This is a genomic window from Pirellulales bacterium (assembly GCA_035533075.1).
Taxonomy (GTDB): domain Bacteria; phylum Planctomycetota; class Planctomycetia; order Pirellulales; family JAICIG01; genus DASSFG01.
Map to the genome: position 1 here is coordinate 1 of DATLUO010000171.1, position 41,601 is coordinate 41,601.

Here is a 41,601-nt window from a genome sequence, read left to right on the forward strand (position 1 = left end):
GGCGCTACCGATTGCCGACCGAGGCCGAGTGGGAGTACGCCTGCCGGGCCGGCAAGAGCGAGGCGTATCGCTGGAGCGCGCGGCGCACGCCCGACGACAAGTCGGGCGAAGCGGCGGGCATCGAGCCGGCGCTCGCCGTGAGCAAGGTCGGGAGCTATCCGGCCAATGCGTTTGGGCTCCACGACATGCGGGGCAACGTCTGGGAGTGGTGTGGCGACTGGTTCGATCGCACCTATTACGGCCGTTCGCCGGTGGACGACCCCCAGGGACCCGCCGAGGGCTACCTCAAGGTCGTCCGCGGCGGCGACTGGATTTTTGTGGGCGAGCCATGTCGCATCAACTACCCCATCATGTCTCCCTGGCGAAAAAGCCCGTTCGTGGGCTTCCGCGTCGTGTGCGAGGTGGGAGAATAGACTTCACGCCATGGGTGGTAAAGCTTCGCCGAACCCGGTACGCAGGCGCCGGACACCAACCCGAAGCGCCAGCGAGGAACGTGAAAAGGCGGCAAAACCTCGCTTGCGCTTCGGGTTAGTGTGAAAATGGGAACGGGTTCGGCGAAGCTTTACCATGACTGAAGAGAGGCCCGAGCAAGAACATGAACTGACGCCGCGGGAAGTCCGGCAGTGGGCCGAATTTTGCTGCTGGACCACGCTGGCGCTGGCCCCGTTTCTCTACTGGGTCAACGGTCCCGCCGTTTCCACGGACCAGTTCGTCGTCAGAACGGCGCTTGTCGCGCTGGCGGCCGCGGGCGCCGGCACGCTTCGGCTCTTCGCCTGGCGCAATCGAGGCCGCAAGTAGGCAATCGAGGGCCCGACAATCGGGCGTGCTCGACCTGAGAGATCAGCACCCATTGCTCCTCGCCTGTTGCCGCTCTTGATCGTCGTATCATGAGTCACATCACCGCAGCAATTCGCGCACCATGCATTGCGTTGCCCCGGTGGTCGCTCACCGGGGCGTTTTCTCCCGGCCCGTTGCGCCAGGGACGTGGGCCTTCGGTGGCCAGGCAAACGTGAACAGATAGCCCTGCGTCGTCATGAAGTACGCTTCGCCGCGTTCGTCCTCGCCGAACGAGAACACCGGCATGACGTTGCCGGCGATCGGCCGATTGGCCGTCACCTGCTTCTTGGCCTCGTCGTACCACAGCGCATAGACTTTGCCGGTGATGTAGTCGGCGTAAAGATACGCGCCCGCTAGTTCAGGCACGCGCTTGCCGCGATACACGTGCCCGCCGGTGATCGACTTGCCGACGTCGTGGTGATACTCGAAGATCGGGTCGATCAAGTCGCGTCGCCCAGCGGCGCCCTTGGGCCGAAACGGGTGCTTCCCCTCGCGCAGGTTCCAGCCGTAATTGCCGCCGCGCTCGATCAAATCGACCTCTTCCCAAATATCTTGGCCGACGTCGGCGGCCCACAGCGTGCCCGTCTGGCGGTCGAAGGCCATCCGCCAGGGGTTCCGCACGCCATAGGCCCAGATTTCGCCGCGGGCGTCCTGGCGGCCGACGAAGGGATTGTCTTTGGGGATGGAATACCGCTTGTCGCCCTGGCGGCGATCGACGTCGATCCGCAAGATCGATCCCAGCAGCGTCGCCAGGTTTTGGCCGTTGCCTTGCGGGTCGTCGCGCAGGCCGCCGTCGCCCAGCCCGATGTAAAGGTAACCGTCGGGTCCGAAGACCAGCGTCCCGCCGTTGTGGTTCCAATACGGCTGCGGGATGCGCAGGATCTCTTCTTCGGTCGCCGCGTCGGCCCGGTCCGGGTTGTCCTTCGACACGCGGAAACGCGAGACGACCGACGTGTGCGGCGTGTCGGTCGTGGTGTAATAAGCAAAGAACTCGCCGTTCGACTTATAGCGCGGGTGGAAGGCGAGTCCCAAAAAGCCCTCTTCATTCTCCTTGTCGTCGTAGCGGACGCGCGACTCGATATCCAAGAACACGCCCGGCCTGGCCGCGCTCTGCTTGTTGCCAAACACAAACACTTTGCCAAGCTGCGAGGCGACGAAAACGCGGTCCGTGCCGTCGCCCGCGTGCGTCAGTACCAGCGGCCGATTGAATTCCAGCCGCGGAAACGCCCGTTCGATCATCACGTCGAGCGGGCGTTCGTCGAGCTCCACGGCGGGAATGCCGGAAAGCTTGATCTCCGAAAGCGTGCCGGCTTTCATGTCGGGCACGAGCAATCGGCCGTGTGCCTCGTCGAGACAGAGATCGGCGGCCGACTCGAACTTGCCGATTTGCGTGGGGGCGTGGCTTTCGCGTCCGAGCACCGAGATTTCGCCCGTCGACCATTGGCTGATGTAAAGCTTGCCGTTCTTGTCGCGTGCCAGTCCGTCGCCGCCGGGATAGCCCGCCGCCTGCCGCACCATCTTGCCGTCGGCCAGGTTGATTCGCTGCAATTCGCCGGAGCCGAAATCAAGCATCAAGAGGTGTTCCGGGCCGTCGCACAACAGGCCGTTGGGCCCGTTCAGGCCTTTTGCCCGCGAGGTATCGGTAACGACCGACACCTTTCCGTCGGACGAAATCCGCCACACGGCCCCTGCGCCGCCTTTCAGATCGCCCGAATCGGAGACATAGAGCGCGCCGGATTCGTCGGCACACAGATCGTTGAGAAACCGCGGCCTGACGGGAAACTGGCCCACGCCGACGAACACGGTGGCCTGACCCTTGTCGTCGATTTGCCAGACGCCCCGTTTGTCGGCGACGAACAAGGCGTTGTTGGCGAAGACCATTCCTTTGGGATCGTCGAGGCCCTTGGCAAAGGACCTGGCCGTGTTGCCGGCAAGCACCATGACCGCCCCATCGCCGTCTTTGTCAAACTCGCCGAGGGTGGTGACGTAGATGCGGCCCTCCCAACCGAGCGCGACTGACTCGGGGTTCTTCAGTCCTGTTGCCAGCACGGCGGCGGGCGACTCAGCGGCTAGGACCTGCGAGCCGTTCAAACAGAGCACGATCAAGAAGCTGAACTTGCAAAAATGCGACAGAAACTTCGGGCGATTCACGTAGACGTCCCTCGTAGGGTTGAACAACGGTGCAAGTGACGAGCGTAACCCGCCAACCCGTCCTCCGCCAGAGGGCATCGGTGGCATGACTTGCCTCGCTGACGCTTCGGGTTAGTGTCTTCAAAAACCCCACGCACCGCGGCAACCTTGGGCGATACTTGACTGCTGTGTTGCCAAAGGCTATTCTGTCGGGCGTGTACAGTCGACTTCACGGCGGTGAAGAATGAGGTGTGTTCGGCCAATTCGCATTTCCGCGCTGGGCGTCGTGTGCTTGGCAGCCAATTGGTTGGCCGAAGCGACGGTGCTGGCGAGTTGCGGCGATTACGTGATGGTGGGCGGCCATGCTCAACACGGCCACTCGCCCGCGGGACATTTCGCGCCCGTCTCCACCGGCACAGACGGTCACGCCGCCGCCGGTCATCGCGGCGAGCGGTTGCCATGTCACGGGCCAAATTGCTCCCGCCGCTCGGCTCCCGACCCCCAGCCGCCGGTTACGCCGCCCACCCATCATCACGATTGGGGTTGGACGACGGACGCGACCCCGGAGGTTATCGTCAAGCCGCTCGGCTTCGTTATCTGGCAGCCAATCCCTGCCACGCTTCTTAGGACCGATCTGGTCTTTCGCCCACCTCGGCGCACGGGTCATGCCGTCGTTGGCTGACCTGTTTTGACAGTCACGATACCGACGGTGCTCGGATACTCCTAGATCGCGTCCCTGCGCGTCCCCGACGCGCTGGCGCGCGTACGCCCGTTTGAGGCTGCGCTTCGCATTGGTTCTTGAACTCACGGAACTTCCACCCCAGGCCCCGCCGCGCACGCGTGCGGCGGGAATGAGCTTTTTATTCTTTCGATCTTATATGGTGCAATCATGCCACGTTCTCGTCATGCTTTTACCCTCATCGAACTGTTGGTCGTCATCAGCATCATCGGCATGCTGATTGGTCTCTTGCTCCCCGCCGTGCAGCAGGCCCGCGAGGCCGGCCGCCGCAATACCTGCAACAACAACCTGCACAACCTGGGCATCGCCCTGCAGAACTTCGCCAGCAAGAGCGGCGGGCGGCTGCCCGGCTGGCGCGAGAATATGACCTTGGCGCCCGAGCCGGTGCTCCAGGGGAATTCCATTCCGCAATATCCGGTGAGCTGGGTCGTGCCGCTGTTGCCATTCGTCGAACGAACGGACCTTTATGCTCTCTGGCGCAACGGCAGTTTTCTCACGGCCAATCCGATGGGTTCGTCGCCGAATCCATCGATCGATCCGACGATCCAAGGCTATCTCACGCTGCTTGTTTGCCCGAGCAACCCGGCGACGCAGACTATTCCGCCGCCCTGCGCCTACGTGGTGAACGCCGGGCAAAAGGACACCGAGGCCATGTTTGCGGGCGGCATGGGCGGGATGCAAACGATGGCGGTCTCGGCCGATTACGCGGCCAACGGCGTGTTCTTCGACTGCTTCCAAGACTCGATGCAGTCGATGATGCTCGACATTCCCATGGCCCAGACGTGCAACATGGGCCCGCAGGTCGACATGACCATGGACTATCTCACGGTGCATGACGGCACGTCGCTGACCTTGATGCTCTCGGAGAACCTCAACGCGGGCAGCTATTGCGATCCCAACGCTCAAGGACTGGCCGACTCGAGCATGGGCGGCGGCGGAATGGGCGGCATGGGGAGTAATCTGCCGTTCGCCGTGCTCGAACCGCTGCAAGGCTTCGTTTGGTGGGGCGACATGGACGCGGGCGGCAACACCACGCCACCTTACGCGGCGGGCGTGCAATATGGCCGGATCAACGGCCCGTCCGATGTGGCATCGAACAATAACCCAAACTACCCCTATACGAATGCCCGGCCCTCCAGCAATCATCCCAGCGGCGTGAACATGCTCTACTGCGACGGCCACGGCCGTTTCATGTCGCAGGACGTCGATTACCGGGTTTTCTGCCTGCTGATGAGCAGTTGGGGCCGGCAGGCGATGCCGCCCGGAGCGATGGCCGCACCCAACACGACCGTTTGGAACTACCTGCGCACCGCCGTCGTCGACGAAAGCGCGGTCCAATGAATGTCGCCATTCTCCAAAAAAAGGGTTCCGGCCGCTTGATTTGTGCAAATCCGTTTGTTAGGATGGCGGGCGAAATCGGGTTTCTCTTTCGATCTTGGTTGGGCCTTCCATCGGCCCCGCGTGCGATGCTTGTCGGCAAACCAATGCGACTGGGGCAGCTTGTGCGGATGAGTGTCGTGCTCGCCGCGGCGGTCGCGTTGTCGACGTCGTTCGATGCCAAGACCGCCGTTGCAAGCTGCGGCGACTACGTGATGGTCGGCGGCCACGGGCATGCCAACCACGACCATTCGATGCCCGGCACACCTACCTGCCACGGCCCGAACTGTCACCGGCAGGCACCGTTGCCCGTGCCGCCCACGAAGGGGTTGCCGAACATGCCGCCGGCCGATGCAGCGTGCTGGCGGCAGGGCGATGGTCCATCGCGACCGCCGTTGTGCGGCCGGCTTATTGAGGAGCGTCTTTCTTTGGCAGACGGGCATTCTCTGCCGCTGCTGCGGCCTCCGTGTCTCTGATCGATCGCGCGTCTGGGCCCGTTTAGCCAACGCCGTTTGAGGCTGCGCGCTAGACCATGCTCCGTCGCGGGAGCCCTTTCAAACGTGTGACGGCACGCCATCTTCGGCTGCCGCAGCACGGCTGATGCGAGGTGCCTCGCGCGTTTGTGTAGCCGCCCGGACCCATCTGCCGTAACTCTGCGCCAGCGGGCGCAGCGTCGCGAGCGCACGCCGCGCTCGCGCATCGATCGAATTCAAGACACCCATCCTATTCGAAAGAGAGACGTTTTATGCCTCGTTCCCAACGACGTCCGGCCGTGGCGGCTACCTACGCCGGCGTGCTGGAAAAGCTGCTGCCGCGACTGGAGGAGTTGCTCTGCGGCCGACTCCAACGGCTGGAAGCCAAAGTGGCCGTGCATGAATCGCGGCACGGTCTGTCCGCGGTCTGCGCAGATTCGCAGGCCATGATGAAAACCCGATGCCCCGTCGACGCCGACCTCGGCGCCGGCACTCCCTCGGTCATTGTACTTGGCGCGCGGCTCAGGTCCGACCAGCGATATTGTCGCACCTTGATTTATCGCGTGGCCACGATCTTCCGTGCCAAGCTGAAACGCGCGTAAAAACCGGCCTGAAAACCGGCGGTTGCGGTGCGCTCCGCCCGGCCGCCGGTTTTCGGGGTGGCACTGATTCGAACGGTCCCTCATACCCAGAGTTTTTTTGAAGACAAGGTGATTCGTATGTTGCGTCATCGAAACGGTTTTACCCTGGTCGAGTTGCTGGTGGTCATCGCCATCATCGGCATTTTGATCGCTTTGTTATTGCCGGCGGTGCAGGCCGCCCGCGAATCGGCCCGACGCGCCCAGTGCGTCAACAACCTCAAGCAGATCGGCATCGCCATCAACAACTACCACGACATTCACAAATCCTTGATGTTCGGCAAGGGCCCCAGTTGGCCCGCCCCCATACCCGTCTACGCACGCTGGTCGCAGCACGCCATGCTGCTGCCGATGATCGAGCAGCAAGCACTGTATGACAGCCTCGACTTCCGCTGGCCGCCGGCGACGCCGGGCATGGCCGGCGTGATCAATTTCATGCCTCCCTACTCCAATCCCAACGGCATCAACAACCTGGCCTGTACGGTGCGCGTGCCCGGCTTCTTCTGCCCCTCCGATGGCACCCAGGTGAATCCAAACTGGCCGGGTCAGAATAACTATGCGGCGAACCAGGGAAGCTGGCTCTGCGACCGTCTCGACGACCAAGACCCGAACGCCATCATCGCGCCCGGCGAGGCGCAATCGGGCATCTTCGGCTATTTGAGCCATGTTCGCTTTGCCGCGATTCTGGACGGGCTGAGCAACACGGCGCTGTTCAGCGAAAAGATCCGCGGCAACGGATCTCCGAACCCGCGCAGCGACATGTTCATTATCCCTAACCAGACGTCGCTGCTGGCGACCTGGCAGACCTGCAATGCCATCGTTCCGGCGACCGCCACGCCCCTGACGAGCAAATGGGGGGCGAGCTGGTGCATGGGTGAAAACTGCTGCACGCAGTACAACCACGTGGCCGGGCCCAACCAGTTTACCTGCGGCGGCATCGGCTTCCCCGGCACGATGAGCAACATGTCGATGCAGGTCTCGCCGGGAAGCCGTCATCCGGGCGGGGTCAATCTGTGCATGGTCGACGGCTCGGTGCGGTTCGAAAGCGAGAACGTCGACGTATGGACCTGGCGGGCCATCGGGACGCGCGCCGGAGAGGAAGCCCTCAACCTGGCATCGCAGCCCTAGCGCAGCTTGGAGGTGACGAGATGACGCGGCGATGGTCGATCGTGGAATTGGCGCTGGCGGCGCTGCTGTTGCCTTGCGTGGCGGCGTGCGGCCGGCCATCGGGCTACGAGCGCTACGTGCCCAGCGCCGAACGGGCTCAGGAGGCGCTCGACCAGGTGTTGGCAGCCTGGAAGAGTGGTGAAACCGTGGAACCGCTGACGTTGAAATCGGCGCCGATCACCGTTCGCGTGGCCGACTCGACTCGGCGACCGGGTCAACGTTTGGTCGCCTACGATCTCTTGGGCGAGGTGTCTGGCGAAGGCCCGCGGACGTTCGTGGTGCGGCTCAATCTCGACGATCCCAGCGACGAGCAAGAGGTGCGTTATTACCTGGTCGGGATCGACCCTCTATGGGTCTTTCGTCAGGAAGACTACGACGCCGTGGCCCACTGGGACGCTTGCGCGGGGGCGGAGGAGGGAGCGAGAGAGACGGAGCGAAGGAAAGACGGAGAAAGGGGGAGAGAATCTACGAGATGAACATACCATCGACACGTACGGCGGAAAAACCCGCACATCGCTCCCTCCCTCCTTCGCCTCCTCCCTCATTCTCCGCACGGTGGGTGTTGCGCGTCGCCCAGGTTCGGCTGCGTTTTCTGTTCGTGCTGCTGGCCGCATTTTTGATCGTCGGCAAGTGGCACGTGCTGCGCAATTATTGGGACACGCTTACCATGCCCAGCCCGAGCAAGATGCTCAGCGGCGGCATCAACGGGGAGACGGAGTATTTCTGCCCCATGTGTCCCGGCGTGATCTCCGGCTGGCCGACGAAGTGTTCGGTGTGCAACATGCCGCTGGTCCGCCGCAAAAAAGGCGGCGCTCAGCAGCTTCCCGACGGCGTGCTGGCGCGGATGCAGATTTCGCCTTATCGCGTGCATTTGGCAGGCATCCAGACCGCGCCGGTTGAATATCGCCCGCTGGCGCGCGAGGTCGTGGCGCGGGGCATGGTGGCTAAGGAGGCGTCAGGGGCGGGCGAGGATGCGTCAGGCGCAACCGGATTGGATGACGCCGTGGCCACGATCACTGCGGAGATCGATCAGCGAGAGATTCCCTTCGTGACAGCGGGCGCGACCGCGACGGTTGTTGCCGATGGGGAACTGGCCGGTGAGCCACGCGAAGGCCGTGTAACGCAGGTCGCCCCCAAGGTCTCGCCCCAAACGCACCGCGTACACGTGGAGCTGGCGGCGGCCAACCCGCGTGGCGAGCTTTGGCCGGGCATGCAGGTGACGGTGCAGATTCGCCGGCCGATCTGCGAGCTGGAACCGTTTCGTTCGCTGCCCGCCGACCCGCCGCCGCCGGCCGAAGGGGAGTTGCGAAAGTTGTACATCTGTCACGAGCATCCCAGCCTGCTGCGCGAAAAGAGCGGGCGATGCCCCGAAGACAACAATTTGCTCATGGACCTGCCGCTCGCGGACCTTCAGCGTGTGGCTTGGTGGTGTCCGATGCACCCCGACGTCACCGCCAGCGAGCCGGACAAGGTCTGCGAGGCGTGCAACGGCATGCGTCTCGTGCCGCGAATCGTACAGTATCGCCCGCCAGGCCAGGTGTTGGCGGTGCCCGAAAGCGCCGTGATCGACCTGGGCGATCGGCGCGTGGCGTATGTTGAGCAGATGCCCGGCATGTTCGATGCGTTGGAGGTCGTCGTGGGGCCGCGTTGCGACGGCTACTACCCGGTGGTCCGCGGCCTGCTGCCGGATCAACGCGTGGCTGCCACGGGCGCCTTCCTGCTCGACGCCGAGACGCGGCTGAACCCCAGCGTGGCCGCCGGTTATTTCGGCGCGTCGCTCGCGAGCGCGTCGTCGGCGGGCCCCTCGACGACGGCGGCGGCACCGTCCGGCAAAGAACCTTCCGCGAAAGAGGCGGCGGCAATTCGTGCCGCGCTCGACAAGCTTTCGTCGGACGACCGCGCGTCGGCCGAGCGGCAGAAACATTGTCCTATTACCGGCATGCCGCTCGGTTCGATGGGCGCGCCAGTGAAGATCAACCTGAAAGCCCACACCGTCTGGCTCTGCTGTGCCGGTTGTGAAGCGGAAGCCTCGGAGCAGCCCCACAAAACCCTGGAAAAACTAAAACAGCGTAGCCGTTAGCCGCCGCATTTTGGATTTTCGATTTTGGATTTTGGATTGTCCGGAATCCAAAATCGAAAATCCAAAATCCAAAATCTGTCACCCCGAACCCTCTTGATCGACTGCATCATCGAACTCTCGGTCCGTCACCGCTGGGCGGTGATCGCCGCCGCGGTCGTGCTTGCGCTGGCGGGCGTCTACGCCGTTTACCACACGCCGATGGACGCCATTCCCGATGTGTCGGAAGACCAGGTGCTGGTCTTCGCCGACTGGCCGGGCCACAGCCCCCGTGAGATCGAAGATCAGGTCACGTATCCGCTTTCGAGCGGCTTGCAAGGTTTGCCGGGGGTGCGCGTGGTGCGGTCGTCGAGCGAGTTCAACTTCGCATCGATCAGCGTTATTTTGCAGGACGGCGTCGATTTCTATTTTGCCCGGCAGCAGATCGGCGAACGATTGCTGCGCGCCGGCGAGTCGTTGCCCTCCGGAGTCAAGGCATACCTTGCTCCCGACGGCGCCGCGACCGGCCAGATCTTCTGGTACACGGTCGAAGGCGAAGGCTACGACCTGGCGCGGCTGCGATCGATCCAGGACTGGTACGTGCGCGGCCAGTTGGCCGGCGTGCCCGGCGTGGCCGAGGTGGCCAGCGTCGGTGGCCGCGTCATGGAATACCAGATCGAGCTCGACCCGCGGCGATTGGCCGAGTCGGGTCTCACGCCGGGCATGGTCACGCGCGCCGTGGCCGAGGCCAACCAGTCCGTCGGCGGGCAAGTCATCGAAAAGGCCAACGCCGAGTACTTGGTGCGCGGAGTCGGCTGGCTCGGTAGCCGATTGGTGGGAGAGAGCGAGGGAGAGAGCGAGAGAGGGAGGAATACGGCGGACCTCGTCCGCCACGATCTGGAAGAGGTTTTGATAACGTCGGCCAGCGGGCAAGCGGTGCGGCTTGCGGACGTGGCTGCGGTGTCGGTGGGATCCAATTTCCGCCGCGGCGTGTTCGAGATGCACGGCAACGAGGCGGTCGGAGGCGTCGTACTGATGCGCTACGGCGAGAACCCGCTGGAAGTCACCCGCCGGCTACGCGGCAAGATCAGCGAACTATCGACCGGACTGCCGCCGGGCGTGCGCATCATACCGGTCTACGACCGCACGCCGCTCATCACCAGTGCCGTAAGCACGGTCACGAGCGCCCTGCTGGAAGCGATCGTCACTGCCAGCCTCTGTGTGTTGCTGGTGCTCTGGCACGTCCGCACGTCGTTGGTGATTGCCGTTACGCTGCCGCTGGCCGCGCTGTCGTCGTTCGTGGCCATGTGGCTCTTGCGGCGGTTGGGAATCATCGACGTCCAGACCAACATCATGTCGCTGGCCGGCATTGTGGTGTCGCTGGGCGTGCTGGTCGACTCGTCGATCGTGATGGCCGAGAACGCCATGCACACGCTGCGAGGCCATTTCGGCGACCGGCCGGTGCGGGGCGACGTGCGGTGGCTGGTGCTGCCGGCCTGCCGCACGGTGGGCCGACCGATTTTTTTCTCGGTCGCCATCATGCTGGTCAGCTTCTTGCCGGTGTTTTGCCTGGGCGGCATTCAGGGCAAGATGTTTCAGCCGCTGGCGCTCACGAAATCGCTGGCGATGCTGGCCGTCGCCGTGCTGTCGATCACGCTGGTGCCGGCCCTGGCCAGCGTTTTCATTCGCGGCCGGCTTCGCGATGAACGCTCCAACTGGCTGGTACGCGGCTTCGCGGACGTGTACCGGCCGGTGCTCGACTACTGTCTCAGCCATCCGGCGCCGTTGGTGTGGGTGCTCGCCGCTACGTTTCTCATCGGCTGTGCCCCGTTCGGGCATCGGGGCCTGCTGCTGGCGGTGCTGTTCGTTTTCATCGTGCTCTTGGGCGCCATGACGAAAACCTGGCGCGCGGCCGTCGGCTGCACGGTCAGTCTGGCGCTGGTGGCGCTGGTGGCCGAACAGAATATGCGGCCCTTGCTCTGGCAGAAGATGCCGCCCTTGAATGAAGGCATGGTGATGGACATGCCGATCACCGTGCCGCGCGCGTCGATCACCGAGGCCGCCGATGACCTCAAGGCCCGCGACATGGTACTCTGCCGGTTTCCCGAAGTGGCGATGGTAATGGGCAAGGCCGGCAGGGCCGAGACGCCCACCGATCCCGCGCCCGTCGACATGATCGAGACGATGGTCGAATTCCGCCCGCACGGGTTGTGGCCGAAGCGCCGGCTGACCGAACGCGATGCCCGGCGGCAGACCCAGGCCGTGCTGGCGGCACTGGTTGCCGAGGGAATGATCGAACCGCCGGCCGACGGGACGGCACAGGCGGCGCTGGTCGATGAAGCGACCAGCGAAGCGCTCGGCCGATTTGACGGCCTGATGCGAGAATACGCCTATCTGCGCAACGCCGAGTTCGAGGAGTCGCTGCCGCAAAAACTGGCAAAATGGCTGGTGGACGGCCTGGTCGCCCGACTCCAGCGGCAGGGCGTGTTTGAGCGCCCGCCGAGCGACGGCGAAATCGCCCAAGTCGCGCAGCGGCTGGTGCCCCATGCCGACCACCACCTGGCCGTTTCGCCACGGCTCGACGACGTGACGCTTTTGGCACGGCACGCCGGACACAACCTTGCCGCGCTGGGACTGGTGCAGCCGGACGCTCAGCTCTTCGACGACCGGCCGCCGCTGGGGCAGCGTGCGTTCGACTTGGCCGCACGCGCCCTGGGCAAAACGCCGCCGACTTTTTTCACGCGCTTGACCAAGGATCTGCTGGCACATTACGCCGCGGCCTGGAGCGAGCACGTGCGCGAGCTGAACGCCCAGTTGTTTGCTCGCGGGACGGAGAGTTATACGCGGCTGGCCATCGAAGAAGTGCTGGGCCGCTCGACGCTGCGCGATGCGAAGCTGGCCGACTACCTGGCGCAGGTCCGCCGCTTTCGCTCTCGTCCGCCGCCGCAACACCGCTCCCATCACCACGTCGGCAGCTCGATGAACATGCCACCGCCGCCCGACGTCGCGCCGCAACCCAAGTTGAAGGCCGTGCAGGAAAGCCTGGCCGCTTCCATGCGTTGGCGGGCACTCTTGTGGCGCTGCGAGCCGGCGGATTTGTCCGATCCCGGCGGAGAGCTGGACCGAGCGCTGCAGATGCCCGGCTGGGCGAATGTCTGGACGCGGCCGATTCAGAACCGCGTCGACATGTTGTTTACGGGCGTGAACACCGATATCGGCGTGCGCGTGCTGGGCCGAGAGCTCGACGATGTGATTCGCGCGTCGGAAGAAATCGCCGCCGTGTTGATGGGGGTTTCGGGAACGGAGTATGTCATGGCGGAAGCGGTCCGCGGCAAGGGCTATCTGGAGATTTGCGTCGATCGTGACAAAGCGGCGCTGCTCGGAGTCAGCATCGGCGAGGTCAACGACGTGATCGAGACGGCGGTGGGCGGCAAACTGGCCACGTCGACGGTTGAGGGCCGCGAGCGTCACGGCGTGCGCGTGCTTTACCCGCGCAACTGGCGTGAAGACGAAGAGACCATTCGCAGCTTGCCGGTGCCGCGACGGGCGACGACTGCCGACACTCTCCGCTCTGTAGGGAACGCACTCCGTGGCGTTCCGCGGCGGCAGGGTCGGCCTTCTCTCGCCATTCGCGGAACGCCACGGAGTGCGTTCCCTACAGACACCCTTCCGCTGGCCGAGGTGGCCGACGTGCGGATCGTGCAGGGGCCGGCCTCGATCAAAAGCGAGAACGGGCTGTTGCGGAATTACGTGCGACTGAACGTACGCGGACGCAGCGCGACGGACTTTATCGACGAGGCGCGGCGGACCCTTGCCGACCGGGTGACCTTGCCGTCGGGGGTGTATGTGGAGTGGACCGGGCAATTCGAGCATGACGCGCGGGCCATTCGCACGCTCGCCTTCGTGCTGCCGCTGGTGATCGCCTTGATTCTGCTGATTCTCTACTGGACCTATCACGATCTGGCCGACGCTCTGTTGATGTTGCTGGCGGTGCCGGGTGCGCTGGCCGGAGGCGTAATCTTTCAATGGCTGCTGGGCTACGATTTTTCGGTCACGGTGCTGGTGGGCTATATCGCCTGTTTCGGCATGGCCACGTCGACGGGCATCATCATGCTGGTCTACCTGCGCGAGGCGGTGGCCAGGCGCGGCGGGCTGGAGCAGATGAACCTCGCCGAGCTGCGCCAGGCGGTGATGGAAGGCGCCGTCCATCGCCTGCGGCCAAAGCTGCTCACCGAAGGCACGACGGTCCTCGGTCTGGCGCCTCTGCTATGGGCGACCGGCACCGGGGCGGAAGTGATCAAGCCCATGGCCGCCCCGGTGCTGGGCGGCATTTTAATCGCCGACGAAGTCATCGATCTGTTGTTGCCGGTGCTGTTTTATTGGGTCCGCCGTTGGCGGAAAACAGGCGGCCTTTGGCCTTCGACACCAAGGTAAATATGCGACGCATCTTGTTCCTAAGCCTGTTCGTCTTCGTTGCTCCTCCCGGTTGCCAACGCGCCGACGTGAAGGATTATGTGCCCGCCGACGAAGTGGCCCGCCAAGCGCTGACGACGGCGCTCGATGCCTGGAAGGCGGGCAAGACCCTCGATCAGATCGGGGCCACCAGCCCGGCCGTCAACGTCCAGGACATCCAATGGCGCGACGGCAAGAAGTTGACGGCCTATGAAATCGTCGGCCCAGCGGCCAGTGACGATCAAAACCGGCGTTTTACGGTGAAGCTTACGTTTCAGGGGGCTGCCGCGCCGGTGGAAACGACCTACGTCGTGCTCGGCAAGGATCCGATCTGGGTGTTCAGTGCCGAGAGCTACCAACGGACGTCCGGACTGTGAGGCGGGGGCGCGGATCCTCTTGGTCGAGGCAGACTCGATAAAGGTTTTCGTCGGCGGGCGGAGGACGTTTGTCGCGTCCAACCAGCCGCGCGGCCAATGCTTCGCAAGGCGGATGGTCGTCGAGAACGCGCGGCGGGAACCCCCACCCTTGGCCAACTGTCAGATTCTGACAGTTGATCCGGCGTTCCCGGTCCCGTCGGCGTCTGACTCGATCGCGGCTAAACGCGCGGGGGCGAGTTTTCAAGCTGGCGCAGGGCTTCGATAATCAATCGCGCGGATTCTTCGATCGAAAACCGCGACGTGTTGACAACGAGATCGTAATCGTGCGGGTCGCCGACGCTGTGGTGAAAAAGGTCTTTGACAAATCCTTCCCGGTGAGCGTCGTTAAAGCGGACGTGCTCGACGGCGGCAACTTTGGAGATGCCGAGCCGCTTGCAAACCCGCTCGGTGCGGTCGTCGAGCGCAGCGATCAGCCGCACGCGCAGCGAAGCCTTCAGCGGCACGAGCGACGTGCAGCCGCGACCGACAATGACGCAATGGCCGTGCGAGGCCAACGCCAGGATCGTCTGGGCCAGGCGGTGGGCGTAGCTCGCCGCGCTCATCGGCGAAACGCGCGCGAACGACTCAAGAATCTCGGTCAGCCAATGCGAGCGTTTCTCATCGAGGCTTTCCAGCAACTCGGCGCGCAAGCCGACCTGGTCGGCGATCTGCTCCAGCAACTCGCGATCGTAAACGGGCCAGCCGAGCTGGCGTCCCAGCTCGCGCGCCACGGCCGCCCCGCCAGCCCCGCTCTCGCGGCTGATGGTGATCGTGTAAGCGGGTGCTGCGCTCTTGGTCTGCGCCGGGGCACGCCGCCATTGCTCGCGCGCTCGCTCAAAGGCCTCGGTGATCAGCGATCCTTCAACGGCCCGGGTCATTCCTTCGGTCGGAAGCTTTAAGGACATGTTTTGTCTCCCTCTGAATTGATCGTGTGAACGAGGTTACCGCTGGTTTGTGCTTCGCCCGGCCGGCTGTCGGCGCGCGGCCGGCTGGCGATAGGAACCGCTGCGCGGCGCGTAGATGGCGTTTTCGTAGTCGCCGCGACGGGCGAAATAGACGGCCCCTCGCTCGCCGAGCGGAGAGGAGCGGCCATCTTTTTCGATCCGCTGGGCGTCGCGGACCGCGCGTCCGCGTAGGGCGGCGTGGCCCGTACGTCGGCCCCGATTGGTGCCGCCGATGTCGCGCAACATGATGTCGGCCGGGTTCTCGTCGGCCCCGTCGACGCGGCCCCCGATGGCACGGCCGATGTGGGCGCCTGCAGAGCTGCCGTGATGATATTCCTCGAGGTCGCTGGCACTCCCCACGCCCGCGGGCAGGGTCGGGTTGGGATCCAGGCTTTCGACTTGCGCGTTCGCTGTGGCAGCCACGAAGAGAAGAGAGCCACTCGCGGCGATGGCACCGACGACGCGAAGTAACGATGAACGTCTCATGGTCATTTGCTCCGTGATAATCTGACGCCGCGAGTTGAGAGGCGCTTCTTATCGAAGGCAACTCGTGCGCCGCCGCCGAGAATGGCGTTTTTTCCGGCAATTTTTTGGGTGCGGCAGCAGACGCAGCCACGGACCGATGCGCTTTTCGCTCACTGCGCGCGGAAGTGCGCGCCATCGCGAGGCTTGCTTATGCGGCTGTGGCGGCGCGCGAATGTCTCAAACTTGGTCGGGTATTCTTCGTGGAGCGGCGGAGCAGCGCTCGTAGCAATCCCGCGAGCAGACGTAGATCCCTTCGGCCTTATGGAACCAACTTGTTGCTCCGCCGCAATAGGCGCATTCGCTCCGTTGCCCGGATCCCTTCATAAAAAAGCCGTCGGCGGTCGTGAAATGGGGGAACGCTTCCGGATGTTCTTCGTCCAACGTCATGGGTTTGTGCCCCCAGCACTTGGAGTGGCTCGACTCGCAGCGGCTCGAACGCCAGCGGTTATTCTAGCCAGACGGCAGGGCGGTTTTCAAGCGCACGCCTGCGTTACGTGCGTTATAGCTCGCCCAGTCCGGCTTCGCACATGCCGCCGCCGACGTCGCGCGGGCGAAATTGTGACAGGGCCTGCCGATTCCGGAGTTATGCCGGCGATTTCGGGCGGCTACGCGCGTCCGCATCGAACCGGCGCACGATGTGCATTAACAGGCGTGCGCCCGCACCGTCGCGGGTCTTGACCAAAGATCGATTCACGGAGCACACAAGTATGAACCTGGGAGAACTCTTTCGTAGCGAGGTCGTAACGGTGTCGCGCGACGACACGATTTCCACGGCGATGAGCCGGATGCACGAGAAGAACGTCGGCGCCGTGGTGGTTGTTCGCGACCGCGCGGTCGTCGGCATCATCACCGATCGCGACGTGGCGATGGCCCTGGCCCTCGATAGCGCGACCCCCGCCACGCCGGTAAGCGAAGTGATGACGCGCGACGTGATCACCATTTGGGAAGACCAAGGCGTGTTCAACGCCACGCAATACATGCAAGGGCACCGGATCCGGCGCTTGCCGGTAATCAACCGCGACAACGAATTGGTGGGCATGGTCACGCTCGACGACGTCGTCGCGCTGCTCGGTCAAGAACTGCGAAACCTGAGTACGGCGATCTCGCCGGCACTGAACGAGAAATCGTTCGTCTGATTGCACGCCGCTCGGTTTCGAACCAGGGTCCGCCTTTCGACAACAATTGGCTCGTTCGCCCTTCACCGTGTCACTACCGAAGGAGGAGTTACGATTCGATGCGACCACGACCGCGACCGAATGTTGAGACCTATTGGCCCACCCCTGACGAAATCGCCGCACGCGCGGCGGCGGTCCGCTCCACCTGGAGTCCCCACCAGCTTCGGGTCCGTGCCGGATTGTCGCCCGAAGAGAACGCCGTGGAGATCGCGACGGTGACGCCCGGCGCCCTCGATGGCCGCCGCCGCTCGATCGATTTCGGTTGAAAGCGTGGGTTGCCTTGAGAGCGCGCCCCGAAGAATCCAATCAGCAAAGGAGCCTAGACGTGTATCGAATCGAGTTCCGCGACTCCGCGGAAGAGATCGAGGCGGCGATCAAGAGCCAAATCCGCTGCCGCCTTGGCCAGTGCGTGAGGGCCTTAAGAGTCGATGTGCGGGAGGAGTGCCTGGTGCTTAGCGGCCTGGCGCCGAGCTATTATGCCAAGCAACTCGCGCAGCACATTGCCATGAACGTTTCGAGCCTGCCGCTGGCCAACGAAATCGAAGTCGGCCAGGCCGGCGCGGCTTCGTCGCCAATCGCGAGGACCATTCCCCATGTCAACCCTTGAGCCGGTGCTGGCCCGGCACCCCTTCTTCAAAGACCTGGAACCGCAATACTTGCAGTTGCTCGTCGGCTGCGCCGGAAATGTGGTCTTCAAACCGGGCGAGACCATCGCCGCGCACAATGAAGAAGCCGACCGGTTTTATCTCATCCGGGAGGGTAAGGTCGCGGTCGGGTTCCATTCCCCCGAGCGCGGCGCGATCACGATCCAGACGCTGACGCAGGGCGACATCCTCGGTTGGGACTGGCTGCTACCGCCTTACCGCTGGCACCTCGACGCTCGCGCCGTCGAAACGACCCGTGCCATCGGGCTCGACGGCCGTTGTTTGCGGCAAAAGTGCGCCGCCGATCATCACTTGGGCTATGAGTTTTTGATGCGGTTCACGCCGGTCGTCGTGCAGCAGCTCGAAGCGACCCGCTTTCAGCTCTTGGACGTCTTCCGGGCACCGGGCAGCGGAAACTAATACGCCAAGCAACAAGTTGCCTTACCAGATAACGGTCGACGCGACAATCGCGTCAGCCGCAAAACAAAACGTACATTGCTGGAGCCTGTGCTATGTCAGCGAGAACCTGGGTCGCAGGAAAGTCTGAGGGCAGCCACAGCGACTTGCAGGCACGACTCCAAGGGAAGGAACAAGGATAAGACCATGCCCGCCGCACTCACACAGACCGAATACGTTCGTTGGTTCGCAGACATCGGGCTGGAAGACATCCCGTCGGTCGGCGGCAAAAACGCTTCGCTGGGAGAGATGTATCAAACGTTGCGCAGCCAAGGCGTTCAGGTGCCGAACGGCTTTGCCATCACGGCTGACGCCTATCGGCATTTTCTGCGTGCCGCCGGGACGGACCGAACTGCCGCCGGTCGTCCTGGAATGCATCAAGGTGGGCAATCCGGTTCAGTAGCCTGAAGCGAAGTAGCCTTCAGGGTACTGCCCAGTTAAAACACCGCAATGGTGAAGGAACGGGGTTCATTGGAAACGAAAGCGCCGCGCCGCCAACGCGCCAACGAGGAGGGTAGCTAGGAACAGTACGCACACGTGCGGCAGGGCGCTTGCGGCGGTCGAGCGAAAACTTACCAGGCGGTGCATCGCATCCATAGCCCACCCCGAGGGGAGGCAAATCGCGAGCGATTGCATCCATTTCGGTGCAATCTCGATCGGCCACCAGCACCCACCCAAGGCTCCTAATGCGTTGCCCGTGAGCATGCCGATCGCCACCGCCTGGCCTTCCGTCGACACCAGGCTTCCCAGAAGCAAGGCCAACGACGCGCAGAGTCCTCCCCACCCTGCGAGAACGAGCACGACCATCGGCAGGTTTGTCCCCCATTTCATGCCGAACAGCACACTGCCCGCAATCATGGCGAAGCCGATTTGCACGAAGCTCATCATCAGCCGGCAGCCCCACTTGCCCAGCACGATGTTCCCGCGAGAGATCGGAGTCGAGGCCAGGCGCCGCAGCACGCCGAGCCGTCAGGTCGGCCGAAAGGTGCTTGCCGTCGGCAATCACCTCGGTCGTCAGCTCGTCGAAGTAGAGCGTCGCCTCGAGCACGCCGCCGCGCATCGGATAGGCCTGCTCTTGGCGGAGCTTGGCTTTATCGGACATGGCACAAAACAGGTGATCGACGTGTCGCACTCCCCAGCCGACGGCCGCGGCCATTTGGTCGAACGTGGCGTGACTATGGCCGGCGCCTGCCCGCACGCCGCGCTCCACGCAGTTCCGCACGAACGGTTCGGCGCCCGGCAGTTCGGGCGCCACCGAGGCCGTGACCACCAGGCCATCGGCAAGATACTGTTGATACTCCGCGGCGTCGGGCGGGCGAATCGGGCCGCCGGGATGGCAGCCTCGTGCCTCGCGGCGGAAATAGGGGCCATAGAGGTGTACGCCCAACAGTCGCGCTTTGCCCGGCTGGGGATGCCCGCGGTGGTGCCGGCAGGCGGCCAGCATGGCCATGATCGACTCGTGTGTGGCGGCCGTCGTCGTGGCCAACAAGCTTGTCGAGCCGTGCCGCAGGTGCGCCGCTAGCGAGCAGCCCACCGCCTCGCAACTGTCGTCCATGAAATCGGCGCCCGCTCCGCCGTGGACGTGAAGGTCGACATAACCGGGCGCAATGTAGCCGTCACCGGCATCAACCATCGCCGCTCCGGCCGGCGCGGCCGAATGGCCAGTTCGCTCGACGACCTCGCTGATCCGTCCGTTGCGGACGTGGACCTCACCCTCGACAACCCGGTCGGGCAGAACAATTTTGCCGCGGAATACGGTGCTGTCAGCAAGCATCCGCTGATCGTACTGCGGATAGGGAACCGCGGACAGGGGACACTTAACCGCACCGCCGCGATATGCTACATTCATGCCACCTTCAACGCCCGCATTTTTTTCGTCAGGAAACTAAGAGATGACGCGACTGTCGTGGACCGCTGTTTGCCTTTTTGCCGTATGGGTGTCTGCCGTAAGCGCACAGAACAAAAGTACCGCCCAGAAATCGAATCCGAAAGTGGCGGGTGCGAAGAGCGGCGGACCGGCGGCCAAGAAACCGGAGGCGGCCAAGAAACCAGAGGCCGCTAAGAGCGAGAAGCCGGCGGATAAGGCCTCGCCCGAGGCGGCGAAGTCAGACGACTCCGCCGTGGCCGAGTTCGAGACGATCTTCGCCGACTGGAAAGAGTTGCTCAGCAAAATGGAAGATCTGCGCAACGAGTATGTAGCCACGCCGCGCGGCCCCCAGCGCGAGCCGCTCAAGAAGAAATACGCAGACCTGGTGGCCGAAGGCGAGAAGATGGAGCCCAAGGTCGTCAAGGCCGCGGAAGCCGCCTTCGCCGCCGCCGGCAATCAAGAGTCGGAGGCCGCCAAATTTCTGGCGGCCATGCTCAAGTACGAAGTCGAGCACGACAACTATGAACCCGCCGTGCCGATCGCCCGAACGCTGATCGACAACAACTACGACAACCCGCGTGTGTATAACTACGGCGGCATGGCGGCGTTCTTCACCAACGACTACGCAGACGCCGAGAAGTGGTTGAAGGAGGGCGACAAGCATTCGGTCCTCGAAGTGGATGCCAAGCAGTATCTCAGCCACATCGGCCAATATGAGGAACTCTGGGACACCGAGCAAAAGCTGCGGGAGGCCGAGGCGGAGGCCGACGACCTGCCTAGGGTGCTGCTGAAGACCTCCCAGGGCGACATCGTGGTGGAATTGTTCGAGAACGAGGCGCCCAACACCGTGGCCAACTTCATTCACCTGGTGGAAGAGGGATTTTACAACGGCCTGAAGTTTCACCGCGTGCTCGAACACTTCATGGCGCAAGGGGGCGACCCGAACGGCGACGGCACCGGCGGTCCGGGCTACACGATTCCCGACGAGATCGATCGGTCTGACTACCGCAATCACTTTCGCGGCGGCTTGAGCATGGCGAAGACCGAGGCGCCGAACAGCGGCGGCTCGCAGTTTTTTTTGATGTTCCGGCCATCGGGACCGGGGGCCGGCTACAACCTGAACGGCAAGCACACGGTTTTCGGCCGCGCGATCGAGGGCATGGACGTCTTGTCGCGCATCCAACGGATCGACCCTGAAAAGGCCCAGCCGGGTCAAAAGCCGGACAAGATCATCGAGGCCAAGGTGCTTCGCAAGCGCAAGCACGACTATGTGCCCAAGAAGGTGGGCGACGAGCCGGAAGAGAAACCGGACGAGACAAGCGGAGCGAAGAAGAAGTAGTCGACGGCCTGGGAAGGCCAGCCACCTTGTTGGCTGGGGTGGCTGGGGCAGAGCTTGGCCGTTGGCGGCGCGACCTTCAGAATACGCGATGCGGCCAAGCGATGCCCCGGCTTGGCGCGCCGGGGCATCGCTTGGCCGCAGAGCGTGTCGTCAATTCGGGCCATAACTGGCCAAGCTCTGCCCCGGCCACCTCTCCTTGTGGAAATAGCGCTCGGGGGTGATTACACTAACTCCCACGACCTTGCTTTTCACCCTGCGCCCCAAGGACCCGCCATGATTCGCCCGAAACTCGTTCGTCTGACGCCCGCTCTCGCCGTTGCCGTCTCCCTTTCGCTGCCGAGCTTGGCTGCGGCCGACGTCAAGTTGCCGGCCATCTTCGGCAGCCACATGGTGCTACAGCAGGGACAAAAAGACCGCGTCTGGGGCACGGCCGATCCGGATGAAGAAGTCACAGTCGAAATTGCCGATCAAAAGCAGACGGCCAAGGCCGGGCAAGACGGCAAGTGGTCGGTCACGCTCGAACCGCTGGCCGTGGGCGGACCGCACCAAATGAAAGTCAAAGGCCGCAACGAGATCGTGTTCGATGACGTGCTGGTGGGCGAGGTCTGGATCTGCTCGGGCCAGTCGAACATGCAGTGGGAAGTGGGCAACGCCAACGACCCCGATCTGGAAACGCTGACCGCGAAGTTTCCCAAAATTCGCCTGATCTCGGTGCCGCAGGTCGGCACGCAGGAGCCGCAGTCGGATTTCCGCGGTCAATGGGAGATCTGCACGTCGGAGTCTGCCCGGCATTTTTCGGCGGTCGGCTATCTCTTTGGCCGGCAGTTGCAGCAAACGCTCGACGTGCCGGTCGGACTGATCGACGACGCCTGGGGAGGTTCGGCCTGCGAAGCGTGGATCCGCCGCGACCTGCTGGCAGCCGACGAGCGCTATCAGCCATTGCTGGCCCGCTGGGCCGCGATCGAAAAACGTTTCCCGGAGGAGAAGGCCGCCTACGAGGCGAAGCTCGCCGAGTGGAGAACCGCGGCCGGAAAAGCCAAGAGCGAAGGGAAAGAGCCGCCGCGTCAACCGCCGAATCCGGAGAACCAGATGCGCGGCAATTCGCGGCCGGGCAACATCTATAACGGCGTGCTCAAACCGACCATCGGTTACGGCATCCGTGGGGCGATTTGGTATCAGGGTGAATCGAACGCCGGCCGTGCCTATCAGTATCGCGATCTGTTTCCGCTGATGATTTCGACTTGGCGTCAGGAGTGGGGCATCGGCGACTTTCCGTTCTATTGGGTGCAGTTGGCCGATTTCCGGGCCGAGAAGCCCGAACCCGGCGACAGCGATTGGGCCGAGCTGCGCGAGGCACAGACCATGACCATGAGCAAGCTGGCCAATACTGGCGAAGCGGTGATCATCGATCTGGGTGAGGCCCAGGACATCCATCCGCGCAACAAGCAAGACGTGGCCAAGCGGCTGGCCCGGTGGGCGTTCGCCCGCGACTACGGCATCGACGTCCCCTATCACAGCCCGCAGGTGAAGTCGTCGGAGAAGAAGGACGGCAAGATCGTGCTCACCTTCGACCACGTCGGACCGGGGCTGCGGGCGTTCGATGTACCGGAGGTGCGGGGCTTTGCCATTGCGGGCGACGACAAGAAATTCGTCTGGGCGCAGGCCAAGATCGTGGATAAAGACAAGATCGAAGTCTGGTCCGATGAGGTGAAAGAGCCGGTGGCGGTGCGTTACGCCTGGGCCGACAACCCCGTGTGCAACGTCTACAGCCGCAACGGCCTGCCACTCACGCCCTTCCGCACGGACGACTGGCCGGGCGTGACGGCCGACAAACAATAGGGTGGGACCATCCCCGTGCCACGGATGACACCGCTCTATCCACTACGATTTGAACCGATCCTGCGGCGCTATATCTGGGGCGGCCGCCGGCTGTGCCACGTGCTCAACAAACCGCTGGGCGAGGGCGACGATTACGCCGAGAGCTGGGAAATCTGCGATCGGCCCAACGATCAGACGGCCGTGGCCGCCGGGCCGTTGCGCGGCGCGACGCTGGGTGAGCTGGTGCAAACGCGCGGCAGCGAGCTGCTCGGCCGGCATGCGCCTCAGCCGCGCTTCCCGCTGTTGTTCAAGTTTCTCGATGCCCAAAAAACGCTCTCCGTGCAGGTGCATCCGGACGACAATCGGGCACAGCGACTGACGCCGGCAGACTTCGGCAAAACCGAGGCCTGGGTGGTGCTCGATGCACAACCGGGCAGCCTGATCTACGCCGGGTTGAAGCGAGGTTTCGATCGTCCGGCGCTGGAGCGCGAGCTGGCCCGCGGCACCTGCGAGCTTTGCCTGCACAGCTTCGAACCGCAGCCGGGCGACTGCATCTTCTTGCCGGCGGGCGTGGTCCATGCCATCGGCGCGGGCCTGCTGATTGCCGAGATCCAGCAGTCGAGCGACGTCACCTATCGCCTGTTCGACTGGAACCGTCTGGGACCGGATGGCCGCCCGCGACCGCTGCACATCGAACAAGCGCTCGACGCGATCGACTTCGCCCACGGCCCCCGCACGCCGCAGACGCCGCTAGCGACCGGCCAGCCGCACGTCGAGCGTCTCGTCGAGTGCGACAAGTTCATCCTCGATCGCTGGTCGATCGCGTCGCGGCAAACCATCGGTGGCGACGACCGTTGCCATCTGCTGGCGGTGATTGAAGGCGAGCTGATGATCGCCGGCGATCCGTGTGCCACTCCGCTAAGACGTGGCGAGAGCGTCTTGCTGCCGGCATCGCTCGGTGCCCGCGAACTGGAGCCACGTGCCACGGCCGTGGTTCTCGAGGCGTATCTGCCCTGAAATCGACAGGAGGGTGTGGCAAACGGCGGGCCGACGGGGTATGCTGGCAACGTACCGGCAGCAGCACGTTTGCCCGGTCAACGCCCTTCGTTCTACGATCAGGAGATTAGTCATGTCGAAGAAGGTGTCGCAACTTCATCGGCGTCGGTTTTTGAAAACCGCCCTAACGGCCGGGGCCGCAGTGGCGGCCCCGACGATCATCCCCGGCTCGGCCCTGGGCCTCAACGGCGTCGTCGCCCCCAGCGAACGGGTCATCGTCGGCGGCATCGGCATCGGCAACCGGGGAACTTATGACCTGGGTTGCTTCCTGCAACAGCCCGACGTGCAGTTCGTGGCCGTCTGCGACATCAAGCAGGCCCGCCGCACGGCCGTCAAGAAGATGGTCGATGAGCGCTACGGCACGCAGAGCTGCGACACCTATCGCGACTTCCGCGAGTTGCTGGACCGCAACGATATCGACGCCGTGCTGATCGCCACCGGACCGAACTGGCACGTCACGGCCGCCACCTACACCGCCAAGGCCGGTAAGGACATGTATTGCGAGAAGCCCTGCACCAAGAACATCGCCCAAAGCCTGTCGTTGGCCGAAACCATGCGGCGCACGGGCCGCGTGTTCCAGGCCGGCACGCAGCGGCGAAACCTGCCGCACTTCGCTTTCGCCTGCGAGCTGGCCCGCACGGGCAAGCTCGGCAAGCTCAAGCGGGTCTACGCTCATCCGGCCGGCATGCAGGCCATGATGAGCGGCTGGCTGCCCGCCGAAACGCCGCCGGATAAAGAGGTCGTCGATTGGGACATGTATCTCGGCCCGGCTGCCTGGCGGCCCTTCAACCAGGCGCTGCTCGATGGCTTCAACTTCGAGAAGGGCGGCGGACTGGTGGGCGGCGGCGTGCTGGAATGGGGATCGCATTGCGTCGATCTTTGCCAGTGGGCAGTGGGCGACGTTCCGCCCCCGGTCGAATACGACCCGCCGAAGGACGGCGAGCTGGTGGCACGCTATGAAAACGGCGTGGAGTTGATCTTCCGTGAGAAGGGCTGGATTCCGCTCGGTTCTTGCCCGGTGCGGTTCGAAGGCGAGACCGGCTGGGTCGAAGCGGGCGACAGCGGCAAGCTGGTGCTCAGCTCGCCGGAGTTGCTCGCCGGCCGAGAAGTGGCCGAGATCGGCGGCTATCCGGCGACGTTCCACGTCCGCGATTTCCTCGACTGCGTGAAGTCGCGCAGCCTGCCCAAGGGGAACGCCGACGCGGCCTGCTTCGCTCACATCGCCTGCCATGCCGCCAACATCGCGCTGTTCCTCAATCGCCGCGTGAAGTACGACCTCAAGAAGAACGAGTTCGTCGGCGATGACGAGGCCAACCGCCTGCGATCGGAGGCCCTGCGTGAGCCGTGGAGACTTTGAGAATTGTCTTGATCGTGTGACGTTCATCCCTTCGACCCGTTTTTCGCCGCCCAGCCATGCCCACCACCCGACGCTTAACCTGTTTTGTCGTTTCTTTTCTTTCCGCACTTGCGGCGATGGCCGCCATGCCGGCGTCGGCCGCCGACGCGCCAAAGACCCCGCCCGCAAAAGAGCCGGAACTGATCGCCGTGCTCCGCTCCGACGCGCCCAAGTCGGAAAAAGCGATCACCTGCAAGCGGCTGGCAGTGTACGGCAGCAGCGAGTCGGTGCCGGAGCTGGCCAAGTTATTGAGCGATGAGCAGCTTGCTTCGTGGGCGCGGATCGCGCTGGAAGCGATTCCCGGTTCCGCCTCCGACGAAGCGCTTCGCAAGGCGCTCGATTCGCTGCACGGCAAGCTGGCAGTGGGCGCGATCAATTCGATCGGCGTTCGCCGCGATGCCTACGCCGTCGATGCCTTGGCGGCGCGCTTGAAGGATCCCGACGTTGAGGTCGCATCGGCCGCCGCGGTGGCCCTGGGCCATATCGGCGGACCGAGCGCGACTCCTGTTTTGCGGCGGTCGCTGGCCGGCGCTACGGCGAAAGTCCGCTCGGCCATCGCCGAAGGCCTGGTGCTGTGCGCCGAGCGGTCCCTTGCGGAAGGCCGCGATGCCGAGGCGGTCGAAATCTTCGACGAGGTTCGCAAAGCCCAGGTTCCCAAACAGCGAGTCTTGGAAGCGACCCGCGGCGCTATCCTGGCCCGAAACGAAAAGGGAATCGCGTTGCTCTCGGAGTCGCTCCGCTCGCCCGAAAAAGCCCTGTTTCAACTTGCGCTGACGACGGCCCGTGAGTTTCCGGGCCGGCAGATCGACGAAGCCTTGGCCGGCGAGTTGAGCAGTCTCTCGCCCGATCGGGCGGCGCTGGTCATCCAAGCCATGGCCGATCGCAAAGAGACGGTCGTGTTGCCGGCCGTGTTGCACGTCGCCGGCAGCGGTCCCAAGGAAGTGCGTATCGCTGCCATCGCCGCTTTGGGGCGCGTGGGGAATGCCTCGTGCGTTTCCACGCTGCTGGACGCGGCCGTCCAGTCCGATCTCGACCTGGTGCAGGCCGCCAAGGCCGCCTTGGCCGACATACCGGGCGACGCCATCGATCGCGACATTGTGGCCCGCCTCTCGCAGGCACAGGGCAAAACCTACGCTTTGCTGATCGATGTCGTCGGAGAGCGGCGTCTGAAGGCCGTGCCGGAGCTGTCGAAGGCGCTCGGTAATTCTGATCCGGCAATTCGTGCCGCCGCCCTGCGATCGCTGGGCGAAACGGTGGGGCCGAACGAACTGCACTTGCTGACCTCGGAAGTGGTGTTCCCGAAGCACGCGGAAGACGCGGCGGCGGCCCAACAGGCATTGAAAGCGGCCAGCATCCGCATGCCCGACCGCGAGGCGTGCGCGCAACAGCTCGCCGCGGCATTGGAAAAATGTCCCGCTGCGACGAAGCCGACGCTGTTGGAAATCCTGGGCGCGGTGGGTGGAACGAAAGCCCTGGCGGTGCTGGGCACGACGGCGAAGAGCGGCGACGACCGGCTTCAGGACGTGAGCAGCCGCCTGCTGGGCGAGTGGATGACGATCGACGCGGCTCCGGTGCTGCTCGATCTGGTGAAGACCGCGCCCGGCGACAAGTATCAGGCGCGTGCGCTGCGGGGTTACATCCGCATCGCCCGGCAGTTCACCATGTCGCCACAAGAGCGCGACGCGATGTGCCGGGCGGCCTACGACGCTTGCCGGCAGCCCGCCGAACAGAAGCTCGTGCTGGAAGTGCTCAAGCGTTATCCGAGTGAAGCAACGCTGAGGCTCGCCGTGCAGGCCGCCGAGGTTCCTCCGTTGAAGGACGATGCGGTGGCCGCGGTGTTGGCCATCGGCAAAAAGCTCCCCGGACACGAGAAGGAGATTCGGGCGGCCCTCGACAAGGCCGGGGTCGAAAAAGTGAACGTGGAGATCGTCAAGGCCGAATACGGCGCGGGCAGCAAGCAGAAAGACGTGACGGCCGCCTTGCGGAAGCAGGTGGTCGGCGTGCCGTTGATTTCGTTGCCGGCGCCGGATTACAACACGGCCTTCGGCGGCGATCCCGCGTCGGGCACGCCCAAGAAGTTGAAGATTCAGTACCGCATCAACGGCAAGGCCGGCGAAGCGACCTTCGACGAAAACGCCCCCATCGTGTTGCCGCCGCCCAAGTAGATGTTTCGGAAGTCGAACTTGCCCATGACTGCATTTCGCGAAATCGGAATCGAACTTTGCGCGATCGACAAGTGGCCCTTGGTGGCGAATGGCTCACGGCGTCTCCATCAATTCGTGCCAGCTTGCGGCATGCGGGGCCTCGAGCGCGATTCGTTTAAGACGCGGTAGATCCGCGATGCTTTTCAGAGTCGCCGTGACCGATTCGTCGGGAGAACCCAGCCAATCCTTGTGTAGCGCGCAGAAATCACGCGTATTGAAGGTCACAATGGCTCGGCCCTGCTCGTGGCACCACTCAAGGTGAGTGGTTCCGGCTCGCTCAAACGACCGGCTTCAGGCGTTGAAACAGCGTCGAAGCCGTTTGCACGCAATATCTCCGCCAACTCGCCGTGAACGTCCTCGTCAGTAAAGAATGAAATATCGCTCATGTGCGACCCGGGCCACCGGGATAAAGTCGCTTCACCGTTTCCTCAGCGTTGGCGGCGATCTCTTCTTCCATCTCGACCGGGTGATCGTAGGCGTACGCCAGAGCGTCATGCACGTCGGACGGCCGCAAATGGGGATATTGCTGCACGATCCCCTCCACCGTCATCCCCATGCGATACCAGCCCAGAATCAAGCTCGCGCGGATTCGAGTGCCCGCAATTACGGCCCGGCCACCGCAACGGTCGGGGACTTTTTCAATGTTTCGGAAGTCGATTTTTTGCATGGTTCAAGATCCGAAGTCAGGAATGCACGATGCCATTATACCAGGGTTCGGCCGGTGGGCAGCGCCACTTCTTCTTCATCACTCCTCAACTTCGCCAACACGCTGTAATCCTCCAGCGTAGTCGTGTCGCCGATGGTCTCCTTGCCGGCGGCGATGTCGCGGAGAAGGCGGCGCATGATCTTGCCGCTGCGGGTCTTCGGCAAGGCGTTGGTGCCGCGGATGTCGTCAGGCTGGGCCAGGGCGCCGATCCGCGCCGATCTCCTTGCGAAGGCGCTTAATCGGGGCATGCAACGGTTGCGGTTGCGCAATTACGGCGTTTCCAGCAATTCCCGCCAACTGTCGCCGGTCAGCGCGCGCTCCATCGGAGGCAACCGCACGACTTAGTTCGCGCGGCCCTGAGGTCGGCCGCATCGCGGTTTTGCAAAAAGCGCTCTAGGCCCGCATCGGCGATTTGGGTAAGGTTTGCAAACTTTACAAAGCCCGGTCCGGTTTTTATCGCGGCTGCGTGAAGTTTTGACTGTGGCCCACGGTTTGCTTAGAGGCCGTGGCCAGTGCGATTCGCAGTGGACGTGGATCGCTTTTGCGCATGGATTGCCGGAGTCGAGAGCATGGAAGCTCGTCTTGTTTCTGCCGCCGTCGTGGCGGTCGCGTTTTGTTCGTTGGGGGCCAGTCACCGCACCGCCAACTTCGTCGTTCGGGCCGCCACGGGCGAAATCGCCCACGAAGTCGGCCAGGCCGCTGAAAAATACCGTCGGGAGCTGGCCATCGAATGGCTCGGCAAGGAGATGCCCAACTGGTTTCAGCCTTGCCCGATCACGGTTGAGGTCGGACCGCAGCTCGGCGCCGGCGGCGCCACCAGCTTCATCTTCGACCACGGCGACGTGTTCGGCTGGCAGATGTCGATTCAGGGTTCGCGTGAGCGCGTGCTCGATTCGGTGCTGCCGCACGAGGTGACGCACACGATTTTCGCCAGCTATTTCCGGCGGCCCTTGCCGCGTTGGGCCGACGAGGGGGCCAGCAGCACCGTGGAGCACGACAGCGAGCGGCGCAAGCAGCAGCGCATGCTGGTGCAGTTCCTGCAGACCCGCCGCGGCATCGCCTTCAACGACATGTTCGCCATGAAGCAGTATCCTCGCGACATTCTGCCGCTCTATGCCCAGGGCCATTCGCTGGCCACCTTCCTGATGGCCCAGGGCGGCAAACGCAAGTTCCTGCGCTATGTGAAAGAGGGGACCGATACCGACGATTGGACCACGGCCACGCAGGCCCATTACCGCTTTGCCAGCCTGGGTCAACTGCAAATGGCCTGGCTCGACTGGGTGCGCGGCGGCAGCCGATTGCCGCCGGCGAATCCGGCCCTCGAAGAGGCGGATATGAAGGAGCTTGTGGTCGCCGACGATGCCCGACAGCCCCGACCGACCGGCGATCTCATCCACCGCGAGCCGTCAACGGAGAGGCTGGCGGTGGCGCGGGTGACGCCGGCGGAAGACTTCGACGCCGAAACAGCGCCGGGACCCGTCACCACGCAGAGCAGCCGGCCGCCCTCGGTCGAGCCTGCCCGGACCATCATTCTGGAATGGGCACCGCCCGCTTCGCCGGCGACGAAGGCCGCGGGCCAGTCGATCTACCGCCGGTAGCGCAGGACCGGCAAAAAAGCTTGCGCTGTGCCTCGACATCGGATAGAATGCAATCAAGTGTCGGGCCCATGCTAGGCATCATGGCTGGAAATCGGTTCACCAATGGATGATCCTGAACGGGCCATTCACGATCTCTGGCCCGAACCCTGGGAAGGCTTGCCTGGAGATGAGGGCGCTGTTAATTGGGATGAAGAAAGTCGCCAAAGGAATGGCCGCACCAAGAACCCTCCTGACGCGAAAGGCAAATGGTGGCGATGGTACTTCGTATATCACAAGCCGACTTGCCAGCGGATTAAGATCAGCGCCGATCAAGACCCAGAGACAGGTCTTTGGTTCAACCCGCACTCGTCATCCGGCGACAATTGACATGCCATGAGCGAACAACCGACCAATGTGCTGACCGAGACGAAGCGCCTACGTCATCGAATAAAGCGGCTGTACGACCTCTTGAACGAGCGTAAATTCGACAAATGCTTTGAAATTGTTGACCCTCGCCTAAGAACGGCAGGCAAGATCACGCTGGAGTTATATCAAAGCTCTTTGTCGCACTTTATCGAGAAATACGGCCCTTTGCACGTGCTACGAATAGACGGCCTTAAGCTGCATATCGACGTGCCAGCAAGAAATGAGGACCGGGATTTTGCCTACGCGCTGGTCGTCGCACAGGACGCGAAGGGGCGAGAGATGGCGTTTCGAGAGCGCTGGGTGAGAGAATCCGACGGGTTTTGGTACACGCGGAAATTGGGCCTTGTATAGCCGAAAATCGCGCTAGGGTATCATCGCCCGGCCGCCGGACGAGACGACCGTTTGCCCGGTCATGAAGCTCGATTCTTCGCTGAGCAGGAAGCGAATCACGTTGGCGATCTCGTCGGGTTGCCCGATCCGGCCCAGCGGCGTTTCGCTGACCACTTGGCGGATGGTCTGTTCCGGCAAGACGTGCGCCATTTCGGTTTCGGTCAGGCCCGGCGCGACGCAGTTCACCCGCACGTGCGGAGCAAACGCCTCGGCGCAGCAGCGCGTGAGCGCGATCACGCCCGCCTTGGCCGAGGCGTAATGAATTTGCATTTTTCGCGGGCGAAGCGCCGCAATCGACGAAACCGTGACCATGCGGCCAAAACCACGCCGGAGCATTTCGTCTTTGACGGCGAACACCACCAGGAACGTCCCGTTGAGGTTCACGTCGATCGTCTCGCGCCACTGCTCGTAAGACAGCTCCGCGTGGCTGGCAATGTTGCTGATGGCTCCGCAATGCGCCAGCAGGTCGATGGGACCAATCTTCGTTCGGGCCGCGCTCACGAGCCGTTCCACGTCGTCGGGCTTCGAGACATCGCAAGGGGCACAGACCGCGCGGCGGCCCAGCGAGCGGATTTCGCCCACGACGGCCTCGGCGGCGTCGGTCCGCGACGCGTAGCTGATGGCCACGTCGGCCCCTTCCCGTGCCAGCCGCAGCGCCGTGGCCCGGCCGATTCCTCTTGAACCGCCCGTCACCAGTGCCACGCGGTTTGCGAATGCTTGGTCCATGTTTGTTTACCTCGCTGAATAGGTTGTCCTGGGCGAAAGCGGCGCAGCCCCTGCTCGAACACGTGCGGCGTGATGTAGCGGGTGTGATAGTTTTGCCAGTCTTGCCGATGGTGACGGAAGACCCGATCGTCTTCGAGCTTGCCGGGTGGTGTGGTGTACTTGTTCATGCCGTGGGCCGGCAAAGGTAAAACCGTCTTTCCAAAACGTGTATTGTAATCGCCGTCTTTCACCCAGCCGTCCGAGATCCAGACAAAATCTCGTTTCCAGCCGGCTGCCGGTTCAGGCGGAGCCGCAAACTTAAGGACGATCTCGTCGCCGGCGGTAACGATGGCGTAGCGGTCGTCGATGGCTGCCAGCAGCTCGCGAATGTCGCCATGTCGCGTGTGGTAGCCAATCAAGTCGCGCCAGTGCTGGCCGACCGAAACAAGCTGATCATAGTCGGGCAACTCCGGAGAGCTGCGGTTTGCCTGGGTCATCGCCACAATGCCGCGGAAACGCAAATCGGCCGTCTGCGGCGCCAGTTCTCGCCGCTTGACCGCCGCATCGTCTCGCCCCAGACCATAAGCCAGCCAGTCCCAATAAACCTCCATATTGGTCCGCAGGCGAAAGCGACGCGCCACGCCGGAACCGCGGGACTCGTCCAGTCCATCGAGTCGGATCAGCATGGTTTTGTTTTTGCCGGCCGGAAAACCGAGCCGCTGTACGGCCTTGACGGCCTTGTCGATCGGCGTATCAAACTCCGCCTGAAACGTGCCGTTGGGCCAGACAATGCGCAATACATCCGCTCGCTTCCGTTCGCCCAGACCGAAATGGACCACCGGCGCGTTGATCGGTTGTTTGACTACGTGGGTGCCGGTACGCAGCTCGATTTCGCCTCCAACGCCGAAGGAATTGATTCGATTATCGCCGTCGGCCTTCTCATCCGTGGCCAGCGGACGGACATTCTGCCAGGGCACAAAACTGGCCGAGCGTTCGTTAGCGAAGACGTGCAGGTGGCCGCTTTCGTCCAGCAACGCCGCGTCTGGTGCGCCGTCATAATCGAAATCAGCCCAAGCAAACCATTGCGGTCCCTTGGCGTCTTCAAAAACCGGCCGCCTGTTTTGGGAGCTACAGCGACTAGGCGCGTCCGACGGGGACGACCGGCGTAACACTGCGGCGATCACATAGCCTAGGTGGATGTCAAATTAGGGAACAGCGGCCTCTGGTGGGCCAACAATTGTGAGTTGCTGTACTGGCCGTCAGCCCTTGGCCCGCTTCTTGCCGATGAACACGCGCTCTTTGGGAGCGTCGCCGAACGCCTGCCGCGGCATGTTCAAGGTCGATGCAAAAACTCCTGTCGATCCACCCGCCACCCACTCACTCAGGTTCACGGTGGTGAATTCGGCGTGGTTATGAATCAGCATCAGCTTGGCCGTCATACCACCCACGTTTTCGACGTAATGCCCGAACCCCTGAGGGACGAAAGCGACGTCTTCGGGGCCGCAGTCGAACAGCGACGGCACTCCCTGTCCGTCGACGATTGTCATACGGATTTCGCCGGCCATCACAAACAGCCACTCATCCGAGTTCGGATGCCAGTGAGGCTCGCGCAGATCGCCGGCGGAAAGGTCGATCAAACTGGCCGAGATGGATGCCGAAATCGGGAAGTCGTGAAGCTTGTGCTCGCGGATGGAACTCTCGCCGTAGCGGTGGACCGGCGCCTTTCCCATGCGGAATTTGTAGATAGAGTCAGTTTGGCCGGCCGCGGGCCGGTCTGGTTCAGGACCCGCCTTTTCGCCCGCGAATTCGCCGTTCGATCGCGCCTTCGCGCCAACCACTCCACTGGCCACGGCGCCCGCCGCAATCCCAATAACGCTTCGACGACTAACGCCCTTCATGAAACCACTCCCATAGACGAAGATTAATGCGGCCGGCGACTTAGCGTGGCGCGAGCGCCGGCCGGCGATCGGGAATACACCGCGATTGATCTTATTCCGGACCGCGGGCGTTCCGCAAGGCGGCCAAACACCTGACATTCAAAACCCGACCGCCGACATGGCGGTCGAGAAGCCTCATTCGCCGTACCGCACTACGCGGAACGAAGCGCGTCGAGGGCCAGCTCGACTTCGCGAAAGGGCGGCGCGTGGACGAGGTCGGCGCCGGCGCGCAGGGGGGCCAGCAGCTTGCCCAGCAGCTCGCGCTCCAGCCAATCGGCCAGCCATTGGGCACGCATTTCGGCGTAGCGAAGCTGCAAGCGACGGAAGAGACGGGCGGCCGCCTGCGTCACGCCCTCGCCCGTCACGGTCACCACGGCCTCGCCGCCGACCGTCGTGCCGCCGGCAATCATGGCCTCGGTTGCCAAATGACTGGCCGTCTGGCCGGCCAGGTGCGCCGCCGCGTGGCCCACGACGTCGCCGGCCAGAATCCAGCCGCTGACGGCCAGCGTGACCGTGATCGCCGGCCTGGCCACCGCGGCCGCGTTGTCGAGCGACCGCAGCACGTTGATGGCGCCGGGGTTCCCTTCGCTCCAACGATCGAGCTCGCTCCGCAGGAAGGCGCGGTAGTCGTCGTCGAGCGCCGGCAACGCCGCGTGGGCCGCGGCCAGCCGTGCCAACAACGCCTCACGCGCGGCCCCGCCCAACATCGCCGCCAGCCGCGGCCGCAGCACGTCGTTGCCGATCTGCGAAAGGCGGTCGAGCTCGGCCAGCAGTTTTTCCAAGGCTTCGACAATCGCCTGCCGCTCACGGGCGCGAAACGTCTCCTGCGGCGGCTCGGCGTCGCCCCGCGCCGTCCGCCACGCCTCGCGCACCGGCCAGGAAACGCCCTGACCCACGACGCGATAGAAGGCGTGAATCTTGCGCGACCAGCCGCTGCGCCGGGCGTCCCACCAGGCACGGACTTCATCGACCAGCAAACGTGGCGGCAGCGTCGGCCAGTCGACGCGGGCCATCTGCGCCGCGTTCAACGTCTTGTTGGCGGCCGCAAACTCGGCACTCGCCTCGCGCAACTGCCAGAGCCAGGCCGGCACGCCGCCGTCGCGGTCGAGCAACCGGGCCAACGCCCCGCGGAATGTGCGGACCTTGATGGCGTCGAAATGGAGCTGAGCCAACTCCGCCTGCAACGATGCGGGTCCACCGAGCGGGGCATGGCCATCGGGTCCGACTTCGCAAAACGGCAATCGCAGGTGGTTGGCGGCCGCGCGGTCGTAAGGCACGACGTACACGTGGTCCGGGCGAGCGCCCGTTTCGGCCGTAAACGTGGCCAGCCACTGCGGCCAATAGTCGCGGTCTTCGGCCAGGTCGCACTGGTTGAAGACCACGATCACCGGCTTGTCGGCCTCGGCGGCCTTGCGGAAGAACTGCTTCACCGCCGCGTCGTTGTACTTCTGCTGCGTGAGCACGGCGATCAGCACGTCGGCCGAACGGCGGATCTGGTCGGCACGCAGCCAGTTCACCGCCGCATCGGAATCGACGTCGGGCGTGTCGAGCAGCAACAGCCGCGGAGGCACGCTTTCGGCCAGCCGCCAGAAGAGGAGATGCTCGGCGCAGTCGGTCAGCGAGTCGGCGGCCGACTGCCACTCGCGCAGCTCGAAGCCTTCGAACAGGCGCGCGAGGAGCCGGGCGTCGTCGAAGCCCGGCGGCACAAGGCAGATGGGATGCCGGGTGCCGGCGGCCAGCGGACTGACGGCGCTGGCGTTTTGGCCGGCCAGGTGGTTGAATATCACCGACTTGCCGATGTTGGTGCCGCCCACGACCGCCACGACCAGGGCGGGTTTGATACCGAGTTGGGGCAACAGCTTGTGCTTGAGCAGCTCGGACCACTCCTGATTTTCGGGCGTGGGCATGCCCAGCGTGGCCGCGGCCGCGGCCAGCTCGTCGAGCGCGCAGTGCAGCCGTTGGATTTGTTCCGCCCAAAGATCGAAAGCGACGCTCATGCAGCAGTAGATGGTAGGCCGCGGGGGGGAGGAATTGCAAATTGCAAATTGCGAATTGATAATCAGCGAATGTAAGGTGGGACCAGCGAGCTTGCGAGCTCTGGCCAACCGCGAAAGACGTCGTTGCCAACGGTGGGCCGGCGCTCGCAAGCTCGCTGGTCCCACCTTACGACTCGCCAGCCAGCGCCTGAACCCCGAACCCTGAACCTTGCATGCCGGTTGCCTCGCCGATCATTGAAGTCGCCGCCTGGCTGGCCGAGTGCCAGCGGGGTGCGGCTTTCACCGGGGCGGCCATCAGCACCGAAAGCGGCATCCCCGACTTCCGTTCGCCCGGCGATCCGACGCCGCTCGATGGCATTGCCGATTTCGTGATTCACGAACCGATCGGCCAGACGCTCGCGGCCATCGAAAACGAGCTGCAGCGAGCGACATCACAAAAAGAAGAAAGAGAGCCACGATGAGATTCCGGCATGGGGTGCCATTGACTCCGGTTCTATACTGCCTCGCGGCGGCTTCGCTGCTGCCGGCCGCCGAGCCGCGCCTGCCGCGCGACAATTTGCTGGTCTATCGCGGACCGAATGGCGGGCCGCTGCCTGTCCGCACCACGGCCGACTGGCTGAAACGGCGGGCCGAGATCCTGGAGGGCATGCAGTCGGTCATGGGCCGCTTGCCGGGCGACGAGAAGCGCTGCCCCCTCGATATGAAGGTTGAAGAAGAAGTCGACCGCGGCCAGTACGTGCGGCGACTGATTACGTATAGCTCTGAGCCGGGCGGCCGCGTGCCTGCTTACCTGTGCATTCCCAAAGCGGCCCTGGCCAAGGGCGCGGCGCGCGTGCCCGCCGTGTTGTGCCTGCACCCGACGGACAACGTCGCGGGGCATGGGGTGGTGGTCGGCCTGGGTGGCAAGGCGAATCGCAGTTATGCCGCGGAGCTGGCCGAGCGAGGTTATGTGACGCTTTCGCCCAGCTATCCGCTGTTGGCCGAGTATCAGCCCGACCTGAAGGCGCTCGGCTGGGAGAGCGGCACGTTGAAGGCGGTTTGGGACAACATCCGCGGCCTCGACTTGCTGGCGTCGCTCGGCTTTGTGCGGCCTGACGCCTTTGGTGTCATCGGCCATTCGCTGGGCGGGCACAATTCCGTATATACCGCGGTGTTCGATGACCGCATCAAGGCGGTGGTGTCGAGCTGCGGCCTGGACTCGTATCTCGACTACATGGGCGGCGACGAAAAGGTCTGGTTCCCCGAAAAGGGCTGGTGTCAGACCCGTTACATGCCAAAGCTGGCCGGCTATCGCAACCGCCTGGCTGAGATCCCGTTCGATTTCTCGGAGATGATCGGTGCCTTGGCGCCGCGGCAGGTGTTGATCGTGGCGCCGCTGCATGACAGCAACTTCAAGTTCGACAGCGTCGATCGGCTGGCCGCGGCCGCGCGCGAGGTGTTCAAGCTCTACGGCCAAGGCGACCATCTTCGCGTCGAGCATCCCGACTGCGAGCACGACTTTCCCGACGCGATGCGAGACGAAGCATATCGGCTGTTCGACGCGGTGCTGCGTCCGTAACCTCACGCGCCCGCATATAATAGCGGCGAGGGCGGGCAACTTCTGATGGGCGGGCCGGTTGGCCGAAATTTTTTCAATATCGGAACTGGGGGCCAGAATCGGCGACGCACTGTTCGCCGATCGCTGGCGGCTGCGCCGGCAATTGCGAGATATCGAACAGGCCGAACAACGCGGTCGGCCCACCGACCAGCGGCTTTCGCGGCTGGCCGATGAACTGGAGAAGTCGGCGGCCCTCCGGCAGGCACGCCGGGCGAACGTGCCGCACGCGCGGTACGACGATGCGCTGCCCGTCGCCGCCCGGCGGGGCGAGATCGCCGCCGCCATCCGCGAACATCAAGTGGTGATCGTCTGCGGCGACACCGGTTCCGGCAAGTCGACGCAGCTTCCCAAAATCTGCCTGGAGATCGGCCGCGGTCTGGAAGGTTTTATCGGGCACACCCAGCCGCGACGCATCGCCGCCCGGAGCGTGGCGGCCCGCATCGCCGAAGAACTGGGTTCGCCGCTGGGCCAGGCCGTCGGCTACAAGATTCGCTTCACCGATGCCACGAACCCGCGGACCTACGTCAAGCTGCTCACCGACGGCGTGCTGCTGGCCGAATCGCACCACGACCGGTTTCTCAACCAGTACGACACCATCATTCTCGACGAGGCGCACGAGCGGTCGCTGAACATCGACTTTCTGCTCGGATACTTGAAGCGGTTGCTGCCCAGCCGCCGCGATCTGAAGCTGATCGTGACGTCGGCCACGATCGACGCCGAACGCTTCGCGCGGCACTTCGAATCGGTGGCCGGCGACGTGCCGGTGATCAGCGTGTCGGGCCGCACCTATCCGGTCGAAGTCCGCTATCGACCGCCGATCGCCGAGAAGGAAGGCGAAGAGCCCGATATGGAACGGGCTGTCTTGGCCGCGGTCGACGAACTGGCCCGCGAGCAACCGGGCGACATCCTGATCTTCATGCCGACCGAGCAGGAGATTCTGGCCACGGCCAAAGCGCTGCGGGCGCATCGCATTCCCGGCGACCAGCCCGGACGCGCGACGGAAGTGCTGCCGCTGTATGCACGGCTTTCGACGGCGGAGCAGAACCGCATCTTTCAGCCCCATCAGGGTCGTCGGATTGTGATCGCCACGAACGTCGCCGAGTCGAGCCTGACGGTGCCGGGCGTGCGATCGGTGATCGACAGCGGCACTGCGCGAATCAGCCGTTATGCGGCCCGCTCCAAGGTCCAGCGGCTGCCGATCGAGCCGGTGTCGCAGGCTTCGGCCGATCAGCGAAAGGGGCGTTGCGGCCGGTTGGGGCCGGGCATCTGCATTCGGCTGTATCGCGAAGACGACTTTCTCAGCCGCGAGCGTTATACGCCGGCCGAGATTTTGCGCAGCAACCTGGCGGCCGTGGCTTTGCAGGCCAAGGCGTTGCGGCTGGGCGAGATCGAGGACTTTCCGTTTCTCGATGCCCCGCGGCCCGAATCGGTGAGCGACGCCTACCGCACGCTGTTCGAGCTTGGGGCGACGGACGAGCGGCAGCAGTTGACCGAGCTGGGGCGGCAGCTCAGCCGCTTGCCCGTCGATCCCCGGATCGGGCGCATCATTATGGCGGGCGTGCGCGAGAACTGCCTGCACGAGATTCTGATCATCGCCGCGGTGCTGGATCTGCACGACCCGCGTGAGCGGCCCTCCGACCAGCAGGAGGCGGCCGATCAGGCCCACGCCCGGTTCGCCGACGAGCAGTCGGATTTTATCGGCTTCTTGAGGCTGTGGGATTTTTACCACGAGCTGAAGGGGCGGTTGTCGCGCAATCAGGTGCGCAAGGCCTGCCGCGAATTCTTTCTGTCGCACAACCGCATGCGCGAGTGGCTGGAGATCCATCGGCAGCTTTTGAAGTTCTGCGGCCAGGCGGGCTTCGAGCTGCATCCGCGCCGCAACGACTATGAGCGGATTCACCGGGCGTTGTTGGCCGGCTTCTTGTCGAGCATCGCGTATCGCAGCGACCCCTATGAATACACGGTGGCCGGCGGACAAAAAGCGATGCTGTGGCCCGGCTCGGCGGCCTACCAGCGGCGGCCGAAGTGGGTGATCGCCGGCGAGGTGCTGGAGACGAACCGCCGCTACCTGCGCACGGCCGCCCGCATTCATCCGCGCTGGATCGAGCCGCTCGCCGAGCACCTGGTGAAGCGCAGCCATCGCGATCCGCACTGGGATCCGTCGGTCGGCGCGGCGATGGTCGTGGAAAACGTCTCGCTGTTCGGCCTGCCGATCGCGCGCGAGCGGCGTGTGCCGCTGGCCGCCGTCGATCCGGTGTACGCGCGGGAGCTGTTCATCGAACACGGGCTGGTGCATGGCGGCTGCCCCACGCGGGCCAAGTTTCTGGCGCACAATCAACAGTTGCTGGCAGAATTGGAGCGGTTGCAGCGGAAGGTGCGGCGATACGGCCTGGTGCGCGGCGAGCACGCCCGCTTCGGCTTTTACGACCGGCGGCTGCCGGAAGAGGTGGTCGATGCGGCCAGCTTCGAGCGTTGGCGGCGCGAGGCGGAACACCAGCAGCCGGGCTTGCTCTTCATGTCGCCGAAAAACCTGCTCGCCGACCCGCTCGTGGAGAAGGATGCGGAGGCGTTTCCCGACGCCATCAGCGTCAGTACCATGCGGCTGCCGCTCGACTATTGCTTCGAGCCGGGCACCGAGCACGACGGCGTCACCATCACGGTGCCGAAAGAAGGCTTCCACCAGCTCGACGCGCGGCGGCTGGAGTGGCTCGTGCCGGGGCTGGTCGAAGAGAAGGTCGTGGCGCTGATCAAATCGCTCCCCAAGACGGTGCGGCGCGGGCTGGTGCCGGTGCCCGACACGGCGCGGCGTGTGCTGGCCGAGTTGCACTATCCCGAAGGCTGCTTGCAGGCGGCGATGGCCCACGCCTTGACCCGCATCGTCGGCACGCCGATCTCGGCCGAGGCCTTTCGCCTGTCGCGCGTGCCCGACCATTTGCGGATGCGGATTCGCGTGGTCGATTCGACCGGCCGGGCGTTGGCCGTCGGCCGCGATGTGGCCGGCGTGTGCAAGCAGCTTTGGACCGATACTCGGCCGACCTGGGGCGCGCTCGAGGACGCACGCTTTAACCGGCGAGACGTCACGAGTTGGGACTTCGGCGACTTGCCCGAACGCGTCGAAGTGAGCCGCGGAGGGATGGTGCTGGCGGGTTTCCCAACGTTGATCGACGCGGGCACCAGCGTCTCGTTGCGGCTGGCTGGCACATTGGAAGCGGCCACAGCGCAGACGCGTGGCGGGGTGCGCCGGCTGGTGGTGCTGGCGGCGCATAGCGACATCGAGCCGCACATCGAGTGGCTGCCCGGTCTGGGCGAGTTGGCTGCGTTGGGCAGCGATTTGGGCGACCGAAGTTATTGGAAGGAGCAGCTTATCGAGCTGGTAGCCGATCGGGCCTTTCTCGACCGGCCGTTGCCCCGCAGCCAGGCGGAGTTCGAAGCGATGCTCGCCGCCGGCCGCGAGCGGACCGGCGTAGCCGTGCAGGATGTGGTGCCGCTGGTCGCGCTGATTTTGGAGAGCCATTCGGCCGTGCGGCGCAGCTTGCAGCAAGCGACCAACACACAGTGGCTGTATGCCGTCACGGACATCGAGAGCCAGCTTGGCGAGTTGTTCCGGCCCGGTTTTTTGACTTCGACGGCCTGGCAGTCGTTGCAATCGTATCCGCGCTATCTGCGGGCAGTTCAGATACGGCTGGAACGGCTGGCGTCGGGGGGCATGGCCCGCGACCGCCAGTTGTTCGAAGAACTGGAAGGCCGTTGGCTGGCCTATCTCGATCTTGCCGCGCAATATGCTCGCGAAGGCATCTACGACGCGGCGTTGGCCCAATATCGCTGGCTGATCGAGGAGTTTCGCGTATCGCTGTTTGCCCAGCAGTTAGGGACGCTCACGACGGTTTCCACCAAGCGGCTCGATCAGCTTTGGGCGAAGTTGGTGTAGGGTGGGAGCGTCATGCGCTGGCCCGCCTCCGTTCTTAGGAGTTTTGCCGGGTCTATGACATCGACGAGGTGGAGGGCCAGCACTTTCTGTCGATGGAGTTTATCGACGGCGAAGATCTGAAAGGTTTGCTGCGCCGCATCGGGCGTTTGCCCAGGGACAAGGGCCTCGAGATCGCCCAGCAGCTTTGCGCGGGTCTGGCGGCGGCCAACGAGAAGGGGGGTGTTGCACCGGGACCTGGAGCCAGCCAACGTCATGATCGATGGCCGGGGCCAGGCGCGGATCACCGACTTCGGCCTGGCACGCCTGGAGCACGGTGCCAGTGGCGTCGGCGAGATTGCCGGCACGCCGGCCTACATGGCGTCGCGAACGGTTGGCGCGCGGCGAGACGACGATCCAGAGCGACCTCTACTCGCTGGGGCTGGTCCTCTACGAAGCGTTCGGCGTGCTGCCTACTTCCCTCGACCGAGAAAGGGGAAAGCCTTGCGACGGGCAGGCGCGCAATCGCTACTAGTTGCCTTGTGTTACACGCGGATAGAAATGTCCCCTGTTTCTGACGGATAGAAATGTCCCCTTGGGTGTTCCTACTCCCGCTGTGGGGTTGGACTGCGTAGCGCAGGGAGCGCAGCGAC

At 64.0% G+C, this 41,601-nt stretch carries 37 protein-coding genes and 1 pseudogene; 28 read left to right on the top strand and 10 right to left on the bottom strand.

Annotated elements, in window-relative coordinates; translation table 11 throughout:
* Positions 1-413: SUMF1/EgtB/PvdO family nonheme iron enzyme (locus tag VNH11_20970; GenBank protein ID HVA48852.1), on the top strand; the 413-nt coding region annotated here is incomplete at its 5' end.
* A 154-nt stretch (positions 414-567) separates the two neighbouring features.
* The gene (locus VNH11_20975) at positions 568-798 is read left to right on the top strand and encodes a hypothetical protein (GenBank protein HVA48853.1); all 231 of its coding nucleotides are present in this window, start codon (positions 568-570) and stop codon (positions 796-798) included.
* 147 nt (positions 799-945) lie between these two features.
* On the opposite strand, the gene VNH11_20980 is transcribed toward VNH11_20975, so the two are convergent.
* Positions 946-2,988, bottom strand: a complete 2,043-nt coding sequence (locus tag VNH11_20980; protein HVA48854.1) for a PQQ-dependent sugar dehydrogenase — start codon at positions 2,986-2,988, stop codon at positions 946-948.
* A 223-nt stretch (positions 2,989-3,211) separates the two neighbouring features.
* Here VNH11_20980 and VNH11_20985 point away from each other — a divergent pair, with 223 nt between their 5' ends.
* The 9 genes from VNH11_20985 to VNH11_21025 all read left to right on the top strand — a co-directional run bounded on the left by VNH11_20985 (position 3,212) and on the right by VNH11_21025 (position 14,246).
* Complete coding sequence (locus VNH11_20985) at positions 3,212-3,649, top strand: hypothetical protein (protein HVA48855.1); 438 nt, start codon at positions 3,212-3,214, stop codon at positions 3,647-3,649.
* 207 nt (positions 3,650-3,856) lie between these two features.
* Positions 3,857-5,047: a DUF1559 domain-containing protein gene (locus VNH11_20990; protein HVA48856.1), complete on the top strand. Its 1,191-nt coding sequence runs from the start codon at positions 3,857-3,859 to the stop codon at positions 5,045-5,047.
* A 125-nt stretch (positions 5,048-5,172) separates the two neighbouring features.
* Positions 5,173-5,559 (top strand): hypothetical protein, encoded by a 387-nt coding sequence (locus tag VNH11_20995; protein ID HVA48857.1) that lies wholly within the window; start codon positions 5,173-5,175, stop codon positions 5,557-5,559.
* Between the two features lie 269 nt (positions 5,560-5,828).
* Positions 5,829-6,158, top strand: coding sequence for a hypothetical protein (locus VNH11_21000; GenBank protein ID HVA48858.1), 330 nt, complete (start codon positions 5,829-5,831; stop codon positions 6,156-6,158).
* Positions 6,159-6,275: 117 nt separating this feature from the next.
* The gene (locus VNH11_21005) at positions 6,276-7,322 is read left to right on the top strand and encodes a DUF1559 domain-containing protein (GenBank protein HVA48859.1); all 1,047 of its coding nucleotides are present in this window, start codon (positions 6,276-6,278) and stop codon (positions 7,320-7,322) included.
* A gap of 20 nt (positions 7,323-7,342) precedes the next feature.
* Positions 7,343-7,837 (top strand): hypothetical protein, encoded by a 495-nt coding sequence (locus tag VNH11_21010; GenBank protein HVA48860.1) that lies wholly within the window; start codon positions 7,343-7,345, stop codon positions 7,835-7,837.
* 83 nt (positions 7,838-7,920) lie between these two features.
* Positions 7,921-9,441 carry a heavy metal-binding domain-containing protein gene (locus tag VNH11_21015; GenBank protein HVA48861.1) on the top strand — a complete coding sequence of 507 codons (1,521 nt, stop codon included), beginning with the start codon at positions 7,921-7,923 and terminating at the stop codon, positions 9,439-9,441.
* A 93-nt stretch (positions 9,442-9,534) separates the two neighbouring features.
* Positions 9,535-13,851 (top strand): efflux RND transporter permease subunit, encoded by a 4,317-nt coding sequence (locus VNH11_21020; protein ID HVA48862.1) that lies wholly within the window; start codon positions 9,535-9,537, stop codon positions 13,849-13,851.
* A 2-nt stretch (positions 13,852-13,853) separates the two neighbouring features.
* Positions 13,854-14,246 (top strand): hypothetical protein, encoded by a 393-nt coding sequence (locus VNH11_21025; GenBank protein ID HVA48863.1) that lies wholly within the window; start codon positions 13,854-13,856, stop codon positions 14,244-14,246.
* Positions 14,247-14,464: 218 nt separating this feature from the next.
* On the opposite strand, the gene VNH11_21030 is transcribed toward VNH11_21025, so the two are convergent.
* Entirely contained in the window at positions 14,465-15,190 is a 726-nt protein-coding gene (locus tag VNH11_21030; protein HVA48864.1) for a cytidylate kinase-like family protein, read from the bottom strand.
* A 36-nt stretch (positions 15,191-15,226) separates the two neighbouring features.
* A complete protein-coding gene (locus VNH11_21035; GenBank protein ID HVA48865.1) occupies positions 15,227-15,715 on the bottom strand; it encodes a hypothetical protein in 489 nt (162 codons plus the stop codon).
* Between the two features lie 746 nt (positions 15,716-16,461).
* Here VNH11_21035 and VNH11_21040 point away from each other — a divergent pair.
* From VNH11_21040 to VNH11_21060, 5 genes are all read left to right on the top strand, one after another.
* Positions 16,462-16,890, top strand: a complete 429-nt coding sequence (locus VNH11_21040; GenBank protein ID HVA48866.1) for a CBS domain-containing protein — start codon at positions 16,462-16,464, stop codon at positions 16,888-16,890.
* Between the two features lie 98 nt (positions 16,891-16,988).
* Positions 16,989-17,195, top strand: coding sequence for a hypothetical protein (locus VNH11_21045; GenBank protein HVA48867.1), 207 nt, complete (start codon positions 16,989-16,991; stop codon positions 17,193-17,195).
* A 59-nt stretch (positions 17,196-17,254) separates the two neighbouring features.
* A complete protein-coding gene (locus tag VNH11_21050; protein ID HVA48868.1) occupies positions 17,255-17,536 on the top strand; it encodes a BON domain-containing protein in 282 nt (93 codons plus the stop codon).
* A complete protein-coding gene (locus VNH11_21055) occupies positions 17,523-17,993 on the top strand; it encodes a cyclic nucleotide-binding domain-containing protein (protein HVA48869.1) in 471 nt (156 codons plus the stop codon). The genes VNH11_21050 and VNH11_21055 overlap by 14 nt, the downstream gene beginning before the upstream one ends.
* Before the next feature lie 183 nt (positions 17,994-18,176).
* Positions 18,177-18,437, top strand: coding sequence for a PEP/pyruvate-binding domain-containing protein (locus VNH11_21060; GenBank protein HVA48870.1), 261 nt, complete (start codon positions 18,177-18,179; stop codon positions 18,435-18,437).
* Between the two features lie 13 nt (positions 18,438-18,450).
* Here the strand turns inward: VNH11_21060 and VNH11_21065 are convergent, their stop codons facing one another.
* A complete protein-coding gene (locus tag VNH11_21065; GenBank protein ID HVA48871.1) occupies positions 18,451-19,878 on the bottom strand; it encodes an amidohydrolase family protein in 1,428 nt (475 codons plus the stop codon).
* Positions 19,879-19,921: 43 nt separating this feature from the next.
* On the opposite strand from VNH11_21065, the gene VNH11_21070 reads away from it, so the two are divergent.
* From VNH11_21070 to VNH11_21090, 5 genes are all read left to right on the top strand, one after another.
* Positions 19,922-21,235 (top strand): peptidylprolyl isomerase, encoded by a 1,314-nt coding sequence (locus VNH11_21070; protein ID HVA48872.1) that lies wholly within the window; start codon positions 19,922-19,924, stop codon positions 21,233-21,235.
* Positions 21,236-21,508: 273 nt separating this feature from the next.
* Positions 21,509-23,074, top strand: a complete 1,566-nt coding sequence (locus VNH11_21075) for a sialate O-acetylesterase (protein HVA48873.1) — start codon at positions 21,509-21,511, stop codon at positions 23,072-23,074.
* A 24-nt stretch (positions 23,075-23,098) separates the two neighbouring features.
* Complete coding sequence (locus VNH11_21080) at positions 23,099-24,070, top strand: type I phosphomannose isomerase catalytic subunit (protein HVA48874.1); 972 nt, start codon at positions 23,099-23,101, stop codon at positions 24,068-24,070.
* A gap of 112 nt (positions 24,071-24,182) precedes the next feature.
* Positions 24,183-25,466 carry a Gfo/Idh/MocA family oxidoreductase gene (locus VNH11_21085; protein ID HVA48875.1) on the top strand — a complete coding sequence of 428 codons (1,284 nt, stop codon included), beginning with the start codon at positions 24,183-24,185 and terminating at the stop codon, positions 25,464-25,466.
* 56 nt (positions 25,467-25,522) lie between these two features.
* Positions 25,523-27,670, top strand: a complete 2,148-nt coding sequence (locus tag VNH11_21090) for a HEAT repeat domain-containing protein (GenBank protein ID HVA48876.1) — start codon at positions 25,523-25,525, stop codon at positions 27,668-27,670.
* 421 nt (positions 27,671-28,091) lie between these two features.
* Here the strand turns inward: VNH11_21090 and VNH11_21095 are convergent, their stop codons facing one another.
* On the bottom strand, positions 28,092-28,376 hold the full coding sequence (locus tag VNH11_21095; GenBank protein HVA48877.1) for a DUF433 domain-containing protein: 285 nt from the start codon (positions 28,374-28,376) through the stop codon (positions 28,092-28,094).
* Positions 28,377-28,411: 35 nt separating this feature from the next.
* Positions 28,412-28,639: pseudogene (locus VNH11_21100) on the bottom strand (hypothetical protein).
* A gap of 345 nt (positions 28,640-28,984) precedes the next feature.
* Between VNH11_21100 and VNH11_21105 the strand changes: the two are divergent.
* The 3 genes from VNH11_21105 to VNH11_21115 all read left to right on the top strand — a co-directional run bounded on the left by VNH11_21105 (position 28,985) and on the right by VNH11_21115 (position 30,769).
* Positions 28,985-30,013, top strand: a complete 1,029-nt coding sequence (locus tag VNH11_21105; protein ID HVA48878.1) for a hypothetical protein — start codon at positions 28,985-28,987, stop codon at positions 30,011-30,013.
* A 102-nt stretch (positions 30,014-30,115) separates the two neighbouring features.
* Positions 30,116-30,379, top strand: coding sequence for a hypothetical protein (locus tag VNH11_21110; GenBank protein ID HVA48879.1), 264 nt, complete (start codon positions 30,116-30,118; stop codon positions 30,377-30,379).
* 6 nt (positions 30,380-30,385) lie between these two features.
* Positions 30,386-30,769 (top strand): hypothetical protein, encoded by a 384-nt coding sequence (locus VNH11_21115; protein ID HVA48880.1) that lies wholly within the window; start codon positions 30,386-30,388, stop codon positions 30,767-30,769.
* Between the two features lie 12 nt (positions 30,770-30,781).
* On the opposite strand, the gene VNH11_21120 is transcribed toward VNH11_21115, so the two are convergent.
* The 4 genes from VNH11_21120 to VNH11_21135 form a co-directional block, all read right to left on the bottom strand.
* Positions 30,782-31,534 (bottom strand): SDR family oxidoreductase, encoded by a 753-nt coding sequence (locus VNH11_21120; GenBank protein HVA48881.1) that lies wholly within the window; start codon positions 31,532-31,534, stop codon positions 30,782-30,784.
* Entirely contained in the window at positions 31,498-32,547 is a 1,050-nt protein-coding gene (locus tag VNH11_21125) for an ASPIC/UnbV domain-containing protein (protein HVA48882.1), read from the bottom strand. Before VNH11_21125 ends, VNH11_21120 begins: the two co-directional genes overlap by 37 nt.
* Positions 32,548-32,772: 225 nt before the next feature.
* A complete protein-coding gene (locus VNH11_21130) occupies positions 32,773-33,243 on the bottom strand; it encodes a cupin domain-containing protein (protein ID HVA48883.1) in 471 nt (156 codons plus the stop codon).
* A 359-nt stretch (positions 33,244-33,602) separates the two neighbouring features.
* Positions 33,603-35,447: a GTPase gene (locus VNH11_21135; GenBank protein HVA48884.1), complete on the bottom strand. Its 1,845-nt coding sequence runs from the start codon at positions 35,445-35,447 to the stop codon at positions 33,603-33,605.
* Between the two features lie 212 nt (positions 35,448-35,659).
* On the opposite strand from VNH11_21135, the gene VNH11_21140 reads away from it, so the two are divergent.
* The 4 genes from VNH11_21140 to VNH11_21155 all read left to right on the top strand — a co-directional run bounded on the left by VNH11_21140 (position 35,660) and on the right by VNH11_21155 (position 41,533).
* Positions 35,660-35,908, top strand: a complete 249-nt coding sequence (locus tag VNH11_21140; GenBank protein HVA48885.1) for a hypothetical protein — start codon at positions 35,660-35,662, stop codon at positions 35,906-35,908.
* Positions 35,905-37,005 (top strand): prolyl oligopeptidase family serine peptidase, encoded by a 1,101-nt coding sequence (locus tag VNH11_21145; protein HVA48886.1) that lies wholly within the window; start codon positions 35,905-35,907, stop codon positions 37,003-37,005. Before VNH11_21140 ends, VNH11_21145 begins: the two co-directional genes overlap by 4 nt.
* A gap of 58 nt (positions 37,006-37,063) precedes the next feature.
* Positions 37,064-40,972, top strand: a complete 3,909-nt coding sequence (gene hrpA / locus VNH11_21150; GenBank protein HVA48887.1) for an ATP-dependent RNA helicase HrpA — start codon at positions 37,064-37,066, stop codon at positions 40,970-40,972.
* A 252-nt stretch (positions 40,973-41,224) separates the two neighbouring features.
* A complete protein-coding gene (locus VNH11_21155; protein ID HVA48888.1) occupies positions 41,225-41,533 on the top strand; it encodes a hypothetical protein in 309 nt (102 codons plus the stop codon).
* Positions 41,534-41,601 lie beyond the last annotated feature (68 nt).

Coding starts and splice junctions, on each gene's coding strand:
- VNH11_20975 (HVA48853.1), top strand. CDS start 568: ATGACTGAAGAGAGGCCCGAGCAAGAACATGAACTGACGCCGCGGGAA.
- VNH11_20985 (HVA48855.1), top strand. CDS start 3,212: ATGAGGTGTGTTCGGCCAATTCGCATTTCCGCGCTGGGCGTCGTGTGC.
- VNH11_20990 (HVA48856.1), top strand. CDS start 3,857: ATGCCACGTTCTCGTCATGCTTTTACCCTCATCGAACTGTTGGTCGTC.
- VNH11_20995 (HVA48857.1), top strand. CDS start 5,173: ATGCTTGTCGGCAAACCAATGCGACTGGGGCAGCTTGTGCGGATGAGT.
- VNH11_21000 (HVA48858.1), top strand. CDS start 5,829: ATGCCTCGTTCCCAACGACGTCCGGCCGTGGCGGCTACCTACGCCGGC.
- VNH11_21005 (HVA48859.1), top strand. CDS start 6,276: ATGTTGCGTCATCGAAACGGTTTTACCCTGGTCGAGTTGCTGGTGGTC.
- VNH11_21010 (HVA48860.1), top strand. CDS start 7,343: ATGACGCGGCGATGGTCGATCGTGGAATTGGCGCTGGCGGCGCTGCTG.
- VNH11_21025 (HVA48863.1), top strand. CDS start 13,854: ATGCGACGCATCTTGTTCCTAAGCCTGTTCGTCTTCGTTGCTCCTCCC.
- VNH11_21030 (HVA48864.1), bottom strand. CDS start 15,190: ATGTCCTTAAAGCTTCCGACCGAAGGAATGACCCGGGCCGTTGAAGGA.
- VNH11_21035 (HVA48865.1), bottom strand. CDS start 15,715: ATGAGACGTTCATCGTTACTTCGCGTCGTCGGTGCCATCGCCGCGAGT.
- VNH11_21040 (HVA48866.1), top strand. CDS start 16,462: ATGAACCTGGGAGAACTCTTTCGTAGCGAGGTCGTAACGGTGTCGCGC.
- VNH11_21045 (HVA48867.1), top strand. CDS start 16,989: ATGCGACCACGACCGCGACCGAATGTTGAGACCTATTGGCCCACCCCT.
- VNH11_21055 (HVA48869.1), top strand. CDS start 17,523: ATGTCAACCCTTGAGCCGGTGCTGGCCCGGCACCCCTTCTTCAAAGAC.
- VNH11_21060 (HVA48870.1), top strand. CDS start 18,177: ATGCCCGCCGCACTCACACAGACCGAATACGTTCGTTGGTTCGCAGAC.
- VNH11_21065 (HVA48871.1), bottom strand. CDS start 19,878: ATGAATGTAGCATATCGCGGCGGTGCGGTTAAGTGTCCCCTGTCCGCG.
- VNH11_21070 (HVA48872.1), top strand. CDS start 19,922: ATGACGCGACTGTCGTGGACCGCTGTTTGCCTTTTTGCCGTATGGGTG.
- VNH11_21075 (HVA48873.1), top strand. CDS start 21,509: ATGATTCGCCCGAAACTCGTTCGTCTGACGCCCGCTCTCGCCGTTGCC.
- VNH11_21080 (HVA48874.1), top strand. CDS start 23,099: ATGACACCGCTCTATCCACTACGATTTGAACCGATCCTGCGGCGCTAT.
- VNH11_21085 (HVA48875.1), top strand. CDS start 24,183: ATGTCGAAGAAGGTGTCGCAACTTCATCGGCGTCGGTTTTTGAAAACC.
- VNH11_21090 (HVA48876.1), top strand. CDS start 25,523: ATGCCCACCACCCGACGCTTAACCTGTTTTGTCGTTTCTTTTCTTTCC.
- VNH11_21095 (HVA48877.1), bottom strand. CDS start 28,376: ATGCAAAAAATCGACTTCCGAAACATTGAAAAAGTCCCCGACCGTTGC.
- VNH11_21105 (HVA48878.1), top strand. CDS start 28,985: ATGGAAGCTCGTCTTGTTTCTGCCGCCGTCGTGGCGGTCGCGTTTTGT.
- VNH11_21110 (HVA48879.1), top strand. CDS start 30,116: ATGGATGATCCTGAACGGGCCATTCACGATCTCTGGCCCGAACCCTGG.
- VNH11_21115 (HVA48880.1), top strand. CDS start 30,386: ATGAGCGAACAACCGACCAATGTGCTGACCGAGACGAAGCGCCTACGT.
- VNH11_21120 (HVA48881.1), bottom strand. CDS start 31,534: ATGGACCAAGCATTCGCAAACCGCGTGGCACTGGTGACGGGCGGTTCA.
- VNH11_21130 (HVA48883.1), bottom strand. CDS start 33,243: ATGGGAAAGGCGCCGGTCCACCGCTACGGCGAGAGTTCCATCCGCGAG.
- VNH11_21135 (HVA48884.1), bottom strand. CDS start 35,447: ATGAGCGTCGCTTTCGATCTTTGGGCGGAACAAATCCAACGGCTGCAC.
- VNH11_21140 (HVA48885.1), top strand. CDS start 35,660: ATGCCGGTTGCCTCGCCGATCATTGAAGTCGCCGCCTGGCTGGCCGAG.
- VNH11_21145 (HVA48886.1), top strand. CDS start 35,905: ATGAGATTCCGGCATGGGGTGCCATTGACTCCGGTTCTATACTGCCTC.
- VNH11_21155 (HVA48888.1), top strand. CDS start 41,225: ATGATCGATGGCCGGGGCCAGGCGCGGATCACCGACTTCGGCCTGGCA.